Genomic DNA, 55,764 nt, shown 5'->3' with positions numbered 1-55,764 from the left:
CAGCCCGCGCGCGGATAACCCGGCCCCGAACCACCATGCTTGGAGAACCAGCGGTCGCGGGCGAACACCGGGTCGGCCTTCTGGTATTCCAGGGCCAAGGTGTAGCCACCTCGCTCGCCGCGCGCGCCGGTAACGAGCGAGAACGTGCTGTCCTTGCCGTCGCCCTGGCTGAACTGGCCATGCTGCGCCGAAAGCTCCAGCCCCTCGACGCTCTTGCGGGTAATGATGTTGATGACGCCGGCGATGGCGTCGGATCCGTAGAGCACCGAGGCGCCATCCTTGAGCACGTCGATGCGCTCGACCGCGCTCATTGGAATCTGGCTCAGGTCCTGCAGGCCGCTGGTGCTGGCGCCCAGGCGCTTGCCGTTCACCAGCACCAGGGTGCGGGTGGCCCCGAGGTTGCGGATGTTTGCGTAGCTGCCGCCGACGTCTTCGCCGGACGACAGCGTGCGCGAACGCGAGAGCGCTGGTGCGCCGGCCGACGTGAGGTTCTGCAGGACGTCGGCGATGGTGGTGAAGCCCTGCTGCTCGATCATCTTGCGCGAGATGGCAAGCACCGGCTGCTGGGTTTCCACATCCACGCTGCGTATCGCCGATCCCGTCACCTGGATGCGGTCCAGGTTCTTCGGAGACTTCGCAGCATCGTCCTGTGCATTGGCAGCCGGCGAGAAAACGGCAGCCAACACGGCGCCGATCCCTGCCGAAAGCAGAGTGTATTTGTAGTGCATTGTTTCTCTCTCCAAATCCGTTGTGTGGTCGCAATGCGCGCGGCGCTACGACCGGTCTGCATTCCGTTACCCGGAATCGAGAGGAACCTAACATCCCGCTCACATTTGAACTGCGTTATGGACGCGTTATCTTCGCGCGCCTTTGGCCGCTGTCCTGCACGGGGAGTGCACGTCGCGTCGACGTTGTGCAATGTCGTTTCGCTTCAGTCTGGCAGCTCCTTTCCCGGCATACACAGGAGGCCGCCGATGAATACGCCTGGCAAGCCGAAACCCAGCTGGAAGCAATGGCATGTGCTGCTGGTGATTCTGGCAATTGCGCTGCTGATCAGCCTGATCATCGTCATCGCGCCATGGTGAGGCAGGCATCGCATGCGTCTTTTCCGTGAACATTCAATGATGACGGCAATGAAGAAGTCAGCACGTGTTCCGCATGGTGATGTGTACATCAATTCGTACTCACCCGGCCGGCACACGAGGACGATGATAGTGAGGTCGAAGGCAGTGCCGACGCGCTGCCATTCTCCACTGACTTTCGAGCACACAGGAGCGACGCCATGAGCACCCAGTCCACCATCGAACATCGCCTCAACGACCTGATCGAGATCGCCCGTGATGGCAAGTCCTTCTATGAGGAAGCCGCAACGAAGGTAAAGGATGCCGAACTGTCGGCACTGTTCACCCGTATCGCCGGGGTCAAGGCGCGGATCGTCGCGGCGCTGAGTGGTTCGGTTGCCGCCAGCGGCGGCAAGCCGGCCGAGCACGGCACCATGGTCGGTTCGATGCAGCAGTTCTACGGCAAGGTGCGCGCCGCGTTTGGTGATACCAACTACGGCTACGTGGCCGAACTGGAAGAATCCGAAGACCGCCTGCTGGGCGCGTTCAAGGATGTGCTGCAGGACAACGATCTGCCGCCGGCGGTGCGCCAGGAAGTGACCCAGCTGCTGCCGGATGTGCAGGAGTGCCACAACGTCATGCGGGCACGCAAGCACGCCATGAAGGCCGCCTGACGTCCCGCGCCGGGCGGCCGATCGCGGCCGTCGAGCCCCGGGGGCGCGTCATGGCCCGGGAACCTTCGCAGCCCGGCAGGGCCGCGAAGGACCGGGCGTCCGGCCCCGTTTCCATGGTTATACTTGGCCGAGTCCAGGGAACAGGCGCGGCATGACGAAGGGGGCTTCGTCCAGCATCAACGTCAATCGCCAACCGGATGCAGCCGCGTCCGGTTCTGTGCGTGTGCGCGGTTTGCTGTGATGTGCGCTTCGCCGGTCTTTCCGTTGCCTGGTCCTGGTTGTCCCATCGCCATCCATTGCGAACAGGCCCACTGACGATGCGTCGAGTCAATGCACTTTCCGCGATGATGTTGCTGGGCACGGTTGTGGGAAGTGCGGGGGCGCAGTCCTACAGCAAGACCAACGTCATCACCTATCACGATGATCTGTCGAAGTGGGTGCTTGGCCAGGTCCGGACGTCGGTCAACCAGGACACGGGCCGGACCGAGTCCCAGGTGGATTATGACCCGGCCACCGCGAAGCCCCAGCGGATCCATGCCTTCGGCCAGCTCCAGCAGACCATTCACTACAACAGCGACGGTACCGTTCGCGCCGTGGTGGATGGGCGTGGCAATACGGTGAGCCTGTCCGGCTGGAAGCGCGGCATCCCCGGGAACATCCAGTATGCGGATGGTTCGACCCAGTCTGCCGGCGTGGATGACAATGGCTGGATACGCTGGATCACCGATGGCCGGGGCAACACCACGCGTTACGACTACGACGCGATGGGGCGCATGTCGCTGGTCGACTACCCCGACGGCGATACGGTGGACTGGGCGTCCACCACGACACAGTTTGCCCAGGTGGGCGGCGCCGAGTACGGCATTCCTGCCGGTCATTGGCGGCAGACGGTCAGCACCGGCAATGCGCGCAAGGTCACCTACTACGATGCGCTGTGGCGCCCATTGCTGGTGCGCGAGTACGACGCGGGCAATGAAGCCGGCACGCAGCGGGCCTCGGTGACCGCCTATGACACGGAGGGGCGGGTCACCTTCCAGTCCTATCCTGTCGCGGGGGTCGGTACGGTCCAGGACGCCGGAACTGGCGTCCGTACGACGTACGACGCACTTGGGCGGGTGGTCCAGGTCAGCCAGGATTCCGAGATTGGCGCGCTGGTCAGCACAACCGAGTACCTGCCGGGGCGGCGCGTGCGCACGACCAATGCCAGGGGTATCCCGACCGTCGTGACCTACACCGGTGCAGATGCCGCGAAGCTTGACTGGCCGGTACGTATCGAACTGGCAGAGGGAGCCGTGCTGGATATCCCGCGGGACGTCTTCGGCAAGCCGACGTCGATCACCCGCAGGGCCAGCAATGGCTCGGTGACGTCGACCCGGCGCTATGTCTACGATGCGGCGCAGCGGTTGTGCAAGACGATCGAACCGGAAACCGGCGCCACCGTAATTGACTACGACGCCGCATCGAACCCGGTTGGAAGCGCGCAGGGGTTGGACCTGTCCGATGCAGGCAACTGCAACCAGGACATTGCCGCGGCGAGCGGGCGCCGGGTGGTGCGTTCCTATGACGCACGCAACCGGCTCGCATCACTGCAGTTCCCCGACGGCAATGGCAACCAGCGCTGGAGCTACTGGCCCGATGGCCTGGTCAAGCAGGTCACCACGTTGAACGCCGGGGTGGAGACGCACAACAGCTATGCGTACAACCGTCGCGGGCTGCTCATCGGTGAGGTGCAGAGCCCCACCGATGGCGAAGCGCTGGCGATGGGGTATGCCTACGACGCACTGGGCAACCTGTCCGCGCATCGCTATCCCTCCGGCAACGTGGTCGCGTATGCGCCCAACGCGCTGGGACAGGCCGGGCAGGCGGGCTCCTACGCCGCCGGCGTGGTCTATTACCCCAACGGGGCGATTCGTCAGTTCACCTATGGCAACGGTATTGTCCACACGATGGTGCAGAACGCGCGCCAGTTGCCGGATGAAAGCCAGGACACGCTTGGCGCAACCCGGATCCTCAGCGACGGCTACGACTACGATGCGGTCGGCAATGTGATGGCAATCACTGACGGTGCCACCGGCCGCAACCAGCGTGGCAACCGCAATCTGGGCTATGACGCGCTGGATCGGCTCGTTTCGGCTTCCTCGCCCATGTTCGGCTCGGCGAGCTACAGCTATGACGCGTTGGACAACCTCACGCGGGTGACGATTCTCGGCCGTGACCATCACTACTGCTATGACAACGCCTGGCGCTTGACCAACGTGAAGATCAACGGGTGCGGAGGGTCAACCGTGGTCGGCCTGGCCTACGATGCGCAGGGCAATCTGCGGGCGAAGAACGGACAGCCGTTCGCCTTCGACTTCGGCAACCGGCTGCGTGCGGCGGCAGGTTCCGAGAGCTACCGTTACGACGCTGACGGTCGCCGCACACAGACAGATTCATCGTTCGGACGGATCACCTCGATGTACGACCACGCCGGCGTCCTCCGCTACCAGGCGAGCGAGCGCGAGGACAAACGGACCGATTACATCACGCTGGGCGGAAGCCTGGTCGCCAAGGCAGCGGTGCCGATGCGGCGTTCGCCGGCCGCGAAGGACTTCGTTGGGTGGTCGCCTGTGGCCTCTGCCGTCCGCTACGTCGTCGAGGAAAGCGTGGACGGGGTGACCTGGACCACGGTCTACGAAGGCAACGCCGCGAACTGGACGTCGGCCGCACGCCCTGCCACCAGCTATGCGTATCGCGTGCTTGCCTGTGGCGCCACGGGGAGCTGCACGCCGGTGTCCGATGTCTCGCATGTCCAGCGTCCGCAGGGTGACATCGTGCCCCTGCTGTACCAGCTGCTGCTGGGCTGAGCGTAGCGGACCGCACGGGCCGCAGTGCACCGTCAACCGGTTGTTCATGACAGGGGAAAGAAGAACATGGATGGAGTACGTGCTGTATCGCGCCTGCGTGGCGCCATCGGCGGCAAGGTTCTGCTGGCGCTGGTGGCAGTGCTGGGAACTGGCCTGGCCTCAACGGCAAATGCTGAGCCTTACAACCTGGAAGGCCATCGGATCGTATCCGTCGCAACTGGCTGGGGCGGGGAAGGGTTCTACCTGGTGACGCAAGGTGTGCTTCCAGCGGGCTCGGATTGTGGGGGGAGCAATCGCTTCATTCTCCTCAATGATCATCCGATGCAGAGGGAGATGGTCTCGATGCTGCTCATCGCCTGGCAGAACAAGCTGCGTGTCGGATTGCGTGTCGACGGCTGCACCTCCGGAGTAATGCAGCTGAGGGCCGTGACGATGCCTGAGGCCTGATGTCTGAATCCACAGGGGAACTACATGATGATGAGTGACGCGACGCCGGGCTTCCGCAGGAGGTTGGGAGCGGGGCTGGCCTTGACGTTGGCCTTGTGCCTGTCTGCACCACTGAAGGCGGAGCCAACCAGCGATCAGATGACGATTCTGTCGCTGCGGCCGTACATGGACGGCCCGGCGGGAATTGTGTACGTGCATGTTTCGAGTACGGCGTTCTGCAATACCGATACCTTTGCAATCGACATGTCCCGGCCGGGAGCCAAGGAAGCCTACGCGGCGGCGTTGGCAGCGCTGACATCGGGGAAGAATGTCCGGCTCGAGGCGTTCAACTCCACCGGGTGCAATGGCTGGGCGACCCGGCTCCAGTCGATCTTCATTCACGCGTAACGCTCCACGGATGGATCCAGGACGCGATGATCCTGGGGTATCGCGCACAGCCCTGGGGCGTGGATAAAAAGGGGGCGGCCCTGAGGCCGCCCCAAACCGTCAAGAGAACACGCGTCTAGAAGCGAACCGACCAGCGCATGTTGGCGCTGTGGTCGCGGCTTTCACTGCCGTACTGGCCGCTGTAACCCAGCTCCAGCTGCTGGCGCGGGGTCAGCCAGGCCGACAGCCCCAGCTCGGCCACAACGGCGCTGTCGGCAATCGGGGCGCCTTCGACCGCGAAGGTGGTGGTGCTGTTGGCGAATGCGAGGTCGGCCAGCTGGCTGCGGTCACCCGAGGCACGGCGGTAGCCCACGCCCCCACGCAGGTGCAGCCAGCTGTCCTGCTGGAACGATGCCTTCAGGCCCTTGTCGAAGCGCAGGCCCGCGGTGGCGATCGTGGTGCCGGTGTCATCCACCTTGCCGTGCAGGGCGGCTGCACCACCACGCTCGTTGATCGGCTTGAGGTCCACCTCTACGCGCGCGACCTGCAGGTAGGATTCCAGCCCGGCCTCCGGGCCACCAAAGCGGTAGCCGGCTTCGATGAAGGCCTGGCGGGTATGCGCGTTGTAGCGGGCGCTCAGGCTGTCGCTGAACCCTGCGAAGTCGACATCGCGGGTGCTCTTCACCTTGTGCTTGCTCCAGGCGACGCCGCCACGCAGGCCGAGGCCGCCCCAGTTGTGACTGGCATATGCACCGAAGTGGGTGTTGTCGATCTTCGACTTGGCACGAAGCGCCTGCTGCTTGACGTCGGTGCGGCCGGTGCCAGCCAGCACGCCGACCTGCCAGCCAGAGAACTCGTGGTCGATACCCGCCAGCAGGCCGTTGCTGTTGGCTTCGGTGCTGGCGGCATTGCTGTTGCCGTCCAGCCTGCTGTTGCCGCCCAGAGCCTGCACCCAGGCGCCGGTGGCGTCGCCCGCATCGGCGCCTGGCGCGACTGCACCTGCACGGCGGGACAGCGCGGCATCGCGAACGTAGCGGCTGCCTTCCACCAGTGCGAGCGGCGTGGCTGCGTGCAGTTCGCCGCTGAGGCCGTCGAGCACGCCGCCGACCTGCTGCGGGAACAGCTGGGTCAGCGGCTTGGGCAGGCCCTGGTTGATTGCCAGCAGGTCCGCCGCGGCGGCCACCGCGCGCTGGTTCGGGGTGGTGGCGGCGCTGGCCAGCGAGGCACCGCGTGCCACGTCGATGCGGGTGCCATTGGCTCCGTAGGCGAGGCTGAACTGCAGGAACGGCGAGAACGCGCTGAAGTCGGTTTTCGCGAACTGGCCGTTGATGCCACCGTCGGCGCGGATGAAGTTGAACTGCTCGCCGAGATAGTAGATGCCTGGTTCCGGCAACGCGACCAGCGTGCCGCCGAGGGTGGCAGTACCGGTCACGTGCAACTGGTCGCTGCGCCCGCCAGGCGCGAGTTCGGCGGCGTAGACGCCGGTCGCGCCCTGCACGTAGTCGCCGTTGATGGTCAGCGTGCCGATCGAATTGCCGGGCGCGATGGTGCCGTCCACTCGGGTGCTGCCCAACGTGCCGATACCCTTCAGCAGGCCGTTGCTGCCGACCGTGGTGGTGCCGCCGGTCTGCATGCCATTGAAGGACACCACGCCGCCATTGACGGTCAGGTTCCCGTCCTTCAGAACGCCGCTGGCGCTGACCGTGCTGACGCCACCGGCGGTGGTGAGTGCGGTGGAGACCAGGCTGCCGTTGAGCAGGAACCGGCCGCCTTGCACATCGACCGCCGAGGTGAGGGTGTTGCTGCCGTTCAACTCCAGCGTGCCCTCGCGCAGCACCGCGCCGTTGAAGCTGTTGTCGCCGCTCAGGCGCAGCCAACCGATGCCGGATTTGGTCAGCGTGCCGGGGCCGCCGATGTCATTGGTCCAGTCGTCCCAGGCATCGCCTTCCCACACCTTCAGGCCGCCGGCCCTCTGGTTCATCACCACGTTGGTATCCACGCGCAGCGAGCCATAGCCCTCGATGGCCCTGCGCAGGTCAACCATGCCCCAGCCGTAGATCGGGTCGACGCCTGCCGCACCGAGATCGCGCGCGGTGGTCAGCAGGACGTCGCGCACCTGGGCGTTGTCCAGGTAGGGGAAGCGCTCCATCAACAGGCCGAGTGCGCCGGTGATATGGGGGGCGGCCATGGACGTGCCGGTCTTCAGGCCGTAGTCGTACGTGGGATTCTGGCTGTCGATGAGAAGACGGACGTAGTCTGCGGTCTTCTCCAGCCGCCCCTGGATGTCACCGGAAACGATGGTGCTGAGGATTGCCGTGCCGGGTGCGGAAATGCACCAGTTGGCGGCAGCGCCACAGATGCTCGAGCCTGCGTTGATCACGTAGTCGGTTTCACCATTGGCTGTATTGGGCTGGCGAACGTTGGCGACGGCCAGCCAGTAGGGCTCGATCTCCGGCTTCCAGCGCGGCAGGGCCGCGGTGATACCGGCGACGGCGCCGCTGCCATTGCCGGCCGACCAGACCTGGATCAACTGCGAAGCGGGGGCGTTCGCACTGTCCTTGTAGATGCTTCCGTATACGTCGTAGCCGGCACCGATGCGTGCGTACTGGGCATCCAGTGCGGCCACGGTCATGTTGCGGGTGGAGATGCCCCAGCTGTGATTGATGGCACGCACGCCTTGTGCCTGCAGCTGCGCGTACATGTCCAGCCTTGCGGCACCATCGGGATCCGTCCGTTCCACGGCTTCAGGCAGGTAGCCTCCGCTCGCCTGGCGCCTCCATTCGTAGTAAGTGTCACCAAATACACGGGCGGTCGTCAGATCGGCACCGAAGGCGACGCCGTGCATCCCCGTGCCATTGCGGTTGGCGCCAATGGTTCCGAGGACATGCGTGCCGTGATCGGCATAGCGGAAACCCCATTCACGGCCTGCGGCAATGATGTTGGCCTGCAGGGAAGCAGGCACGCCCGCGCCGAGCGTGTAGTAGTTGATACCCGGTTGATCACCCTGTGTCTGGCTGCACGCGCCGGTACCGCCGACGGTTCCCGGTGACGCACAGTTCGGGCCGATGGTGATGCTGGAGGTGTTGCGGCCGGCGAATTCGGGGTGAGCCAGTGCCGATCCGGTGTCGAACAGCGCCAGGCGCACGCCCTTGCCGGTCAGGCCGCGGGCATACGCGTGGTCGGCCCCCATCGCACCCAGGCCCCAGTCGGCGTTGAATTCATCGCTGCGCCAGCTGGCGGCATCGCCCGGACTGCCGAGCAGGGCGGTGGCGGTTGCCGCGGGCGTGGCGGCCGTCGATGCTGCAGGCGCGCTGACGGCGGGCTGTGCCCACGCCGCCTGCAGCTGGCGCTGTTGCTGCCATGCGTCGAGCGCCTCGCCGGCCATGGCGGGCGCGGCAGCGGCAAGCAACAGAGAGCTGGACACGGCCAGCGCGAGGCGGCTGTGCAGCGGGGAGCGGGAGTGGGACGAACGGCCGTGCAGCGGGTGATTCATCGGGCAACTTCCTTGGTGGACGGGCAACAAGGCCGTTAACGCCAATCCGTGGCGACATCCCCCACGCATGTGAAAGGAAAATTGTGAACAGGTTAAGTGTGCGTGACAGTGGGCTTCACTTCGTCTCCCCGTGTCCTCGCTAACGTGGGCCGGCCTGGGCTCACCAGGCTTATCAAGGAGTGATGGCGATGCGTGTTGTCAGGAAGGTGATCGCAGTGGCGGTATTCGCGTTGGCGTGTACCGGTTCGGTGGCGGTGGCTGGGCCGGTCGAGCCCTGCGACCAGCCGTGCTGGCGGGCTTATCAGATGTGCCTGGCCAGTGGCACCGATGCCGGTGAATGCCAGCAGGCGTACAACACCTGCGTGGTCGATCTGTGCATGGGCGTGTGAGTCGCGCCGTTTGAGCCGTACGCGGAGCCCCGTCATCGACGGGGCTCTTCTGTTCCAGCGATCGCCTCAGATGGCGATGCCGGCATCTGGCCCGAGCCCGCTTGCGGGCCATGCACGCAGCGGCGAGGATGGGAAATCGCACCGGAGCCGCTGCACATGGCCGTCAAACGCATTGTCGCCAACATCGCCACGCCCGACCCGGCGCGTGCCGCAGCGTTCTATGGCGGGCTGCTGGGCATGCCGGTGGTGATGGACCATGGCTGGATCGTCACCCATGGCGGGCAGGGCAGTGCGCTGGCGCAGGTGAGCTTTGCCAGCGAAGGGGGTTCCGGCACCGCGGTGCCCGATCTGTCGATCGAAGTGGACGACCTGCAGCAGGTGCTGGAGCGCATGCACGCGGCCGGCATCCCGCTGGAGTATGGCCCGGCCGACGAGCCTTGGGGAGTGCGTCGTTTCTTCGTCCGCGACCCGTTCGGGCGGCTGTTGAACATTCTCGCCCACACCTGAGCGGGAGGCGTTGCGTCAGCGGCGCCTGCCGCTGCGCGTCGGCGCTGCCGGAACGCCGACCATGCGCAGGCAATCCGCTTCCACAGCGGCGATGAAGGCATCGGCATCCTGTGCGGGTGTGGCGATCAGGTCGTCGGTGGCACCGTGCACGCCGGCATAGATCAACGAGGCGGTGACCTGTGGAGCAGGCAGCTGCCACAGTCCGGCTGCGTTGCCCGCTTCGAGGATGCCCAGCAGCTGCTGCTGGATCGCATTGCGCTCGGCATTGCCCCGCTGGTGGTGGTGATGGTTGGCGTACACCACGTCATGCAACGCGTGGGTGCGCGCGTAGATCTCGATGTTGGCGCGGATCCAGGCGCGCAGGCGCGCTGCGCCATCACCGGCAGGGTGTTGCTGCACTGCCTGCTCGACCTCGTCCATGAACTGCCGCGTGTAGCGCTGCGCCAGCGCCTGCAGGATCTCGGTGCGGGAGGCGAAATAGGTATAGAAAGTGCCCTTGGCCACGTCGGCCGCGGCGACGATGTCGCTGATGGTGGTGGCGTCCACACCCTGCGAAAGGAACAACGCCTGCGCGGCGTCCATCAGTTCCTCCTGGCGGGTTTCGGCGGGCTTGGTGCGAGGCCTGGCGACAGCTGGGGTCTGCATGGTGGGCGGTATCCGGGTGTGACGGACGCCATTCTAGCTGCCCCTTCGCACTGACTGACCGCCGGTCATTGACCGACGGTCAGTCAGTCGATAGGATGCGCGCACATCCTCCCCCCGGATCCACGCATGAGACGCCTCCAACGGCCCGCCCTGGTGCTGGCGGCCTACCTCGGTACATTCCTCGCTTCGCTGGACATCAGCATCGTCAACGTGGCCCTGCCAACCCTGCAGCAGGCGCTGCAGACCGACATGGCGGGCCTGCAATGGGTGATCAACGCCTATGCGATCGCACTGTCGGCGCTGATGCTGTCGGCCGGTCCGTTGGGGGATCGCTACGGTCATCGGCGGATGTGGCTGCTGAGCGTCGCCACCTTCACCATGGGCTCGCTGCTGTGCGCCTGCGCCAACGACCTTTCGACCCTGGTCGCCGGGCGCGCGGTGCAGGGCGTGGCAGGTGCGCTGTTGATTCCCAGTGCGATGCCGATCCTGAGTCACGCATTTCCCGATCCGGGCCAGCGTGCACGCGTGATCGGTGGCTGGTCCGCCTTCAGCGCGCTGGCCCTGGTGCTTGGCCCGTTGCTCGGCGGTGCGCTGGTGCAGCGGGCCGGCTGGCCCAGCATCTTCCTGATCAACCTGCCTTTGGGGCTGCTGGCGTTTGTGCTTGGCGCCTGGAGTATCGCCGAGCGACGGCACCCGCAGCACGCCGCGCTGGATCCGGCCGGGCAGCTGCTCAGCATCGGTGCACTGGGCGCGCTGTGCTATGGCCTGATCGCGATCGGCGAGCAGGGCCTGCTGGCCCCGGTGACGCTTCTGGCGCTGGGCGCCGCAATTGCGGGGCTGATCCTGTTCGGCATCGTCGAGCGGCGGGTGGCACGGCCACTGCTGCCGCTGGACCTGTTCGCCGACGGTCGCTTCCGCATGCTCAACCTGGCCTCGTTCGTGCTGGGCTTCACCGCCTACGCGAGCCTGTTCTTCCTGTCGCTTTTCTTCCAGCAGGCACAGGGGCACAGCGCCGCGCTGGCAGGCTCGCAGCTGGCTCCCCAGTTCCTGTTGATGGGTGTTGTCTCGCTGTTGTTCGGGCGCCTGGTTGCCCGCCTCGGGCTGCATGCCGCGCTGGTGCTGGGCTACCTCCTGGCCGGTGTGGCGCTATGCGCAATGGCCACGTTCGAACCGGCTACTTCGCGCGCTCATGCCACTGCCGTGCTGATGCTGCTTGGCATTGGAATGGGGCTGGCAGTGCCAGCGACCGGCATGGCGATCATGGCCAACGCACCGGCCGAACGCGCAGGTATCGCGTCAGCCACGATGAACGCGCTGCGCCAGGCAGGCATGAGCCTGGGCATCGCGCTGATGGGCAGCCTGATGGGCCAGCGTGCCGTACAGCAGTTCACCGCCTGCGCACAGGCCGCAGGGCAGCAGCGGCTTGTTGCGCAGGCGCGTGAACTGATCCTGCACCCGGGCTCGATGCACGCCACGCCGCAGGTGCTGACCTGGTACCGCAGTGCGATGGCCAGTGGGTTCGGTTGGGCGATGGCGGTGGCGGGTGCGCTGGCCCTGCTTGCGGCGCTTGGGCTGCATCGGCAGCGTGCATCGGCTTGACGCGCAGCATTCAGCCCTGCTGGCGTTGCGGGTCCTCTGTCGTGCGTTCGATCGCCTGAGGCTGTTGTTGCTGCTGGCGCGCGTTGGCGTGGCGTGCGTGTCCACCTTCGCGTCCGATCGTGGCCATGTGCTGGCGGTCGCGGCTGATCGCTTCGCCGCCCTTGCGGCCTGCGACACGTGCTTCGGCCGGACTGAATTCGTGCGCATTGCCGGAGGCATGTGCCGCGCGCCCGCCCTTGGCGGCGATCGCGCGCTGTTTGTCCTGGTCCATCGAGGCGAAGCCCCGGTTGGAGCTGCGCGGGTTCTGCTCAGTCATGTGAAATCTCCTGCAGTGTGGACGCCGCCTTCGTGGACGACGGCGTCCATGCTTGGCCATCGCACGCTAAGTCCAGGTCGCCATCTTCGCCCCGGTTTTCACGCGCCCTGCGCACCGGGATGATCACGCAGCCGGCCCGGCGGCCGCATTCGTCGCGTATTCACTGCCGGCCCTCGGATGTGCGGCAACGCCGGCGGCCGCAGTGGCGGTGCCGCACATATGTTCGATGATCCTGTGCTGCTGCCCGATGGCTATCAGATAAACGTTCCGGACCGGCAACCGATCAAACTGCGCACCGGTGGCAACTGCTAACGGACCGGTGTCGCGCCCCACGCGGCAGGCGGCAACGATCCACTCTCCATCGCGCGTCAACTGCTGGCTCCGCCGAAGTCGTCAGGATGAACGCACAGTTGCGCGGTCGTCCTATCGCAGATGTTCCGTTGCATGCCTAGAATCGAAGCATCCCGGTAGTTCCCGGGCGCTTCGAGTGAATGGACTCAATGAAGATTTTGTTGACCGGCAGTTCCGGGCGGATCGGGCGCGCGATCTTCGGCGCGCTGGCGGCTGCCCATGAAGTGGTGGGTCTGGACCGCAGTCCGTTTGCCACCACGCGCATCATTGCCGATGTCACCGATCATCAAGCCGTCGTGCGCGCGGTGCAGGGCGTCGACGCGGTCATCCATACCGCGGCCCTGCATGCGCCACACGTCGGCCTGGTACCGGACGCGGTGTTCCAGCAGATCAACGTGGACGCGACTGCGCACCTGCTGCAGGCGGCGCGAGAGGCAGGCGCGCGGCGGTTCGTGTTGACCAGTACCACCGCGCTGTACGGCCACGCGGTGGTGGCAGGGGGATGCCGCTGGATCGATGAGGATACCGAGCCGCTGCCGCGAACGATCTACCACCGCAGCAAGCTGCAGGCCGAGGCCCTGGCTGAAGCTGCCGCCGCACCGGACTTCGGGGTGCGCGTGCTGCGGATGGGGCGCTGCTTCCCGGAACCGCCGGAACGGATGGCGATGTTCCGGTTGCATCGTGGGATCGACGCCCGTGACGTGGCCAGTGCCCATGCCGCGCTGCTGCTGGATGAGGGGCCGGCCTTCGCCCGCTACATCGCCTGCGCCGCGACCCCGTTCCGGCGCGAGGATTGCCTGGAACTGGCCTCCCAGCCGCGCAATGTACTGGCCCGGCGCGTACCGCAGCTGCTGGCCGAGTTCGAGCGCCGCGGCTGGCCATTGCCGCTGAGCGTCGACCGCGTCTACGACAGCGCCCGCATCCGCAGGGAGCTGGGGTGGCAGCCGCGTTTCGGGCCGGACGCCGTGCTGCAGCAGTACGCCGCAGGCAGCATCGAGGTGTTGCCACGCGCGGAGTGGATCAAGGATCGGGTGGCCGAATAGGGGAAGCGGGGACGGATCCCTGTCCCGTCCCTGAGTGGATTCAGGAATGTGTAGGCCGGTCGCCTCAACCTCGTTGGCAGGCGGCCGCTAACCCGGTGCGCTTCCTGCGCCGGGCGGGTCCCGGCGGCCGGTGGCCTGCGCGACGGATCGCGCGCCTGCGCGGTGCCCTCCCGGTGCCGGTCGTCCTGAACTGCCTTGCGGACCCCTCCATGCCTTCTTCCCGTTCCGCCGCTGCCCGCCGCCCGGGCAGCATCGCCCACAAGCTGATGCTGGGCACCGCCGTCATCGCGCTGCTGTGCTTCGGCCTGACGGCGTTCCTGATCTATCGCCAGGCCAGTGCCAGCCTGATCGATGCCTCGCGCCAGACCATGACCAGCGAGGCCAACGCTGAAGCGCGCCAGGTCGCCGCCGATCTGGGCACGGCGTTTGCCAGCAACGATGCCATGGTCGAAGCCGTGCTCGCCCAGCGTGCGCGGGGTGACGTGCCCGATCGCGCCAGCCTGGCTGCCGTGCTGGGCGAGCAGCTGCGCACCCACCCGGAGTGGCTGGGCAAGAGCACCATGTGGGAGGTCGATGCCTTCGATGGCAAGGATGCCGAGTTCGCCAATACCGCGATGCACGATGCCAGCGGCCGCTACATGAGCTACTGGGCCTGGCATGACGGCAAGCCGCAGCAGTCGACCATGACCGACTACACCGAAGCCGCCGACGGCTCGGCCGACTGGTATGTGGTACCCAGCCGCGACAAGCTGCCCAAGGTCAGCGAGCCCTATGCCTACGACATCGCCGGCCAGCAGGTGCTGATGAGCACGTTGAGCTCGCCGATCGTCGAAAACGGTACCTTCCTCGGCGTGTTCACCGTCGACTTCTCGCTGGCGGCGCTGCAGAAGCACCTGGCGACGCTGACGCCGATGGGCGCAGGCCGCGTCGAGCTGCTTTCGCCCAACGGCGTGGTGCTGGCCTCGGCGAATGCCGCCGAGATCGGCAAGCCGCGCACCGACGCATTGACCCGCAGCATGCTGGCCGACATCGCCGCCGACCGCCGGTTCGAAGCCTTCACGCCCGATGCAGCCGGCAACGTGCGCGTCTACGTGCCGCTACGCGTGGGCAATGCCCCGCAGCGCTTCGCGCTGGGCGTGGTGATGCCGCACGCGGTGATCGTGGCCGAGGCGCGCCAGCTGCTGTGGTTGACGCTGCTGGTGGGCGTGGTGGCCGCGCTGACGCTGAGTGCCGGCGTCTATGTGCTGCTGCGCCGCCTGGCGATCCGCCCGTTGGCCGAAGCGGTGCGGGTGGCGGGTGACGTCGCCGCCGGCAAGCTCGACAGCACCTTGCCTGCGCGCAGCAACGATGAAGTGGGCCGCCTGCTGGACGCGATGCAGGGCATGCGCGGGCAGCTGCAGGCGGTGATGGCGGCGCAGGCGGAAATGGCGCGCCGCCACGATGCTGGCGAGCTGAGCTACCGCATGGACGCCACTGCCTTCCCCGGCGAGTACGGCCGCATGGTGGCCGACAGCAACCAGCTGGTGGCTTCCAGCAATGCGGTCACCCAGCGCCTGGTCGAGGTGATGCAGCGTTACGCGGTGGGTGACCTCAGCGTGGACATGGAAGCGCTGCCGGGCGAGAAGGCGGTGTTCACCGCAGCGATGGCCACCACCAAGAGCAACCTGGCCGCGATCAACGAGCAGATCCAGCAGCTGGCCGCCGCCGCGGCGGCCGGCGACTTCGCTGTACGCGGTGATGCCCAGCGCTTCGACCACGATTTCCGCCGCATGGTGGAGACCCTCAACATCATGATGCAGGTCAGCGATCACAACCTGGCTGAGCTTTCGACGCTGCTTCGCGCGATTGCCGCCGGCGACCTCAGCGCACGCATGCGCGGTGATTTCCATGGCGTGTTCGCGGTGATGCGCGACGATGCCAACAGCACCGTGCAGCAGTTGACCCAGATCGTCGGCCAGATCCAGCAGTCGGCCGCCAGCATCCGCCTGGCGGCGGGTGAGATCGCTGCGGGCAACAGCGATCTCTCGCGTCGTACCGAGCAGCAGGCCGCCAACCTGGAAGAAACCGCCGCCTCGATGGAGGAGCTGACCTCCACCGTGCGCCAGAACGCCGACCACGCGCTGCAGGCCAATACCCTGGCAGGATCCGCCGCTGACGTTGCCAGCGAGGGCGGGGAAGTGGTCAACCAGGTGGTGCAGACCATGGAGCAGATCGAGGCCTCCTCGCAGCGCATCGCCGAGATCATTTCGGTGATCGACGGCATCGCCTTCCAGACCAACATCCTGGCGTTGAATGCGGCGGTGGAAGCGGCGCGGGCCGGTGAGCAGGGCCGCGGCTTCGCGGTGGTCGCCAGCGAAGTGCGGGCGCTGGCGCAACGCTCGGCGGGCGCAGCGAAGGAGATCAAGGAGCTGATCGACGCATCCGTGGCGCAGGTCGGTGCCGGTGCGCAGCTGGTGCACGGTGCGGGCCGTACCATGCAGGCCATCGTCGGCCAGGTGGGGCGCGTCAACGAGATCATGGCCGAGATCTCGGCTGCGTCGCGTGAACAGTCCGCCGGCATCGAGCAGGTCAACCAGACCGTGGTGCAGATGGATGAGACCACCCAGCAGAATGCCGCGCTGGTGGAGGAAGCCAGCGCCGCAGCGCGGGCGATGGAGGAGCAGGCCGAGCAGCTGGCCGTGGCGGTCTCGCGCTTCCGCCTGCAGGCCGAACCGGAGGCCATGGCCCGCCGCGCGGCCTGATCCCGGAAACGAAGACGCCCGGCGGGGGCCGGGCGTCGGTGGCATCCTTGCCGCGCATCCTGCGCAGGTCTGATGGCTCAGAACATTCCTTCAAACGGGTTCCAGCTGGTACGTCCTTCCACCTTCTCCAGGTAGTAGCTGTAGTTGGTGCTGGAGGCGACCAGCAGGTTCATGGCGATGAACAGCATGCGCCCGACGACGTCCGGAAGGAACATGGTGATGATGGCCAGCGCGATGTTGATGCCGATCACCACCAGTGCCTTGCGCCACATGCCAAGAATCAGCAGGTAGATGGCACCGAAGAACAACGCGAAGAAGTTCAGGTTGATCTTCAGGCGGTCACCAAAGGACAGCGCCTTCCAGGCCTGCTTGAAGCCGGGGTTCTTGGGGGCGCCGTGCTGGCGGAAGAAGTTGAAGCGGAACTGCCACTTCGGGCTGAACTGGGACAGGTCAGTGGTATTCATTGGGGGGGAGACATCCCTGTGAGAAAACGTTTTCATGATAGGACAAGTCCTATTCAGGATCCAAGCGTCACCGTCAAAAATGTGACGCCTGCCTTGTTCCGGCTGCTGCGGCAGGGGCGCGCACCGTCACCCGCCCGCCTTGTTTTTAGGATAGGGTGCGCAGTTCCGCTGCCGCACCAGCTGAATCCGTGCGGCGGCGGGATGTCCATGGAGGTTGCATGACCACACCTGCTACACCGGAAAACGCACCGGGACCGGTGCTCCTGCCGACACCTGAAGTGGTGCAGGCACAACAGCTGCTCGCACGCCAGCAACTGGCAGTGGCGATGGACCGTGCACGCACGGCGGCTACGCAGAGCGCGGCGCCTGCCGCCGCATTGGAAAGCGAGTAATCCGCAACACCGCCGATCGCGCTGGCCCGTCGCCAGCGCGATCGCGGCGGACGCTCTTGGTCAGAACCGCGCGGTCATGCTGAGGAAGTAGCTGCGCCCGGCCACGAAGTAATCGGTGGAGCCTTCCGCATACAGCTTCTTGTCGGCCAGGTTGCTGACGCCGCCACGCAGGGTCAGTACCTCGTTGACGTTCCAGGCCGCGGTCAGGTCATACAGCGTGTAGGCCTTGAGGAAGGTCGTCGCCGTGCCGGCCTGCCTGCCGGTGTACTGCGCCGACAGGCTGCTGGAAAACACCGCGTCGGGCGTCCAGTCCAGCGACGAATAGCCCGAGAATTCGGGGGTATCGATCAGGTTGCGGCCGGTGGTCAGGTTCCTGGCTTCCTTCATCCATGTCGCCGAGGTGCGCCAGCGCCAGTGCTCGCCGAAGCGGACATTGAAGCTGCCTTCCATGCCGCTGGTGCGTGCGCGCTGCACGTTGCTCATCCGCGTCCACCAGATGCCGTTGAACCTGCCCAGCGGTGCGTACTCGATCTTGTTCCTGAAGTCGGTGTGGAAGTAGGTCAGGCCGGCATCGACCAGATCGTTGTCGAAGCTGATGCCGATTTCGCGGTTGGTGCTGGTTTCCGGGTCCAGGTCCGGGTTGCCGGCCATGTAGCAGCCGCCCCGGGTATAACCCAGCGGAATCAGCGAGGTGCAGCCACGGCCACCGGACTGGGTGGCGGCGCTGGCGGAGTTCTCGGTCAGGCTGGGGGCGCGGAAGCCCTTGGAAACGCCACCGCGGATGGTCCATTGCTCGGCCGGATGCCAGACCAGGTAGGCGCGCGGGCTGACGTGGCCACCGAACGTCTCATGGTGATCCAGGCGCGCGCCCAAGGTCAGTGCCAGGGTGCGGTGCAGCTTCACTTCGTCTTCGACGAACAGGGCCCAGGTATCCACTTCCAGATCGGAGCCGCTGACGGCATTGCCGGCATAGTCGATCGGCGCGCGGCCGATGGTGTCGGTGTTGGTCAGCTCCTGGCGCTTCCACTGGCCGCCCACGGCGAACTGGTGTTCAACGCCGAGGGTGAACGGCGTGGTCAGGCTGCCCTCGATGATCGTATCGGTGGCTTCGGAACGGCCGGTAGCACCGATGTCGTTCCTATACTCGGTCCAGTACGCACTGATCTTCGAATTGCCGAAGCTCCACTTGCCATCGTGGTTGAGCGCCAGCGAGCTGCGCTTGAGTTCGCTGGCACCCCAGGCGCCTTCATCCTGCTTTTCCAGCGAAGCGTCGATGAAGGCCTGCTGCACGCCATGGCCGGCTTCGAGCGACAGTTCCTGCGCGTCGCTCAGTTTCCACTGCAGCAGCGCATCGACATTGCGGTCCTTCTCGCCTGCATACGCGTTGCCGTAGACACCACCATTGGAGCGATCCGAATCGCGGCGCATGCTGTTGGCACCGATGCGCAGGCCGAAGCGCTTGCCGAGCGGGCCGGAGAACGTCGCACCGATCTGCTGGGTGTCGCCGCGCTTGCCGTCGCCCGGGCGGGTATAGCTGTGGGTGGCGCTGCCGCTCCAGTCATCACCGATGCGCCGGGTGATGATGTTGATCACGCCGCCCATGGCGTCGGAGCCATACAGCGACGACATCGGTCCGCGCACCACTTCGATGCGCTCGATCTGGTCAGGCGAGATCCAGTTCAGGTCCTGGCGGCCCAGGTCCGGCCGGTAGTTGGTCGAGGCCGAGCTGCCCATGCGCTTGCCGTCCACCAGCACCAGCGTGTAGTTCGACGGCATGCCGCGCAGCTTGATCTTGGACTGCTCGCCAACCGCACTGAGGCCACCGGTCACGCCGGGCACGCGGCTGAGCAGGGTGGCCAGGTCGTGCACCGGCTGGCGCGCGATGTCCTCGCGGCTGATCACGCTGATGCTGGCCGGCGCATCCTTGATCCATTGCTGGTTGCCCGAGGCGGTGACCACCACGGTATCCAGGTCCTTGGTGGAGGCATCGGCGCTGGCCTCTGCAGCGGCCACGCCGGGCAGGGCCAGCAGGCAGGCGGTGGCCAGGGCACTGGCCAGGCGGGTGCGCGGCAGGCGCGCGGAACGGGAGCGGAACGGCTTGGACATGACGGCTTCCATCGAATGAGGGGGGACCGGATGGAAGCAGCGGGCACACGCAGACAAGCAGGCAGGCCCCCTTCCATGGGTCGTAGGGCGCACGGTTCGGGCCGGCGCAGCTGGGTGGGTCTCGGCCGTACGGAAGACGGCGACCTGCCTGGTTAATGAAATGATAACCGTTCGCGTTTGTTACGATCCAGTACCCGGTGTCACGAAGCGACATTCCGCTGCGCGGTCCGCCATCGCCTGCTGTTCGCTGAATGGGGATAAATCCCGGCGTAGACCTTCGCACTCGGCTTACATCCGGCGCCCTAGACTGGGCCGCATTTTCGATTCCGCCCCGTTGGAGATCGTGTGGGTTCCGGTAGTGACAGACAGCGACTGTGCGGCCAAGGGCCGGTACAGCCAGGACAAGTGCGGGCGCCGGGAAGGCGCGCCGGGAACCTTCGCGCATGCAGCCCGGCCGGGACGGCCGGCCATGCCGATCGTGGGGAGTAAGCGGTGATGGGGGGTCACACCATCCACGCGGAAGCGGATGCGCCCCGGCTCGACGCCGGCTGGGCGCTGCTGCCGGCCGAATCTCCGCTGCCGATGCCCGAACAGACCCTGCGCGAAGGCAAGCTGAAGGTCCGTCGGCACCGTACCTCGCCACGCCTGATCGGCCTGCGCCGGTTCTACATCTTCGGCGGCACCCTGGCCATGACCGCCATCGCCACCCGCATGATGTGGCGGGTGCTATCGGCCAATGGCATCAGCGTGCTGGAAGCCTGCCTGCTGGTGCTGTTCGTCGGCCTGTTCGCCTGGATCGCGCTGTCCTTCGCCAGCGCCGTGGCCGGCTTCCTGACCGCCGTGTTCGACCGTGGCTATCGCCTTGGCATCGACCCGGACAAGCCGCTGCCGACCGTGCACAGCCGCACCGCGCTGCTGATGCCGACCTACAACGAGGATCCGCGCCGACTGCTGGCGGGCCTGCAGGCGATCTACGAGTCGGTGGCCGCCACCGGCCAGCTCGAACGCTTCGACTTCTTCGTGCTCAGCGATACCCGGCGCGAGGACATCGCACGCGCCGAGGAGCAGGTATTCGCCGAACTGCGCGAGCGCGTGCCGGACGGCCAGACGCGGCTGTTCTACCGCCGCCGTGGCGACAACAGCGGGCGCAAGGCCGGCAACATCGCCGACTGGGTGCGCCGCTTCGGTGGCGCTTACCCGCAGATGCTGATCCTGGACGCCGACAGCCTGATGACCGGCGACAGCATCGTGCGCCTGGTGGCCGGCATGGAACACAACGCCGATGTCGGCCTGATCCAGACACTGCCCTCGGTGATCGGTGGCCGCACCCTGTTCGCACGCATGCAGCAGTTCGGCGGTCGCGTGTACGGCCCGGTGATCGCCCGTGGCGTGGCCTGGTGGCATGGCGCCGAGAGCAACTACTGGGGCCACAACGCCATCATCCGCACCCGTGCCTTCGCCGACCACGCCGGCTTGCCAGCGCTGCCGGGGCGCAAGCCGTTCGGCGGCCACGTGCTCAGCCACGATTTCGTCGAAGCGGCGCTGATGCGCCGTGGCGGCTGGGCCGCGCACATGGTGCCGTACCTGGGGGGCAGCTACGAAGAAGGCCCGCCGACCCTGACCGACCTGCTGGTGCGCGACCGTCGCTGGTGCCAGGGCAACCTGCAGCACGGCAAGGTGGTCGGCAGCCGTGGCCTGCACTGGATCAGCCGCACCCACATGCTGATCGGCATCGGCCATTACTTCACCGCGCCGATGTGGGCGATGCTGATGCTGATCGGCATTGCGATCCCGCTGTTCCAGGAAGGCATCGATTTCAATGCCCTGCTGCACCTGTCACCCAGCGTGTACTGGCGGGCCCAGGACGAGGAGCAGGTGGTGCGCCTGTTCGCCGCCACCATGGCGGTGCTGCTGCTGCCCAAGGTGCTGGGCTATCTGGCGATGCTGCTGGACCCTGTCGACCGCCGCGGTTGCGGCGGTGCGATCCGTGCGTTCGTGTCGATGCTGGTGGAGACCGTGCTGGCCGCACTGATGGCACCGGTAGTGATGTACGTGCAGTCGCGCGGCGTGGCCGAAGTGCTGTCCGGCCGCGATTCCGGCTGGGACGCACAGCAGCGTGACGATGGTGGCATCTCGTGGATGGCCTTGATCCGTGGCTACGGCGGGTTGGGCGTGTTTGGTGCGTTCATGGGGGTGCTGGCGTGGGCGGTGTCGCCGTCGCTGGCAGCCTGGATGGCGCCGGTGGTGATCGGCATGGTGCTGGCCGTTCCGGTGGTGGCGCTGACCTCCTCGCGCGGTCCGGGTGCCTTCCTGCATCGCCTCGGCCTGCTCGACATCCCCGAAGAGAACATTCCGCCACCGGTGCTGGTGCGCGCCGCGCAGCTGCGCCGGGAAGCCGCCGAGCAACCGCCGCTGTACTGATGGCCCTGCACCAGCGGCATAATGCGGCTCGAACTTGAAGGAGCCGCATCATGCTGCAAACGGTGGAACAGGAAACCGGCGCCTCGCCACAGTGGTCGGTGATCTGGCTGCACGGGCTTGGCGCCGACGGCCACGACTTCGCGCCGATCGTGCCGGAACTGGTGCGTCCGCACTGGCCGGCGCTGCGCTTCGTGTTCCCGCACGCACCGGTGCGGCCGATCACGATCAACAACGGCGTACCGATGCGCGGCTGGTACGACATCGTCGGGATGGACTTCCGCTCGCGTGCCGACATGGCCGGCGTGCAGGAATCGGTGCTGCAGCTGGATGCGCTGATCGCACGTGAGATCGAGCGCGGCGTCGCGCCGGAGAAGATCTTCCTGGCCGGCTTCTCGCAGGGCGGGGCGATCATCCTCACCGCTGCACTGTCGCGCATCGCGCCACTGGCCGGCCTGATCGCACTGTCCACTTACCTGCCGGAAGCCGAGAGCGCCAGGCGCGTTGACGGTGCGGTGCAGGTGCCGGTGTTCATGGCCCATGGCAGCAGCGACCCGGTGATTCCGCAGGCGGTGGCCGTACACAGCGCGCAGGCCCTGCAGGCGCTGGGCCTGCAGGTGGAGTGGCACAGCTATCCGATGGCCCACCAGGTCTGCGCCGAAGAGATCCAGGCGCTGGGTGACTGGCTGCAGGAACGATTGGGCGCTGCCTGAGCCATGCCCCCGGCCAGCACATCGCCGTGGATGCCGGAACTGTGCCGCCTGCCGCGGCTGGCGGCGATGCTCGGCCTGGCCCAGCTGGTGGTGGTGGTGCTGGCGCTGGCGCCCGATGGCAGCCGCCACTGGACCTTCGGCGAGCTGCTGTCGGCCAGCGGCTTCGCGCTGTGGCTGGCGCTGGCGGTGACCGCCAGCCTGTGCCTCCTGCGGCAGGCACTGTCGAGGCTGCCGCAGGTGCTGGGCGCTGTCGCGGCGATCGTGCTGGCGACCCTGATCGCGGTGGTCTGTGCCGGCATCGTGCATGCACTGTACGCGGTACTGGGCGACAACTTCACCCGCGGCATCAGCTTCTGGCGCTTCACCCTGGGCAGTGCGGCAACCACGGCACTGATCGCCGCGCTTGCCCTGCGCTACTTCTATGTGAGCGATCGCTGGGCCGCGCAGGTGCAGGCCAACGCGCGTGCCCAGGCCGACGCGCTGCAGGCGCGGATCCGGCCGCACTTCCTGTTCAACAGCATGAACCTGATTGCCAGCCTGCTGCATCGCGATCCGGCGGTGGCCGAACGCGCGGTGCTGGATCTGTCCGATCTGTTCCGTGCTGCCCTGGGCGCGGGCGAGGGCGACTCCACCCTGCGTGACGAATGCGAGCTGGCCGAGCGCTATCTGTCGATAGAGTCGCTGCGCCTCGGCGAGCGTCTGCAGGTGCGCTGGCAGCGCGATGAGCCGCTGCCGTGGGACCTGCCACTGCCGAGGCTGGTACTGCAGCCGCTGGTGGAAAACGCAGTGCTGCATGGCATTTCGCGGCTGCCCGAAGGCGGCACCATCGAATTGCAGCTGGTGCGCGAGGGCAACGAGCTGCAGATCCGCGTGCGCAATCCCGCGCCCGATCCGCAGGCGCCGGGGTTGGCGCTGGCGCGCGGTGCCGGCCATGCCCAGCACAGCATCGCTCATCGGCTGGCCTGGCGCTTCGGCGCCGCCGCGCGGATGACGGCTGGCTGGAGCGAGGGCTACTATGCCTGCCAGGTGACAGTGCCGATCCAGTGAGGGGACGACCGTGAGGGTAGTCATCGCCGATGACGAACCGCTGGCGCGGGAACGCCTGCGCAGCCTGCTGGCGGCGCAGGACGGGGTGGACGTGGTGGCCGAGGCCGGCAACGGCGAGCAGGCCCTGCATGCGTGCGCGGAGCTGCAGCCGGACCTGGTCCTGCTGGATATCGCCATGCCCGGGCTGGACGGCCTGGAAGCCGCCCGCCACCTGGCCAGCTTCGAGCCGCGCCCGGCGGTGGTGTTCTGCACGGCTTATGACGCGCATGCGCTGTCGGCGTTCGAGGCGGCGGCCATCGATTACCTGATGAAGCCGGTCCGCGCCGAGCGACTGGCGGCAGCGATCGCACGTGCACGCACGTTCCTGGCCGGCCGCGACGGCCAGCCGCAGGACAGCGGCGGGCAGCAGGCCCGCAGCATGCTGTGCGCACGCCTGCGTGGCAGCCTGCGGCTGATCCCGCTGGACGACATCCACTACCTGCAGGCGGAAGAGAAGTACGTGGTGGTGCACCATGCGCGCGGCGAGGACCTGATCGAGGAGTCGCTGAAGTCGCTGGAGGAAGAGTTCGCCAGCCGCTTCATCCGCATCCATCGCAACTGCCTGGTGGCGCGCCACGAGCTGGTGGAATTGCGCCGCGGCACGGGTGGTCAAGTGCAGGCGGTGCTGCGGCATGGCAAGCAGCCGCTGGAAGTCAGCCGCCGCTGCGTGGCGACGCTGAAGCAGGAACTGCGGCATCTGTGAGTGGTCCCGCGCGGCCTGCGGCCGCGACTGCTATGAAATCAACAGCAACAGCAACAGCAACAGCGGGTCATGGCTCGTTGTTTCTACGTGCTGGGTTGGGCCGGGGTGGGGCGGCGGGACACGCTGCAAGTACATCCATGTAGCTCGATGGCGCCATCCATGGCGCCAACGGTCCCGCCGCCCCACCCCGGCCCAACCCTCTCGTTTTTCCCGCGTCGGACGGCAAAGGCATTGTTGTTATCGGGTGGGGAAAGAGGGGTCAGATCCCTTTTCCTGCGGAAAAGGGATCTGACCCCGGAAGCCGTCGGCTGTTGCTTTTGCTTCTGCTTTTTTCTTTTGATCTTCCGTGGCTGACGCGCACTGAAGCTGTCAGAGGCCGGGCGGGGTGGGGTCGCGGGGGTGTCCGCGGCATGGATGCCGCGGCCAAGCCTCCACGGACGGATTCACGGCGTCCCCCGTGACCCCACCCCGTCCGGCCAAGCGCGGCTGTTGCTTTCACGACCCCTCCGCCAGCCACGAGGGGCTCCGCCGTTGGCCGTATCCGCGCCGGAGGCGCGATAATGACCGGATGGAAACCGTCCGCATCGCCACCCGCAAGAGCCCGCTCGCCCTCTGGCAGAGCGAACACGTCGCCGACCGCCTGCGCCAGGCCCACCCCGGGCTGCATGTGGAACTGGTGCCGATGAGCACCCGCGGCGACGAAGTGCTCGACCGTTCGCTGGCCGCGATTGGTGGCAAGGGCCTGTTCCTGAAGGAACTGGAGCTGGCCATGCTGCGTGGCGAGGCCGACTGCGCCGTGCATTCGCTGAAGGATGTGCCGATGGAACTGGACGCGCCGTTCGCGTTGCCGGCAATGCTGACCCGCCACGATCCCGCCGATGGCTTCGTCTCCAACCTGTACGCCTCGCTGGACGCGCTGCCGATCGGTGCGCGGGTCGGGACCTCGTCGCTGCGTCGCCAGGCGCAGCTGCGCGCGCTGCGACCGGACCTGGAACTGCTCGACCTGCGCGGTAACGTCAACACCCGGCTGGCCAAACTCGACAACGGTGGCTACGACGCCATCGTGCTGGCCGTGGCCGGCCTGGAGCGTCTGGGTCTGGGCGAGCGCATCGTCGCGCGCCTGCAACCGCCGCAGTGGCTGCCAGCCCCGGCGCAGGGCGCGGTGGCGGTGGAGTGCGATGGTGGCAATGCGCGGCTGATGGCGTTGTTCGCCCCGCTTGATGACGCGGCCACGCGTGCCTGCGTGGAAGCCGAGCGGGCGATGAATCGTGCGTTGCACGGCAGCTGCCACGTGCCGGTGGCGGCCATCGCGCAGTGGCAGGGCGATGACCTGCATCTGCAGGGCCTGGTCGGCAGTGCCAGCGACGGCCGTGCGGTGCGCGCCGAGGCTGTGGGCCCAGCCAATGACCCGGAAGGCCTGGGCCAGCGCGTGGCGAAGCTGCTGCTGGATGAGGGCGCCGGCGAGCTGCTGAACGTCTGAGCCACCGCAGGTAGTGCCGGCCGCTGGCCGGCAACCTCGTGGCCCAGTTGAATGCAGTTGCCGGCCAGCGGCCGGCACTACCGGAAGAAGAACGGGCGCCCTGGCGCCCGTTCTGCTTATTTGAACTTGTAGACCACGTTCATCGTGGTCAGCGTATCGGTCTTGCGCTTGTCCTCGGCCACGTCACTGTTGTAACGCGCCTGCCAGCCGGCCTTCAGCGCCAGGTGCTCGTTCATGCTCACCGACACGCCGAAGTCGTTCTGGCCGAAGGTGTTGTACGAACCGGATTCGACCAGCAGGGTGTTGACCAGGTCGGTGTTGTCGGTCAGCGAGTACTTCATGTCGAACAGGCCGCGGCCGATCATGCCGGTGCGGGTGCGGTCGTCCTCGGTGCTGTGGGTGCGGCGCACACCGGGGCCGATCTGCGCGTCGAACGAGAAGCGCTCGGTGTTCCACAGGCGGGTGCCGTAACCCAGACCGAACGAGCTCTGGCGGTCGTAGGTGGCGAAGTCGTCGCGCTCGGTACGCACCGTGGCCGTCAGCTGGCGGTGCTCGCCCAGCTGCAGCGCGCTGCCGGCACTGCCGGTGTAGCGGTTGGCGGTGGTGTTGTTGCGGCGGGTGGTGGTGCCGTCGTCGCGGGTCTCGGTCACCTTGGAGCTGGAACGCAGGCCGGCCAGGTCCATGCTGTGCACCCAGTCGCCGTCGGTGTAGCGCAGGCGCAGGCGGCCGTTGAAGCTCTCGGTGCTGCTGTTGCCGCGTGCCGAGGCGAAGCCGAGCTCGCCGCCACTGCCGCTCCACGGCGAAGACATCGCCGCCAGTTCGGAGGCATCCTGTGCATACGCGAGCGGCGCGCACAGCAGCAGGGGGATCAGCAGGGACACGCGCAGGGACATCGGGGCTTCTCCGAAGCGGTTGACAGCCGGTGATGATACTGGAAGCGTGATGGCGGTCAGAATCGATCCAAGGCGCGCTTCAGCAGACGTTGCTGCGGACGCCTATTCAGGGCAGATCGATACGCAATGCCGGGTCGTTGAAGCGCGAATAGCGCAGGCGCAGCTGGAAATTGCGGCCGTTGCTGCTGCCGCTGCGCACGATCTGCCGTGGCAGGCCCTGGGCGTCCACCCAGTATTCCAGGCGTTCGCCGGGTTGGGCGCCACGCAGCCGGTAGTGACGGGTTTCGACTCCATCCAGCGATTGGCTGCCCAGGTCTTCGGCCTGCAGCTCGGCAGGCAGGGCGTCGGCCGGCAAGGGATTGCGCCACTGCTCCAGCAGGCCCGGCGGGGTGGGAACCTGGCGGATCGCACCGTCGGCCTGCAGGAACATGGTGTCGCCAATGATCGTCTGCGGCCCGCCCGGGGTCTGCACCCGGAAGCGGTCGGGGGCGACGAAGTCCATGGCACTGCGCACCGGCTGCGGCGCGCCCAGCACCTCCAGCTCGGCATGGAAACTGCCCAGGGCCGCAAAGCGTTGGCTGGCGCCCAGTACGGCCTGGGCCGGATCGGCCGCGGGCACGGGGGCTTCGGTCCTGGCCGGCGCCGGTGCGCGATCGCAGGCAGCCAGCAGCAGGCAGGCCAGCAGGGACAGGGCGGGCAACCGGCGCATCGGGCATTCCATGGGGGTGGGGGCGACCACGATAGCCCAAACGTCCCACACAAGACCCGCGACTCGGACATAATCGGGGGTATGGACCGATACGAACGCATCACCGCCCTGCATCGTCTGCTCAAGTCCGCGCGCTATCCGGTGACGGTGGCGACCCTGCAGGACAAGCTCGGTTGTTCCCGTGCCACCGTCTACCGCGACCTGGCCTTCCTGCGCGATGCACTGATGGCACCGATCGAGGGCGACGGCGAGGCCGGCTTCCGCTACCAGGCCGACGAGAGCGACCGCTTCGAACTGCCTGGCCTGTGGCTCAGCTCGGAGGAGCTGCACGCCCTGCTGGCCTCGCAGCACCTGCTGGCGCGTACCGGCGGCGGCGTGCTGTCCTCGGTGCTGGCGCCGCTGCAGCAGCGTATCGAGAGCCTGCTGGCTGCCCAGGCCGGTGTCTCCAACTGGCCGGTGGACCGTGTGCGGGTAATCCCGCACCGCGGCCGCAAGTTCGATGAAGGCAGCTTCCGCAGCGTGGCCTCGGCGGTGCTGGAGCGCCGCCAGCTGGCGTTCGAGTACCGTGCCCGTTCCACCGACGAGCCGACCAAGCGCACCGTCTCGCCGCAGCGCCTGACCCATTACCGCGACAACTGGTACCTGGATGCCTGGGACCATGACCGCGAAGCCCTGCGCAGCTTCGCCGTGGACCGCATCCACAAGGCGCGCGTGGTCGACAGCACTGCCCGTGACGTCGCCGACAGCGAGCTGGACGAGCAGCTGGGTGCCAGCTACGGCATCTTCTCCGGTGCGCCGAAGGGCTGGGCGACCATCCTGTTCAGTGCCAAGGCCGCGCGCTGGGTGGCCGACGAGCATTGGCACTCCAAGCAGCAGGGCCGCTTCCTGGCCGATGGCCGCTATGAACTGAAGGTGCCGTACAGCGTCTCACGCGAACTGCTGATGGACGTGCTGCACTACGGCTCGGATGCCGAAATCGTCGAGCCGGTGATGCTGCGCGAGCAGGCCAAGGCGCTGCTCGAGCTGGCCCTGAGCAACTACGAAAAATCCTGACACTCCCCCCGAGAACTCCTCCGCCCATGAAGAAGACCCTGTTGCTGCCCCTGCTCGCCGCTGCGCTGGCCCTGACCGCCTGCGGCAAGTCCGGCGAGCCCTCGCAGAAGCTGGTGGTGGCCGCCACGGCCGTGCCGCATGCCGAGATCCTTGAGGTGGTCAAGCCGATCCTCAAGCAGGAAGGCGTGGACCTGGACGTGCGCGTGTTCAACGACTACGTGCAGCCCAACGACCAGCTGGTGCAGAAGCAGGTGGACGCCAACTACTTCCAGACCGAGCCGTACCTGGATGCCTACAACCGCGATCGCAAGACCGATCTGGTGAAGGTGATCGGCGTGCATATCGAGCCGTTCGGTGCCTATTCGCGCAAGGTCAAGTCGCTGGCCGAGCTGCGCGACGGTGCCGACGTGGTGATCCCGAACGACCCGAGCAACAACAGCCGCGCGCTGATCCTGCTGCACAAGGCCGGCGTGATCGAGCTGAAGGATCCGGCCAACGCGCTGTCGACCCTGCGTGACATCACCGCCAACCCGAAGAACCTGAAGTTCCGCGAGCTGGACTCGGCGATGCTGCCGCGCGTGCTGGACCAGGTCGACCTGGCCCTGATCAACACCAACTACGCGCTGGATGCGGGCCTCAACCCGACCAAGGATGCACTGGCGATCGAGAGCAAGGACTCGCCGTACGTGAACTTCCTGGTCGCGCGGCCGGACAACAAGGACGACGCCCGCGTGCAGAAGCTGGCCAAGGCCCTGACCAGCCCGCAGGTGAAGGCTTTCATCGAGACCAGGTACAAGGGCGCGGTGCTGCCGGCGTTCTGACCGGCGCTCCGGGCGTTCTGGCCATGCGGTCGTGCCGGCCGCTGGCCGGCAATCTGCAAACGCCGCCAAGGATCATGGGGTTGCCGGCCAGCGGCCGGCACGACCTTCAGTCGACGTGGAAGGCGAGGGTGGCCGCCACGGCCTGCTGCCAGCCTGCATAGAGTTTCTCGCGCCGCGCCACTTCCATCTGTGGCTCGAAGCGCCGGTCCAGGCCCCATTGCGCGGCGATCTGCTCGCGGCTGGACCAGAACCCGACGGCCAGACCGGCCAGGTAGGCCGCGCCCAGCGCGGTGGTCTCGGTCAGCCGCGGCCGCAGCAGAGGCACCCCAAGGATGTCGGCCTGGAAGCCGGCCAGGAAGTCGTTGCCGATCGCACCGCCGTCGGCGCGCAGTTCGGTCAGCGCGATGCCCGCATCGGACTGCATCGCATCAAGCACGTCGCGGGTCTGGTAGGCCATCGCCTCCAGCGCGGCACGCACGAAGTGTGCCTTGCGGGTGCCACGGGTCAGGCCGAACATCGCGCCGCGCACATCGCTGCGCCAGTAGGGCGCGCCCAGGCCGACGAATGCCGGCACCAGATACGCGCCGCCGCTGTCCGGCACCTGCGCGGCCAGTGCCTGGCTGTCGCTGGCACGCTCGATCATGCGCAGGCCGTCACGCAGCCACTGCACCACCGAGCCGGCGATGAAGATCGAGCCTTCGAGTGCATATTCCACGCGCCCGTCCAGGCCCCAGGCAATGGTCGTCAGCAGGCCGTTGCGCGAGCGCACCGCCTGCGTGCCGGTGTGCATCAGCATGAAGCAGCCGGTGCCATAGGTGTTCTTGACCATGCCCGGCTGGAAGCAGGCCTGGCCGAACAGCGCCGCCTGCTGGTCTCCGGCGATGCCGGCGATCGGGATCGGGTGGTCGAAGAAGAACTGCGGCCGGGTGTGCGCATACACCGTGCTGGAATCGCGCACCTGCGGCAGCATCGCGCGGGGTATGTCCAGCAGCGCCAGCAGGTCGTCATCCCAGTCCAGCGTGTGGATGTTGAACAACAGGGTGCGTGCGGCGTTGCTGTAGTCGGTCACATGCGCCTGGCCGCCACTGAGGTTCCACACCAGCCAGCTGTCGATGGTGCCGAACAGCAGCTCGCCACGCTCGGCGCGTTGCTGCGCACCTTCCACGTGGTCGAGGATCCAGCGCACCTTGGTGGCGGAAAAATAGGCGTCGATCAGCAGGCCGGTGCGTTCGCGGACCAGTGCCTCATGCCCGTCGCACTTCAGTCGCTCGCAGATGGCATGGCTCTGCCGCGACTGCCAGACGATGGCATTGTGGATCGGCTGGCCGGTAGCGCGGTCCCAGACCACGGTGGTCTCGCGCTGGTTGGTGATGCCCAGCGCGGCGATATGACGCGGGTCGATCTGTTCGCGGCTGAGCAGTTCGGTCAGCGTGGCATAGACACTGGTGAGGATCTCGCGCGGGTCATGCTCGACCCAGCCGGGTTGCGGGAAGATCTGCGCGAACTCGCGCTGCGCACTGCCGACGATGTCGCCAGCACGGTCGAACAGGATCGCGCGCGAACTGGTGGTGCCCTGGTCGATGGCCAGCACGTAGCGGGGCGTCATGCAGCGTCTCCGGTGGCGATGGGGAAATCCTAATGCATCGATCGCGTCGCGCGCGGCCACCCTGGTAGCTGCCAACCTTGGTTGGCACACGTGGCAACACGGGGGTCAGAGCCCTTTCCCTGGGAAAGGGATCCGCCCCCCCATCCACGCCTGCAGCCGCGCCACCTGCGCCGCATCCAGCCGCAGCCCCAGCTTGCTCCGCCGCCACAGCACGTCCTCGGCATTCAAGGCCCATTCGTGGTCGCGCAGGAAGTCCACTTCGCGGGCATGCAGGCCGCCGCCAAACTCCTCGCCGAGATCGTTCATACCCCGCAGGCCCTGCAGCAGCTCCGCGCTGCGGCTGCCGTAGGCGCCGGCCCAGCGGCGCGCCATCTCTGCGGGCAGCCACGGTGCCAGTGCCTGCAGGCGCGAGCACGCCTGCGTGGCGTCGCCCCAGTCGCTGCCCGGCAGTGGGTGGCCCGTTGCCGTCCATGCCGGTCCCATCTGCGGCAGGGCGGGGCGCAGCAGGTCCAGCGCTTCTTCGGCCAGCACGCGGTACGTGGTCAGCTTGCCGCCCAGCACATGCAGCGCGGGCGCCGGGCTGGACTGCAACTGCAGGCGGTAGTCACGGCTCAGCTTCGCTGCACGCGGATCGGGATCGGCAAGTAGCGGGCGTACCCCTGCGAACTGCCAGACCACGTCCTGCGGGGTGATCGGCTCGCGCAGGTAGTGGTTGGCGGCCTCGCACAGGTAAGCCACCTCCGAAGGCAGCACGCTGCACCGGGCCGGGTCGCCGCGGTAGTCGGTGTCGGTGGTGCCGACCAGCAGGTGGTCGTGGGCGAACGGCAGCAGGAACACCACGCGGCCATCGGGCTGCTGAAGCAGGCAGGCGCTGTCGTCGGGCCAGGGCCGGCGCAGCACGATGTGGCTGCCCTGTACCAGGCGCAGGGCGGGGCCGCCATCGCGCGCCTGCATACGTTCCAGCAGGCCTCCTGCCCAAGGGCCGGCTGCATTGGCAACGGCCTGGGCGATCACCGTTTGCTGCCGGCCGTCTGTGGCTTCCAACGTGGCCTGCCAACGGCCCAGCACAGGGCGCAGTTCAATGCAGCGGCTACGCACATGTACCCGTGCGCCACGCCGGGCGGCGTCCAGCGCATTGAGCAGTACCAGCCGCGCGTCATCGACCTGCGCATCGGCGTAGCTGAAGGCCTGCCGCAGCGCCGGGGAGAGCCAGGGGCCGAGCGGGTCGCGTTGCAGGTCCAGTGCGCGCGAGGCGGGAAAACTCGGGCTGCGCCGGCCGAGATGGTCATACAGCCACAGGCCCGCGCGCAGCATCCAGCGCGGTCGCAGGTGGGGTTCCCATGGCAGTACGAAGCGCAACGGACGGACCAGATGGGGGGCTTGGCGCCGCACCACTTCGCGTTCACCCAGTGCCTTGCGCACCAGTCCGAACTCGCCCTGTTCAAGGTAGCGCAGGCCGCCGTGGATCAGTTTGCTGCTGGCGCTGGAGGTGTGCGCGGCCAGGTCATCCTGCTCGCACAACAGCACCCGCAGGCCGCGGCCGGCCGCATCACGGGTGATGCCGGCGCCGTTGATGCCGCCACCGATCACCAGCAGGTCGACGTCGTCCATCGCGTCTCCGTGTCCTGTGTGTGCGTAGAGTCGACTGTCAGTTGACTGCCTTTTGTAGAGTCGAGCCATGCTCGACTTTTGAAAGAGCAGTCGACTGACAGTCGACTCTACAGAACGCGGGTGACGGAAACGACGACGGGCCCCGCAGGGCCCGTCGCGTTACATCAGTGAAGCCGGTGCTGCCTGGATCAGAAGCGGGCACCGATGCCGAAGCCGACGGTCCACGGATCCATCTTGGCTTCGCCGATCTTCTCGCCGCCGACCTTCACGTCCGGACGCGAACGCATGTAGCGGGCATCGGCACGGGCGAACCAGGTGGAGTTGATGTTCATGTCCACGCCGACGGTGCCGATCACGCCCTTGGCGTCCTTGAGGCGGATGTCGGAGCTGCTGCCGTCGGCCAGCGTTTCATTGCTGAAGCTGGACTGGTAGTAGCCCACGCCCACGAACGGACGGAACACGTTGTCAGCCTGGCCGAAGTGGTACTGGCCGCTCAGCGCGACCGGCTGCTGCTCGACGTTGCCCAGGCGGGCATTGTTCGGGCCCTTCACCTTGTGGTCGAACTTGTCGGCGGCGCCCCACAGTTCAACGGCCCAGTTGTCGTTGATGTAGTAGCTGAAGCTGACGGTCGGCGCCGGGCCACCATCGACCTTCTTGATGCCGTCGATCGGATCATTCTTCGGCTGCAGCAGCGCGACGCCGCCAACCACGGCAAAATGCTTGCCCGAAGCGGTATCGGTGGAGCTGCTGTCCTGGGCGAAAGCGGCCGGCGCGAAGGCGGCGGAGGTCAGCAGGGCGAGACTCAGGATACGGATGGAGCGCATGGGGGTATCTCCTAATGTTTCTTGTTTTGGGCCCCCGGTTGCGGGGCGAGCACACCGTAGTCGCCTCAACATGAATCGAATCCGACGCGCGTTAAAAAATAGTTTTCCTTGTTCAGCGATCAGCGCGAAAAGCCTGTATCCATGGGGTTTCTGGTCGTCAGTGGCATTCATTCAGTTGGAGAAGATGTGAGCGCGGCAACGCTGTGCGTCGGCCTGCAAGCGCAGGTGAACGTGGATTGCAGGGTGCTGCTGCTGGGTTCGATGCCAGGCGTGGCATCCCTCCAGGAGCAGCGTTACTACGCGCATCCGCGCAACCGCTTCTGGCCGCTGATGGCCGATATCTGCGGTTTCGACGCGGCTCTGCCCTATGTGCGACGGCTGCAGGCGTTGAACGCCGCGGGCATCGGTCTGTGGGATGTGATCGGCCGCTGCGAGCGGCGCGGCAGCCTGGATGCCGACATCGTGCGTGGCACGGAAGTGGCCAATGCGCTGCCGGAACTGATCGCCACGCTGCCTGAGCTGAAGCTGATCGGCTGCAATGGTGGTGCCTCGCTGCAGGCATTCCAGCGCTGGGTGCTGCCACGGCTGGAAACCCCACCGAAGCTGGTCGCATTGCCGTCGACCAGCCCTGCCAATGCGGCGTGGTCGTTGCCGCGCCTGCGCCAGGCCTGGCAGCCGGTGGCCGACGCGCGGGCGACATGAAGCGGACATCGTCCGGACAATACGCTACCGACTGGTCGCGGCCGCGGCCCATGGGCAACAGCCTGTCCCGGCTGCGTGCGTACTGAAAACACCTGTAACGGTTGGCGCTGGACCCCGCTGGCCGCACAATAGACGTTTCCCTACACCAGATTGCCGGAGTTATCCCCATGGCCGAAATCAAGGAAGCACTTGTCCCCGATATCGGTGACTACAGCGATATCCCGGTAATCGAGGTGCTTGTCGCCGTCGGCGACACGGTCAAGAAGGACCAGGGCCTGGTGACGCTGGAAAGCGACAAGGCGACCATGGAAGTGCCGTCCTCGGTGGCTGGCGTGGTCAAGGAACTGAAGGTCAAGGTCGGCGACAGCCTGTCCGAAGGCAAGGTCGTGGCCCTGATCGAAGTGGCCGCAAGCGAAGCCGAAGCCGCCAAGCCGGCGGCTGCCGCGCCGGCACCGGCCAAGGCCGCTGCCCCGGCTGCCGCCACCCAGAGCGCACCGGCCCCGGCCGCAGATGCGCCGGCCGCCCCGGCTGCCAGCGGTGGTGCGGTTGAAGCGCTGGTGCCGGATATCGGCGACTACGCCGGCATTCCGGTCATCGAAGTGCTGGTCGCCGTCGGCGACACGGTCAAGAAGGACCAGGGCCTGGTCACGCTGGAAAGCGACAAGGCCACCATGGAAGTGCCGTCGTCGGTGGCCGGCGTGGTCAAGGAGATCAAGGTCAAGGTCGGCGACACTCTGTCGCAGGGCAATGTGGTCGCCATCATCGAGGCCGAGGGCGCTGCCGCGCCGGCGCCGACCAAGGCGGCCGCTGCAGCCGCTCCGGCTGCCGCCGAGACCGCCACCAAGGTCGAGCCGGTCGCTGTGCCGGTGCAGCCGGACAAGCTGGCGGCCCGCGAGATCGCCTCGGCCGGTACCCCGTCCAGCCCGCCGGTGCAGTTCAACGCCGATGGCGTGCTGCCCGCCAAGGTGCCGTATGCCACCCCGGCGGTGCGTGTGTTCGCCCGCGAACTGGGCGTGGACCTGCTGCAGATCAACGGCACCGAGAAGGGGGGCCGCATCACCAAGGGTGACGTGCAGAAGTTCGTCAAGGCCGCACTCAGTGGTGGCGTGCCGGCTGCCGGCGGTGCTGCTGCCGCTGCCGGTGGTGGCCTGAACCTGCTGCCGTGGCCGAAGGTCGACTTCAGCAAGTTCGGCGAGACCGAAGTCCAGCCGCTGTCGCGCATCAAGAAGATCTCGGGTGCGAACCTGGCCCGCAACTGGGCGATGATCCCGCACGTCACCCAGTTCGAGCAGGCTGACATCACCGACCTGGAAGGCCTGCGCGTGGCGCTGAACAAGGAGAACGAGAAGGCCGGCATCAAGCTGACCATGCTCGCCTTCCTGATCAAGGCCAGCGCCGCGGCGCTGAAGAAGTTCCCGGAATTCAACGCCTCGCTCGATGCCAGCGGTGAAAACCTGACCCTGAAGAAGTACTTCCACATCGGCTTCGCCGCCGACACGCCGAACGGCCTGGTCGTGCCGGTGATCCGCGATGTGGACAAGAAGGGCGTGGTGCAGATCGCGCAGGAAACCGGCGAACTGGCCAAGAAGGCGCGCGACGGCAAGCTGGGCCCGGCCGACATGAGCGGCGGCTGCTTCTCGATCAGCTCGCTGGGCGGCATCGGTGGCACCGCGTTCACCCCGATCGTCAATGCACCGGAAGTGGCCATCCTCGGCGTCTCCAAGTCGTCCATCCAGCCGGTCTGGAACGGCAAGGAATTCGCTCCGAAGCTGATGCTGCCGCTGTCGCTGAGCTACGACCACCGCGTCATCGACGGCGCCCTGGCCGCACGCTTCACCACGTACCTGTCGCAGGTACTGGCCGACATGCGCCGCGTGCTGCTGTAAGGCACCGCTTCGCCCCCACCGTGCGGCCGCAGCCCCTGGCGCGGCCGCGTGAACAGATGCAGTGACAGCCCACCGGCCATGCCGGGCGGGCACGAGGAAAACCCACCATGGCCACGATTGAAGTCAAGGTTCCCGACATCGGCGATTACAGCGATGTGCCGGTGATCGAAGTGTTGGTCGCCGTCGGCGACACGGTGAAGAAGGATCAGGGTCTGGTAACCCTGGAGTCGGACAAGGCCACCCTGGAAGTGCCGTCCTCGGCTGCCGGCGTGGTCAAGGAAATCAAGGTCAAGCTGGGCGACACCCTGTCCGAAGGCGCCGTGGTCGTGGTGCTGGACGCTGAAGGCGCCGCCGAAGCCCCGGCCAAGGCCGCTGCGCCGGCTCCGGCTGCGGCCGCTCCGGCCAGCAAGCCGCCGGTGACCCCGTCGCACCGCGCCCCGGCTGAACCGGCTGCGCCGAAGCCGGCGCTGTCCAGCGGCAAGCCGGCCGACATCGAATGCGAAATGGTCGTGCTGGGCTCGGGCCCGGGCGGCTACACCGCCGCCTTCCGCGCTGCCGATGTCGGCCTGGATACGGTGCTGGTCGAGCGCTACGCCAGCCTCGGCGGCGTCTGCCTCAACGTCGGCTGCATTCCGTCCAAGGCGCTGCTGCACGCCGCAGCGGTCATCGACGAAGTGGCCCACGCCGGTGATTTCGGCGTCGAGTTCGGCAAGCCGACCATCACCCTGGACAAGCTGCGCGAGTACAAGGAAAAGGTCGTCAACCAGCTGACCAAGGGCCTGGCCGGCATGGCCAAGCAGCGCAAGGTCCGCAGCGTGCAGGGCGTCGGCAAGTTTGTTTCGGCAAACGAGCTGGAGATCACTGCTGCTGACGGCAGCACCCAGCTGCTGCGCTTCCAGAAGTGCATCATCGCCGCCGGTTCGCAGGCAGTGAAGCTGCCGAACTTCCCGTGGGACGACAAGCGCGTGATGGATTCCACCGACGCGCTGGAGCTGGCCGAAGTGCCGGGCTCGCTGCTGGTCGTCGGCGGCGGCATCATCGGCCTGGAAATGGCCACGGTGTACGGTGCGCTGGGCAGCAAGGTCACCGTGGTCGAGTTCATGGACCAGCTGATGCCGGGCGCCGACAAGGACCTGGTCAAGCCGCTGGCCGACCGCCTGAAGAAGCAGGGCATCGAAGTGCACCTGAAGACCAAGGCCTCGGGCGTCACCGCCGATGCCAAGGGCATCACCGTCACCTTCGACGCCGCCGAGGAAGGCCAGGCGCCTGCGCTGGCGCAGGGCACCTTCGACCGCGTGCTGGTGGCCGTGGGTCGCTCGCCGAACGGCAGGAAGATCGATGCCGAGAAGGCCGGCGTACAGGTCACCGACCGTGGCTTCATCCCGGTTGATCGCCAGATGCGCACCAACGTGCCGCACATCTTTGCCATCGGCGACATCGTCGGCAACCCAATGCTGGCCCACAAGGCCACGCACGAAGGCAAGCTGGCCGCCGAAGTGGCTGCTGGGCACAAGAAGGAATGGGTGGCCCGCGTGATTCCGTCGGTGGCCTATACCAACCCGGAAATCGCCTGGGTTGGCGTGACCGAGACCGAAGCCAAGGCCAAGGGCCTGAAGGTCGGCGTGGCCAAGTTCCCGTGGGCCGCCAGTGGCCGCGCGATCGGCATCGGCCGCACCGAGGGCTTTACCAAGCTGATCTTCGACGAAGAAACCCACCGCATCATCGGCGGTGCGATCGTCGGCGTGCACGCCGGTGACCTGCTGGCCGAGATCGGCCTGGCCATCGAGATGGGTGCGGAAGCCGAAGACATCGGCCACACCATTCATGCCCATCCGACGCTGAGCGAGTCGGTGGCGATGGCCTCGGAAATCTACGACGGCACGATCACCGATCTGTACATGCCGAAGAAGAAGTAAGGCGCCCGCGCCGTTCCGAACGAAAAGCCCCGGCATCTGCTGGGGTTTTTTGTTCCTCCGCTCCGGATTTTTGCGAGCGGTGGGGCCGCTGCGCGGGTGGCAGGCGTTTGGACAAATGTCCCCCGCCGCCCGCCTGCGGCGGTCGCCTCCTCCTTTACTTTGTCCAAACGCCTGCCACCCGCGCAGCGGCTCGGCTTGCGGACGGTCGAGCCGCAGAGCCACTGCAACAGGCGCATGGATGCGTGACACGCGGAGGGAGCGGGGGGCTGGGTGCGAAGTAAAGGAGGAGGTGACGGCCGCAGGCCGGCGCCGGGGGACATTCGCACCCAGCCCCCCGCTCCCTCAAGCGCTCGACCAACCCGCTTCTGCTCTTCTGACAGGAACCCACAAAAAACGCGGCCCCGATGTTCCGGAGGCCGCGCCAGGAGAGAGGGTGCCGTGGAAGGGGCGGGGGATCAGAACACGAAGCTGATACCGGCCACCGGGCCCTTGAATTCCTGCTTCAGGCCGACAGTACCGTCGCTGCCCTTCTTGTCCACGTCCAGCTTGAACCAGTCGTAGCCGGCGAACACGCCGAAGTTCTTGGTGAAGCGGTAATCGACGATGGCATTGGCGCGGCTCAGGTCGCCCTTGTAGTCATCGAAGCTGCCCCAGCGCGTGTTGAGGTACTGGCCCTGCAGCGTGATCATCCAGCGCTCGGACGGAGTGAAGGTCATGCGGGCGCCCACCACGGGTGCCACGCCATCGGCCTTCTCGTCGAGGAACTGGCCTTCGTACACCGTGCCCAGGTCGGCGTAGCCCTTGGTGCTGACCTTGGCGTATTCGCCACCGATCTGCAGGCCGAGGTCGAAGGTGTCGGTATCAACCACCGAGTAGTCATAGACCAGGCTGGCCACCTGGTACTTCAGCTCACCCTTCACGAAGCTGCCGGCCGGCACGTTCTCACCGCCGAAGGAAATGCCCTGGTCGAGGGTCTCGCGGCGGTCCTTGTCGTACTTGAAGTAGTTGAACAGGAGGCGCTGACGGTTGCTGATGCGGAACATGCCGTCGATGCGCGGCTCCCATTCCTTGCCACCCAGCTTGAAGTCCTGGTTCAGGGAGATGTCCTGGCCGGCCACGGTGGTGCTGCCGCGGAGGGTGTTGTCCGAATCGATGTTCATCGCACCCAGACGGATGGCAAAGCGGTCATCGCCTTCGGCGGCGTGGGCCGCATTGGCGAACGAGGCGCCGGCAGCGAGCAGGGAGAGGGCGAGCAGGGTGGGTACGGGGCGCATCGAAGAGTCCTTGCAGTGGTTCATCAGAATGAAGGCCACTGTGCCGGACAGGCCCGTCCACCATGCGTGAACGTATGGTCCATGGCATGTGTACGGTTCAGTGCTGTCGCGACGATGCAAAAAGATGGCCCCGGAGCCGGGCTTCGGGGCCATCGTGGGACCTGCGGGGCGGAGCCGACGAGGATGCTGCAGGCAGGTCGAATGATCGGACCGGCATGTCTGACGAAAGTTCCGCAGCCTGCGACCAAAGTTCAATAGTGCGTCGCAACATGGTGCGGACGTCATTGTCCCCCTGGTGGCACGCAAAAATGTAACCGTTACCGCAACTTGCGGCTTCCAGGGATGAACAGGGAGCGGTTGTCTCGCAAATTGTCCCATTGCTATAATTTGGCGGCTCGATGAGGCCCCCCTGCTGTAGCCGCCTCAGCCCTCCACTTGCAACCACGCGGGACGTCCTGTGCTGAACTCCGTTGATGCGGGTCGGCGACTGATGCTGCGCGCCGCGGTCTACCCGCTGGCCGCAGTGGCTGTCCTGGCCCTGGCCTTCCTGCTGGTAGGTCCGAAATACGCCCTCGGCGCGCTGGCGTCCGGTGTGGCCATTTCGGCCGGTGGCTGGGTGGCGGCACGGATGGCACTGGGCGGTGGGGCACTGGCCGCAGGATCGGCGATGGCTCGCCTGATCATTGCGATCGTGGCCAAGTGGGTCGTGGTTTTCGGCGTCCTGCTGGTGGGGTTCCTGGTCTTCAAGCTGCCTGCATTGGCGCTGTTGGCCGGTATCGCCGTCGGCTTGATGTTCCAGGTCCTGGCGATGGCCAGGCGTTGACAGAATTCAATTAACTGAAGGTTCCGGACACATGGCGGGCGAGGCTCTAACCCCTACCAGCTACATCCAGCATCACCTGCACAACCTGACCGCGCCGGTCGGCAAGGGTGAGGGTATGTTCTGGCATATCCACGTCGATACCTTCCTCACCGCGGTCCTGATGGGCCTGGTGATCGTTGTCGCGTTCTGGCTGGGCACCCGCAAGGCCACCGCCGGCGTGCCGGGCAAGTGGCAGGCCTTCGTTGAAATCTGCCTGGAGTTCGTCGACCGCCAGGCCAAGGACACCTACCACGGCAAGAGCAAGCTGGTCACGCCGATCGCCATCACCATCTTCTTCTGGATTCTGCTGATGAATCTGCTGAAGATGATCCCGGCCGATTTCATCGCCAAGCCGCTGGAATGGGCGGGCGTGCACTACTGGAAGCCGGTCCCGACCGCTGACGTCAACGCCACCCTGGGCATGGCCATCAGCGTGTTCTTCCTGATGCTGTTCTTCGCGCTCAAGTCCAAGGGCCTGGGCGGCTTCATCAAGGAATTCCTGACGGCCCCGTTCGGCAAGTGGATGATGCCGTTCAACCTGATCCTCAACATCGTCGAGTGGCTGAGCAAGCCGATCTCGCTGGCGATGCGACTGTTCGGCAACATGTTCGGCGGCGAAATCGTGTTCCTGCTGATCTGGGTGCTGGGTGGTGCCGGTTTCTTCGGTGCCATTGCCGGTGGTGTGTTCGGCCTCGGCTGGATGCTGTTCCACCTGCTGGTGATCCCGCTGCAGGCCTTCATCTTCATGATGCTGTCGATCGTGTACCTGAGCCTGTCGGAAGACGCTCACTGAGTTTCAAGCTTCAACGCGTTTCAACCTTCATCCGTTTCATCACCCTTAGCAACTTAAGTTCCTGGAGATAACCATGTACTTCGCCGTCCTGACCAACTTCGCGCAGATTCAGAGCTCCACCGCCCTTGCCGTCGGCATCATGATCGGCCTGGCCGCGCTGGGCGCCGGTCTGGGTCTGGCCATCATGGCTGGTAAGTTCCTGGAGTCGGCCGCCCGCCAGCCGGAACTGATCCCGGTCCTGCAGGTCCGCATGTTCATCACCGCCGGCCTGATCGACGCCGCGTTCATCATCTCGGTCGCCGTTGGCCTGCTGCTGGCCTTCGCCAACCCGCTGTCGGCTGCCTTCGCTGGCGCCGTCACCAAGGCTCTGGCCGGCTGATACAGCGGTTTGAGACGACCGGGTGCTGATGCACCCGGTTTCGGATGAAGGCCGGATGTGCCGCTACGGCGGCGCGTCCACCCCGAAACCAGCGATCGAGCTAACCATGAATATCAATTTCACCCTTCTTGCGCAGGCGCTGGCCTTCGCTGGTCTGATCTGGATCATCGCGACCAAGATCTGGCCGCCGCTGATGAACGCGATCGAAGAGCGCCAGCAGAAGATTGCTGAAGGCCTCGCTGCTGCCGACCGCAGCCAGAAAGATCTGGCCCAGGCGCAGGAGAAGGTCAACGAAGCGCTGAAGGAAGCACGCACCAAGGCCAACGAGATCATCGATCAGGCCCACGCGCGTGCCAACCAGATCGTTGATGCTGCCCGTAACGAAGCGATCACCGAAGCCACCCGTCAGAAGGAACTGGCCCAGGCTGAAATCGACGCCGCCGCCAACCGTGCCCGTGAAGATCTGCGCAAGCAGGTGTCCGCGCTGGCCGTGACCGGTGCCGAAAAGCTGCTCAAGCGCGAAATCGACGCCAACGCCCACAAGGCGCTGCTCGACGAGCTGGCCTCGGAGATCTAAGGATGAGCCAGGCCCTCACGCTTGCCCGCCCGTACGCCCGCGCCGCGTTCGCGACCGCGCGCGACGAAGGCGCGTTCGCGCCGTGGTCGGACGCCCTGGCGTTCTCCGCCCACGTCGCCGCCGACCCGCGCGTGGCGGCCCTGCTCGCCAACCCGGAGCTGGGTCGTGACGACGCCGTCGCCCTGCTGGCGCCGGTGTCCCACGGCGAGACCTACTCGCGCTTCCTGGCCATCCTGGCCGAATCGCATCGTCTGCCGCTGCTGCCGGAGATTTCCGGCATGTTCGACGCCCTGCGCGCCGAAGCCGAGCACGTGGTCAAGGCCACCGTCACCTCGGCCGCCGAACTGTCGGCCGGTGAGCTGGACGCGATCAAGGTCGCGCTGCGCAAGCGCTTCAACCGCGAGGTCGACGTGACCACCGCGGTCGATGCCTCGCTGATCGGCGGCGCCGTGATCGACGCCGGCGACGTGGTCATCGATGGTTCGCTGAAGGGCAAGCTGGCCCGTCTGCAGACCGCGCTCGCTAACTGAATTCATTTAACGTCCGGCCCCGCTGCCGGCACTAGGACTTGACGATGGCAACCACGCTCAACCCCTCCGAAATCAGCGAACTGATCAAGAACCGCATCGAGAAGGTCAAGCTGGCCGCGGAATCGCGCAACGAAGGCACCGTGACCAGCGTGTCCGACGGCATCGTGCGCATCTTCGGTCTGGCCGACGTGATGCAGGGCGAAATGATCGAACTGCCGAACAACACCTTCGCCCTGGCCCTGAACCTGGAGCGCGACTCGGTCGGCGCCGTGGTGCTGGGTGACTACGAGCACCTGCGCGAAGGCGACGTCGCCAAGACCACCGGCCGCATCCTGGAAGTGCCGGTCGGTCCGGAACTGCTGGGCCGCGTCGTGAACGCGCTGGGCGAGCCGATCGACGGCAAGGGCCCGCTGGGCACCGACCTGACCGCTCCGGTGGAGCGTGTTGCGCCGGGCGTGATCTGGCGCAAGTCGGTCGACCAGCCGGTGCAGACCGGCTACAAGTCGGTCGACTCGATGATCCCGATCGGCCGTGGCCAGCGCGAGCTGATCATCGGTGACCGCCAGACCGGCAAGACCGCGATGGCGATCGATGCCGTGATCAACCAGAAGGGCACCGGCATCAAGTGCGTGTACGTTGCGATCGGCCAGAAGGCTTCGACCATCGCCAACATCGTGCGCAAGCTGGAAGAGAACGGCGCGCTGGCCCACACCATCGTGGTGGCCGCGACCGCTTCCGAATCGGCTGCCATGCAGTACATCAGCGCCTACTCGGGCTGCACCATGGGTGAGTACTTCATGGACCGCGGCGAAGACGCGCTGATCGTGTACGACGATCTGTCCAAGCAGGCTGTCGCCTACCGCCAGATCTCGCTGCTGCTGAAGCGCCCGCCGGGCCGTGAAGCCTACCCGGGTGACGTGTTCTACCTGCACTCCCGTCTGCTCGAGCGCGCTGCCCGCGTGTCCGAGGAATACGTCGAGAAGTTCACCGAAGGCAAGGTCACCGGCAAGACCGGTTCGCTGACCGCGCTGCCGATCATCGAAACCCAGGCCGGCGACGTGTCCGCCTTCGTTCCGACCAACGTGATCTCGATCACCGACGGCCAGATCTTCCTGGAAACCGACCTGTTCAACGCCGGCATCCGCCCGGCCGTGAACGCCGGTATCTCGGTGTCGCGCGTCGGTGGCTCGGCCCAGACCAAGATCATCAAGAAGCTGTCCGGCGGCATCCGTATCTCGCTGGCCCAGTACCGCGAGCTGGCTGCGTTCGCGCAGTTCGCCTCGGACCTGGACGAAGCGACCCGCAAGCAGCTGGAGCGTGGCCAGCGCGTCACCGAGCTGATGAAGCAGAAGCAGTACGCGCCGATGTCGATCGCCAACCAGGCACTGTCGATCTACGCCGTCAACGAGGGTTACCTCGACGACGTGCCGGTCAACAAGCTGCTGGCGTTCGAAGAAGGCCTGCACGCCCACTTCGCCAACACCCAGGGCGAGCTGGTCAGCAAGGTCAACGCCACCGGCGGTTGGGACAACGACATCGAAGGTGCCTTCAAGAAGGGCATCGCCGAGTTCAAGACCACCGGCAGCTGGTAATCGCGGTCCTGTAGAGCGGAGCCGCTGGCTCCGCTGGACCAGATGACAAACGGTTGAACAACGCGGGGCAGCAGCCCCGCGCCACGGGAAACAAGAGATGGCAAGCGGACGCGAAATCAAAACCAAGATCAAGAGCGTGCAGAACACCCGCAAGGTGACGCGCGCCCTGGAAATGGTCTCGGCCTCCAAGATCCGCAAGGCGCAGGATCGGATGAAGACCTCGCGTCCGTACGCGCAGGCGATGAAGCAGGTGATCGGTCACCTGGCCCAGGCCAGCACCGACTACCAGCATCCGTTCCTGGTCGAGCGTGAGCAGGTCAAGCGGGTCGGCTTCATCGTGATCTCCTCCGATCGCGGCCTGGCCGGCGGCCTGAACAACAACTTGTTCCGCAAGATGCTGGGCGAAGCCAAGGCATGGCAGGACAAGGGTGCGGAAGTGGACCTGGTGACCATCGGCCAGAAGGCTTCGACCTTCTTCCGCCGCGTGAAGGTCAACATGGTCGGCAGCGTGACCCACATCGGCGACGTGCCGAAGCTGGAATCGCTGATCGGTGTGATCAAGGTCATGCTCGACGCCTTCACCGAAGGCAAGATCGACCGCGTGTACCTGGTCTACAACCGCTTCGTGAACACCATGGTGCAGAAGGCCAGCTTCGATCAGCTGCTGCCGCTGCCGCCGGCTGAGAAGCAGGTCGCTCACCACGACTGGGATTACCTGTACGAACCCGATGCCGCGACCGTGCTCGAGCACGTGATGACGCGTTACATCGAGTCGCTGGTGTACCAGGCACTGCTGGAAAACGTCGCCTCCGAGCATGCGGCACGCATGGTTGCGATGAAGGCGGCGAGCGACAACGCCAACAAGCTGATCGGCACCCTGCAGCTCGTCTACAACAAGGCGCGCCAGGCAGCGATCACCCAGGAAATCTCCGAAATCGTCGGCGGCGCGGCAGCAGTCTGACCGCGTTCGTTCAAAGCACACATTAGAGGATGCAGCAATGAGTCAGGGCAAGATCGTTCAGATCATCGGCGCGGTCGTCGACGTCGAATTCCCGCGTGAATCGGTGCCGAAGGTGTACGACGCACTGAAGGTGGAAAACACCGAGATCACCCTCGAAGTCCAGCAGCAGCTGGGCGACGGCGTGGTGCGTACCATCGCCCTCGGTTCCACCGACGGCCTGAAGCGCAACCTGGTTGCCGTCAACACCGGCCGTGGCATCTCGGTGCCGGTCGGCGCCGGCACCCTGGGCCGCATCATGGACGTGCTCGGTCGTCCGATCGACGAAGCCGGCCCGGTGGCCGCCAGCGACAGCTGGGAAATCCACCGTGCGGCCCCGTCGTACGAAGACCAGTCCCCGGCCACCGAACTGCTGGAAACCGGCATCAAGGTCATCGACCTGATGTGCCCGTTCGCCAAGGGCGGCAAGGTCGGCCTGTTCGGCGGCGCCGGCGTCGGCAAGACCGTCAACATGATGGAGCTGATCAACAACATCGCCAAGGCGCACAGCGGTCTGTCCGTGTTCGCCGGCGTGGGTGAGCGTACCCGTGAGGGCAACGACTTCTACCACGAAATGAAGGACTCCAACGTCCTCGACAAGGTGGCGATGGTGTACGGCCAGATGAACGAGCCGCCGGGCAACCGTCTGCGCGTCGCCCTGACCGGCCTGACCATGGCCGAGTACTTCCGCGACGAGAAGGACGAAAACGGCAAGGGCAAGGACGTCCTGCTGTTCGTCGACAACATCTACCGCTACACCCTGGCCGGTACCGAAGTGTCGGCACTGCTGGGCCGCATGCCGTCCGCCGTGGGTTACCAGCCGACCCTGGCCGAGGAAATGGGCGTCCTGCAGGAGCGCATCACCTCGACCAAGAACGGTTCGATCACCTCGATCCAGGCCGTCTACGTTCCCGCGGACGACCTGACCGACCCGTCGCCGGCGACCACCTTCGCCCACCTGGACTCGACCGTCACCCTGTCGCGTTCGATCGCCTCGCTGGGTATCTACCCGGCCGTCGATCCGCTGGACTCCACCAGCCGCCAGATGGACCCGCTGGTCATCGGCCATGAGCACTACGACACCGCCCAGCGCGTCCAGCAGACCCTGCAGAAGTACAAGGAACTGAAGGACATCATCGCGATCCTGGGCATGGACGAACTGTCCGAAGAGGACAAGCAGGCCGTGTCGCGCGCCCGTAAGATCGAGCGCTTCTTCAGCCAGCCGTTCCACGTGGCTGAAGTGTTCACCGGTTCGCCGGGCAAGTACGTGCCGCTGAAGGACACCATCCGTGGCTTCAAGGCCATCGTCGATGGCGAGTACGACCACCTGCCGGAACAGGCGTTCTACATGGTCGGCGGCATCGAAGAAGCGGTCGAGAAGGCCAAGAAGATGGCCGAGAAGGCCTGATCCGGGGCGGGTGGGAGCGATCCTGCCCGACCTGACGCCGGCGCCGGGCAACCGCCCGCGCCGGTGGACTCCCACGGTGGCATTGCGCCGCCGCGAACAGCGAAGAGATTTGCATGAGCACGATCCGTTGCGACATCGTCAGCGCCGAGCAGGAAATCTTCCGTGGCGAAGCGACCCTGGTCGTGGCCACCGGTGAGCTGGGCGAACTGGGCATCGCGCCCAAGCACGCGCCGCTGATCACCCGCCTGAAGCCGGGCAAGGTGGTGGTGACCACGCCGAATGGCGAGCAGCTGGATTTCGCCATTTCCGGCGGCATCCTGGAAGTGCAGCCGCAGGTGGTGACCGTGCTGGCCGACACCGCGATCCGCGCGCAGGACATCGACGAAGCCTCGGTCCGCAAGGCCAAGGAAGAAGCCGAGCGCATCCTGGCCAACCGCGGTGAAGCCATGGAAGTGGCCGAAGCCCAGCAGAAGCTGGCGGAAGCCGTCGTCCAGCTGCAGGCCCTGGAACGCCTGCGCAAGACCCTCAAGCACTGAGGTTCCGCGCTGCATCCACGAAAACGCCGGCCCTGCGCCGGCGTTTTTGTTCGGGTGGCTGGGTAGAGCCGACCGGGTAGATTCGACTGGGTAGAGTCGACTGTTAGTCGACTGCTCTACGTTCAGGCCGCGAAAATCCCGCGCTGCGCGCGTTAGTCGACTAACAGTCGACTCTACCAGTCCCGGTCCCCAGTCCCGATCCCCGATCCCGATCCCGATCCTGGTGCCGTCTCAGCGATACACCACGTACCGCATCAGCAGGAACGACACACACGCCAGGCCGCCTTCCACCAGCGGTTTGGCCAGCCAGGTGTACTGCAGGCCCAGCGCATGGTCCACCAGGCTCACCAGCAATGTGCTCGCCACGGTGAGCAGCAGCCATAGACTGAAAAAGCGTGCAAATCGCTTCCATCCCAGCTTGCGGGTGCCGGCCTCGGCAAAGGTGTAGCGGCCGTTGAGCCAGAAGCCCAGCAGCATGCCGGCCAGGCGCCCGGCGATGTTGGCCGGCGCCACGGGCATGCCCAGTGCGGTGGTGACCACGAACACGAGCCAGTCGAGCAGCAGCTGCACGAGCCCGATGACGAGGTAGGCGCTTCCCTGGCGGACGAGGCTCATCGGCATGGCGAAGGGAGGAGGGATGCCCATGTTAACGGCGCACGCTCTAGAATCACCGGCAACGAACCACGGACCGCCGTTCCCATGACCCAACCCCTGCACGTCATCATCCTCGCTGCCGGCGCAGGCAAGCGCATGAAGTCGGTGCTGCCGAAGGTGCTGCAGCCGATCGCGGGCCAGCCGATGCTGGCGCACGTGATCGACGCGGCCCGTGAGCTCCAGCCGGCGGCGATCCACGTGGTCCATGGCCACGGCGGCGAGGCGGTGCGCCAGTACTTCGCCGGCCAACCCGACCTGCAATGGGCCGAGCAGGCACAGCAGCTCGGCACCGGCCACGCGGTAGCGCAGGCGATGCCCCAGGTTCCCGACCTGGCGCAGGTGCTGGTCCTGTACGGCGACGTGCCGCTGATCCGTGCGCAGACCCTGCGCGACCTGCTCGCACAGCCGGGCCGGCTGGCGGTACTGGTGGCCGATGTCGATGACCCGACCGGATATGGCCGCGTGCTGCGCGATGCCGAGGGCAAGGTTGGCGCGATCATCGAGCAGAAGGACGCCACCGATGACCAGCTGCGCGTGCGCACGATCAATACCGGCATCATCGCGGCCGAATCGACTGCGCTGCGCCGTTGGCTGTCGCAGCTTTCCAACAGCAATGCACAGGGCGAGTACTACCTCACCGATGTCTTTGCGTTTGCCGCCCATGAATACACGCCGGCCGAAATGGCGCTGGTGGCCGACGCGCAGGAGGCCGAAGGGGCAAACGACCCCTGGCAGCTCTCGCAGCTGGAGCGCGCCTGGCAGCGTCGTGCGGTACGGGCCCTGTGCGCACAGGGGGCGCGCGTGCGCGATCCGGCCCGGCTCGACATCCGCGGCACTGTCACCGTGGGCAGCGACGTGCTGGTCGACGTCGATGTCGTGCTCGAGGGCAACGTGGTGCTCGGCGACGGCGTCACCGTCGGTCCGTTCAACCGTTTGAAGGACGTCAACCTTGGGCCGGGCACCGAAGTGCGTGCGCACTGCGACCTGGAGGGCGTGGTTACCGAGGGCGCCGCGCAGATCGGCCCGTTCGCGCGCCTGCGACCGGGCACCGTGCTGGCCGATGGCGTGCACGTCGGCAACTTCGTCGAGACCAAGAAGGTCACGCTGGGTGTCGGTAGCAAGGCCAATCACCTCACCTACCTGGGCGATGCGGTGATCGGCAGCAAGGTGAACATCGGCGCTGGCACCATCACCTGCAACTACGATGGCGTGAACAAGTCGACCACCACCATCGGCGACAACGCGTTCATCGGCTCCAACAGTTCGCTGGTGGCACCGGTGACCATTGGCGACGGCGCGACCATTGCCGCCGGTTCGGTCATCACCCGCAACGCGCCGGACGGCAAGCTGACACTGGCGCGTGTCCGACAGGAAACCATCGATGGCTGGAAGCGCCCGCTCAAGAAGTCCTGAGCCCCGCATTCCCCGCGCCGATGAACTCGGTGTGCTGCCCGGCATCGAGCAGCGCGCCGGCGAGGTGTTGAGGGGCCATGAGGCCTATCCGGTGTTCGCCGGGCATGGCCTGGACCTGCCGACACTACAGGATGGCCTTGAACGCGGGCAGCTGTGGGTGGTGGATGCGGCAGACGGTGGCATCGCCGGCTATCTGCTTGCCGGCGAACTGGCAGGTGAGTTCCACGTGCTGCAGATGGATGTGGATCCTGCACACGCGCGGCAAGGTCATGGGCGCACGTTGTTGCGCCATGCATTGGTACAGGCCCGGGCGGCGGGCTATCGCTCGGCCGTGCTGACCACGTTGTCCGACGTGCCGTGGAATGCGGCCTTCTATGCCAGTGAAGGGTTCGTCGCCGTACCGGAGGCGGAGTGGGGTGCAGGGCTGCAGGCGGTGATGGCCGAAGAGGCCGCGCTGGGGTTTCCGATGCATCTACGCGTGGCGATGCGGCAGGCCTGGTAGGTGCCGACCTCGGTCGGCAAATCCACGCATCGCGTGGATCTACCCGATCGGTCCGCTCAACCCACCGGCAGCAGGATCGACACGCACAACCCGCCATCGCCGCGGTTCTGCAGTGACACCCGTCCGCCGTGGGCCTCCACGATCTCCCGCGTCAGCGCCAGCCCCAGCCCGGTGCCATTGCGCTTGGTCGAATAGAACGGCATCAGTGCGTTCTGCAGCACCTGCTCGTTCATGCCCTTGCCGCGGTCAAGCACGTCCAGGCGCAGCCACTGCGGCAGCCGGGTCAGCTGTACCTGCACATCGTCGTTGGGCGGCTCGGCTTCAGCGCAGGCTTCGTGCGCATTCTTCAGCAGGTTCAACAACGCCTGCCCGAACTGCGCGATGTCGATGCGGCTGCTCAGCTCCTCGTCCGGCTCACGTTCCATGCCGAACGGGATCTGCTGGCGCAGGCTGGACAGGAACGGCGCCCAGTGCACGGTCTGCAGCTGCGGCTGTGGCAGCTTGGCAAAGCGCGCATAGCCACGGATGAAGCCTTCCAGGTGGCGTGCGCGGTCCTCGATGGTGGTGAAGATCTCGGGCAGCCGGTCAAAGCGCTCACGCTGCACCAGCACGCCGCCGGAATGGGCGAGCGAAGCAATCGGCGCCAGTGAGTTGTTGAGCTCGTGGCTGATCACCCGGATCACCTTCTTCCAGGTCTGCACTTCCTGGCGGCGCAGCTCGGCGGTCAACAGGCGCACCAGCAGCAGGTCGTGCGGACGACCGTTGAGCTGGAAGGCACGCCGCGAGAGGTGATAGACCTGCTCGTCATCCTCATCGCCGTCCTCCCCCTCGGCGTGCACCGCGAACAGGCTGTCACCGCCACGGGCGATGGCATCGCGCAGTTCCACCGGCACCTGTTCCAGCACGTCTTCCAGGCGCTGGCCTTCCAGCTTCCAACCGCCGTGCAGCAGCTTGCGCGCGGCCAGGTTGGAGAACACCACGCGGGCGATGCCATCACCGCCGGAGGCGATCAACAGCATCGCAACCGGCGTGTTCTGCACCATGGTGTCCAGCAGCAGCTCACGTTGCACCAGGCCCTGCCGCTGCTCACGCAGTACATCACCCAGTTCCCGGTGTGCCTGCACCAGGTCGCCGAGCTCGTCATTGCCGGGCCAGTGCACGCCGAAGTTGTATTCGCCGTCGCGATAACTGCTGGTGGTGCCCGCCAGGGCACGCATCAGCGAGCGTACCGGCGCCGTGGCACGGCGCAGGGTCCACCACATCAGCGACAGCAGGATCAGCGCCGATACCGTGGTCACCACCCAACCATGGTCCATCCAGTAGGCCAGCAGCCACGGCAGTGCCGCAGCCAGTGCCAGCACCGGCAGCAGGCGCAGGAACAGGCGGAAAGTGAACGAGCGCCGCTTCATTCGCGTGGAATACCGTGGCGGTCCATGCGCCGGTACAGCGCCTGGCGGCTCAGGCCGAGCTCGGCGGCGGCCTGGGCGATGACGCCATGGTTGCGCGCCAGCACATCCTCGATGCGTGCGCGGTCGGGATCATTGCCTGCGCTGGGTGCCGGTCGTGGTGCGGCGGCTGCGCGCGGCAGGTTGAGATCGGCCACTTCGATGCGGTTGCCGGTGGCCAGCAGTTCGGCACGCTGGATCACGTTGCGCAGCTCGCGCACGTTGCCTGGCCAGGGGTGCCGCTGCAGTGCTGCGGTGGCGGCGCTGGACAGCGGCTTGCCAGCGGTCAGGAATCGCTCGGCCAGCGGCACGATGTCGCCCGGGCGGTCGGCCAGCGGCGGCAGCACCAGTTCCACCGTGTTGAGGCGGTAATAGAGATCTTCGCGGAAGGTACCCTCGCGGATCATCGCCGGCAGGTCGGCATTGGTCGCGCTGACCACGCGGACCTTGACCTGGCGCTCGCGGTTGGAACCCAGGCGCTCGAAGCGGCCGGTTTCCAGCACGCGCAGCAGCTTCATCTGCCCGCCGAGCGACAGGTTGCCGATCTCATCCAGGAACAGGGTGCCACCATCGGCGGCCTCGAACTTGCCTTCGCGCGCCTTGTTGGCGCCGGTATACGCACCGGCCTCGGCACCGAACAGTTCGGCTTCGATCAGTTCCGAGGGCAACGCGCCACAGTTGACCGCCACGAACGGGCCCTTGGCCACCAGCGAATTGGCCTGGATGATCTGCGCGATCTTCTCCTTGCCGGCACCGTTCGCGCCGGTGATCAGTACCGGCAGTTCCGAGCGTGCGACCTGGCAGGCGAGGGCGATGACGCGCTCGCTGGCGGGGTCGGCGAAGACCGCGCCGCACAGGTCGTACTTCTCTTCCAGCGCGTTGCGCTGGTGCAGTTCACGGCTGCGGCGCCGGTCCAGTTCGCGGCGTGCCTCGGACAGTTCCAGCAGGTTGTTGACCGTGGTCATCAGCTTGCGGTCGTCCCAGGGCTTGGCCAGGTAGTCGGCCGCACCGGCCTTGACCAGGTCCACTGCACTGCTCAGGTGGGTCCAGGCGGTAAGCAGGATCACCGGCAGGTCCGGATGGCGCGCACGGATCTGCGCGAACAACGCTTCGCCCTCCTCACCGGAGGTGGTGTCCTCGCTGAAGTTCATGTCCTGGATCACCAGATCGACCGGCTGCGACTCGAGCAGGGCCAGCCCATCGGCGGGCGTGTGCGCCTGCAGGGTGTCGATGTCGTGCAGGGAGAACAGCACGTCCAGCGCAGTACCCACGCTGGCGTTGTCGTCGATGATCAGGATCGCAGGCATTAAGCGGTTCTGCAGAAAGGGATGGGCGGCGCCGATGGAGCCGTTCGTGTCCACGCACCGGGAGAGCCCGGCGCCACCCATCAAGCATAGCCAAACCTGTGGCCGTGCAGGAGCGGATGATGCTCAGCGCCCGGGTGGGGCTGGCGGAGGTGGTGGCGCGGGTGGTGGCGGGACCTCCAATGCCTGTCGCCACGCAGCGGCGTTGACCGCCACCGTCAGTTCGCGCTTGTCGCGGCGCAGCAACAGATAGGCGCTGGCCGCGTGGGAATGGCGCAGTGCCTCGGCCAGATGTTCAACCCGGCGCACCGCCGTGTCGTCCACGCGGAGGATGCGATCGCCACTGCGCACGCCGAAGCGCACTTCCGGGCTGGCGGCCTCCACATGCACCTGGCCTTCGGTCGAGCGCAGCGACAGCCGCGCTCCATCGCGGCGCCATTCCAGCGTCTGTGCGCTGCCACCACCGGCCAGCGCCGGCAGGGGCAGGAGCAGCATCAGGCACATCGCGCAGGCACGCATCTCACGCGCCCCGCGTGGCGACCGCAGGCGGTACCGCCGCCGCACGCCGTGCCGGACCGAACACCGCAATCTGGCCCAGTATCCACAGCAGCAGCGCACCCAGCGGCAGGTAGTACAGCGGCATGCGCGGCAGCTCGTACAGGTTCATCAGGGCCAGGTTGATCGCGTACGCCGCCAGCATGCCCAGCACGATGCCCAGCGAGGCCAGCAGGAAGTTCTCGGTCTGGAAGTAGCGCAGGATCTGCCCGCGGGTGGCGCCCAGCGCACGGCGGATGCCGATCTGCTTGCTGCGCTGCTGCACCCAGAAGCTGGCCAGGCCGATGATGCCCAGCGCAGTGACCACCAGCAGCGAGATGCTGACGGTGATCAGCAGGCCGACCATCGCGCGGTCGTTCTTGAAGAAGTCCTTGCGCTGGTCTTCATAGGTCAGCTTGTCGCGCATCAGGCGGTTGGGGTCGTTGCGCTCCAGCGCGGCGGCACCGGCATCGAGTACCTCCTGGCGGCGTTCCGGCGAAGTACGCAACACGTAGGTACCACCCTTGTCGAAGCTGACCCGGATCGGCAGCAGCATCGAGTTGGTCCAGTTGTCATTCCAGCCATTGGGCGTGCTGAGCGTGTCGACGATGCCGACCACATGCAGCGACTGCTTGCCCATGTAGTAGGTCTTGCCCAGGGCGCTGCCGTTGGGCTCCATCTTGGCGGCGGTGGCCTGGGTGAGGATGACCGGGATGGCCTTTTCCTTGGCGCCACCCTTGCTGACGTCTTCGAAGTTCTGGTACTCGTCGGGCAGGAAATCGCGGCCGGCGATCAGATTGATGCCCATCGTGGCCAGCCCGTTCTCGGACAGGGTGTACATCGAAGCGTTGGTGGTCGGCCGTTCCTGGTCGATCACCCGCGAGATGCTGCTGCTGGAGGATCCGTTGCGGAAGGGAACCTGGTTGATGATGGTGACGTTGCTGACGCCGGGAATCGCGCGCAGCGATGCCAGGTCCTCGCGGGTGCGGGACATGGCGTCGGTCTGCTTGCCGATGCCACTGACGCGCAGCATCACCAGTTCGCTCTCGGCGATACCGCTGGGCATGCTGATTTTCTCCACGCGCTGGCTGACCAGGAACAGCGCGTTGCAGACGATGGCGCAGGTCAGTGCGACTTCCAGCACGATCAGGGCGGCAGCGGTCTTGTGCCGGCGCAGCGTGCTGAGGATGGGGCGGATGTCCATGGGAGTCCTCGTTCGGGTGCTTACTGCGACTTGAGCTGGATGGCCGGGGTGACCTGCATCGCGCGCCAGGCGGGCAGGAATCCGGCGGCGAGGCTGGCGAACAGGGTCAGGCCCAGCGCGAGCAGCAGCATGTTGCCGTCCAGGTGGGCCAGCTTTGCGTATTCCACCGGCTGCTGGCGCACCGCGAACAGGCCAAGCAGGGCCAGGCCGATACCCAGCACGCCACCGACCACGCCCACCGCGCCGGCTTCCACCAGGCACTGCAGGAAGATCTGGCCACGGCTGGCACCGAGTGCACGGCGCACGCCGATCTCACCACTGCGGCGCAGGAACTTGGCCAGCAGCAGGCCTACCGTGTTGACCAGGCAGACACCGAGGAAGCCCAGCGCCAGCCACAGCTGCAGGCGCACGTCGCTGGGCACGGCACCATTGAAGTCCAGCCATTCCATCACGGTGCGCAGGCGCACGTTCGGTGGGTGCTTGAAGCGGCCGGCCTCGCGCTGCTGGGTCGAATAGTTCTCCAGGTAGCGGCGGTAGTCGCCGGCCTTGGCCGGGTCCATTTCCACCCAGTACTGCAGCCACGCGCACGGTGCATTGAGCGAGTAGCTGTTGCCGTCGGGGTTTTCGCCGAAGCAGTTCATGTTGCCGTTGTTGCCGAGCTTCAGGTCCAACGAGGTGGAGATCGGCAGCAGCAGGTCTTCGTTCTTGCCGTAGCTGCCGGTGGTCAGGTCGTAGAAGTGCGGCTCCGGGCTCCATTCCTTCATCACGCCGACGATGCGGTAACTCTGGCCTTCCATGCGCAGGTCGCGGCCCACGCTGTTGGCGCCCTGGTACAGCTTGTCGTTGAGCGCCTTGGAGATGACCACCACGCGTGCGCGGCCTTCATCGTCCTCGCGCGTCCAGGGGCGGCCGTACTGCATGGGCACCTCGAACATCGGGAAGAAATCGGCCGAGGTCCAGCGGGTGTCGATGCTGAAGGGCTTGAGCGTGCTGTTGTCCGGTTCGATGGTGCCGCCGCCGCCGCTCATCAGCGCCTGGCGTTCACCCTTGGCTTCGCGCAGCAGCGCTTCACCGTCGAAGCGGGTCAGCTGGGTTTCCGGTTCCTCGCCGGCGACATAGGCGCCGGTCGCGGCATCGAGCTGCACGTAGAACAGGCGGTCACTCTTGCCCGGAATCGGGTCGCCGGACAGCACGTGGAATACGGTCAACGTGGTCATCGAGGCACCGATGCCGAGCGCGATGGCGATCACCATCAGCGCGGTCAGGACCTTGTTGCGGCGGAAACTGCGCGCCGCCAATCGGGCATAGTAGGCGAACATGGTCGGGCCCTCACTCGTTGACGGCGACGATGTGGCGCAACGGCGTGGCCAGCACCGGCTCGCGCACCAGGTCGGTCACCTGGCCATCGACGATGTGCACGTTGCGCTGCGCACGCGCGGCCAGTTCCGGGTCGTGGGTGACCATCACGATGGTGGTGCCGGCGGCGTTGATCTCCTCCAGCAGCTCCATCACGCCCCGGGCCATCTGCGTATCCAGATTGCCGGTCGGTTCGTCGGCCAGCAGCAGGCGCGGGCTGCCGGCCAGCGCACGCGCGATGGCCGCGCGCTGCTGCTGGCCACCCGACAGTTCATTCGGATAGTGCTTCATGCGCGAGCCCAGGCCGACCTGGGTCAGTGCCCTCTCGATGCGTTCGCGGCGCTCGTTGGCGCTCATCCCGCGATAGCGCAGCGGAACGTCGACGTTGTCGAACAGGTTCAGGTCGGGGATCAGGTTGAAGCCCTGGAAGATGAAGCCGATCTTCTGGTTGCGCAGGCGGCTGCGGGCGTCGTCGCCCAGCGTGCTCACGTCCTGGCCGTCCAGCATGTAGGTGCCGCTGGTGAAGGTTTCCAGCAGGCCGGC

Annotated in this window: 50 protein-coding genes and 1 pseudogene (2 of these 51 cut by a window edge); 32 read left to right on the top strand and 19 right to left on the bottom strand. The window is 66.4% G+C overall.

The features are described from left to right. A protein-coding gene (locus tag Q9Q79_RS17925; RefSeq protein WP_005414571.1) for a TonB-dependent receptor crosses the window boundary here: on the bottom strand, positions 1–728 show its start. The gene continues 2,107 nt to the left of window position 1, outside the view; 728 of the gene's 2,835 nt are visible here — the first part of the coding sequence; the start codon lies at positions 726–728; its stop codon lies off the left edge, out of view. A 554-nt stretch (positions 729–1,282) separates the two neighbouring features. Between Q9Q79_RS17925 and Q9Q79_RS17920 the strand changes: the two genes are divergently transcribed. The 4 genes from Q9Q79_RS17920 to Q9Q79_RS17905 all read left to right on the top strand — a co-directional run bounded on the left by Q9Q79_RS17920 (position 1,283) and on the right by Q9Q79_RS17905 (position 5,415). Next, on the top strand, positions 1,283–1,735 hold the full coding sequence (locus Q9Q79_RS17920; protein WP_005411167.1) for a PA2169 family four-helix-bundle protein: 453 nt from the start codon (positions 1,283–1,285) through the stop codon (positions 1,733–1,735). Positions 1,736–2,079: 344 nt separating this feature from the next. Beyond that, positions 2,080–4,581, top strand: coding sequence for an RHS repeat protein (locus Q9Q79_RS17915; RefSeq protein ID WP_227415272.1), 2,502 nt, complete (start codon positions 2,080–2,082; stop codon positions 4,579–4,581). 66 nt (positions 4,582–4,647) lie between these two features. Then, complete coding sequence (locus Q9Q79_RS17910; protein ID WP_201863725.1) at positions 4,648–5,028, top strand: hypothetical protein; 381 nt, start codon at positions 4,648–4,650, stop codon at positions 5,026–5,028. 30 nt (positions 5,029–5,058) lie between these two features. Then, positions 5,059–5,415 (top strand): hypothetical protein, encoded by a 357-nt coding sequence (locus Q9Q79_RS17905; RefSeq protein ID WP_225792032.1) that lies wholly within the window; start codon positions 5,059–5,061, stop codon positions 5,413–5,415. A 115-nt stretch (positions 5,416–5,530) separates the two neighbouring features. Here Q9Q79_RS17905 and Q9Q79_RS17900 read toward each other — a convergent pair whose 3' ends face one another. Continuing rightward, entirely contained in the window at positions 5,531–8,887 is a 3,357-nt protein-coding gene (locus Q9Q79_RS17900; RefSeq protein ID WP_201863733.1) for an autotransporter serine protease, read from the bottom strand. Between the two features lie 188 nt (positions 8,888–9,075). Between Q9Q79_RS17900 and Q9Q79_RS17895 the strand changes: the two genes are divergently transcribed. After that, positions 9,076–9,276, top strand: a complete 201-nt coding sequence (locus Q9Q79_RS17895) for a hypothetical protein (protein ID WP_005411162.1) — start codon at positions 9,076–9,078, stop codon at positions 9,274–9,276. A 156-nt stretch (positions 9,277–9,432) separates the two neighbouring features. Then, positions 9,433–9,783 carry a VOC family protein gene (locus tag Q9Q79_RS17890; protein WP_005411161.1) on the top strand — a complete coding sequence of 117 codons (351 nt, stop codon included), beginning with the start codon at positions 9,433–9,435 and terminating at the stop codon, positions 9,781–9,783. A gap of 15 nt (positions 9,784–9,798) precedes the next feature. On the opposite strand, the gene Q9Q79_RS17885 is transcribed toward Q9Q79_RS17890, so the two are convergent. Further along, positions 9,799–10,428 carry a TetR/AcrR family transcriptional regulator gene (locus tag Q9Q79_RS17885; protein WP_005414565.1) on the bottom strand — a complete coding sequence of 210 codons (630 nt, stop codon included), beginning with the start codon at positions 10,426–10,428 and terminating at the stop codon, positions 9,799–9,801. Positions 10,429–10,554: 126 nt separating this feature from the next. On the opposite strand from Q9Q79_RS17885, the gene Q9Q79_RS17880 reads away from it, so the two are divergent. Next, complete coding sequence (locus tag Q9Q79_RS17880; RefSeq protein WP_043034586.1) at positions 10,555–12,027, top strand: MFS transporter; 1,473 nt, start codon at positions 10,555–10,557, stop codon at positions 12,025–12,027. A 10-nt stretch (positions 12,028–12,037) separates the two neighbouring features. On the opposite strand, the gene Q9Q79_RS17875 is transcribed toward Q9Q79_RS17880, so the two are convergent. Beyond that, positions 12,038–12,343 carry a KGG domain-containing protein gene (locus Q9Q79_RS17875; RefSeq protein WP_005411158.1) on the bottom strand — a complete coding sequence of 102 codons (306 nt, stop codon included), beginning with the start codon at positions 12,341–12,343 and terminating at the stop codon, positions 12,038–12,040. Between the two features lie 133 nt (positions 12,344–12,476). Here Q9Q79_RS17875 and Q9Q79_RS17870 point away from each other — a divergent pair. The 3 genes and pseudogenes from Q9Q79_RS17870 to Q9Q79_RS17860 all read left to right on the top strand — a co-directional run. Further along, a pseudogene (locus Q9Q79_RS17870) lies at positions 12,477–12,745 on the top strand (peptidase S41); the annotation flags it as partial. 98 nt (positions 12,746–12,843) lie between these two features. Then, positions 12,844–13,737 (top strand): NAD(P)-dependent oxidoreductase, encoded by an 894-nt coding sequence (locus Q9Q79_RS17865; RefSeq protein ID WP_043034587.1) that lies wholly within the window; start codon positions 12,844–12,846, stop codon positions 13,735–13,737. Positions 13,738–13,946: 209 nt separating this feature from the next. Next, positions 13,947–16,478: a methyl-accepting chemotaxis protein gene (locus Q9Q79_RS17860; RefSeq protein ID WP_201863735.1), complete on the top strand. Its 2,532-nt coding sequence runs from the start codon at positions 13,947–13,949 to the stop codon at positions 16,476–16,478. Between the two features lie 77 nt (positions 16,479–16,555). On the opposite strand, the gene Q9Q79_RS17855 is transcribed toward Q9Q79_RS17860, so the two are convergent. Then, the gene (locus Q9Q79_RS17855) at positions 16,556–16,942 is read right to left on the bottom strand and encodes a DUF2628 domain-containing protein (protein ID WP_024957921.1); all 387 of its coding nucleotides are present in this window, start codon (positions 16,940–16,942) and stop codon (positions 16,556–16,558) included. Between the two features lie 218 nt (positions 16,943–17,160). Here Q9Q79_RS17855 and Q9Q79_RS17850 point away from each other — a divergent pair, with 218 nt between their 5' ends. Next, positions 17,161–17,334: a hypothetical protein gene (locus Q9Q79_RS17850; protein WP_005411154.1), complete on the top strand. Its 174-nt coding sequence runs from the start codon at positions 17,161–17,163 to the stop codon at positions 17,332–17,334. Positions 17,335–17,394: 60 nt separating this feature from the next. Here Q9Q79_RS17850 and Q9Q79_RS17845 read toward each other — a convergent pair whose 3' ends face one another. Next, positions 17,395–19,440 (bottom strand): TonB-dependent receptor, encoded by a 2,046-nt coding sequence (locus tag Q9Q79_RS17845; RefSeq protein ID WP_197596557.1) that lies wholly within the window; start codon positions 19,438–19,440, stop codon positions 17,395–17,397. Positions 19,441–19,935: 495 nt separating this feature from the next. Between Q9Q79_RS17845 and mdoH the strand changes: the two genes are divergently transcribed. The 5 genes from mdoH to hemC all read left to right on the top strand — a co-directional run bounded on the left by mdoH (position 19,936) and on the right by hemC (position 25,840). Then, the gene (gene mdoH, locus Q9Q79_RS17840) at positions 19,936–21,861 is read left to right on the top strand and encodes a glucans biosynthesis glucosyltransferase MdoH (protein WP_049395441.1); all 1,926 of its coding nucleotides are present in this window, start codon (positions 19,936–19,938) and stop codon (positions 21,859–21,861) included. Positions 21,862–21,911: 50 nt separating this feature from the next. Continuing rightward, on the top strand, positions 21,912–22,571 hold the full coding sequence (locus tag Q9Q79_RS17835; protein ID WP_043034590.1) for an alpha/beta hydrolase: 660 nt from the start codon (positions 21,912–21,914) through the stop codon (positions 22,569–22,571). Between the two features lie 3 nt (positions 22,572–22,574). After that, entirely contained in the window at positions 22,575–23,618 is a 1,044-nt protein-coding gene (locus tag Q9Q79_RS17830) for a sensor histidine kinase (protein ID WP_185695184.1), read from the top strand. 10 nt (positions 23,619–23,628) lie between these two features. Continuing rightward, positions 23,629–24,360, top strand: coding sequence for a LytTR family DNA-binding domain-containing protein (locus Q9Q79_RS17825; RefSeq protein WP_012481330.1), 732 nt, complete (start codon positions 23,629–23,631; stop codon positions 24,358–24,360). Between the two features lie 568 nt (positions 24,361–24,928). Then, positions 24,929–25,840: a hydroxymethylbilane synthase gene (gene hemC / locus Q9Q79_RS17820; RefSeq protein WP_201863742.1), complete on the top strand. Its 912-nt coding sequence runs from the start codon at positions 24,929–24,931 to the stop codon at positions 25,838–25,840. Positions 25,841–25,956: 116 nt separating this feature from the next. Here the strand turns inward: hemC and Q9Q79_RS17815 are convergent, their stop codons facing one another. Next, a complete protein-coding gene (locus Q9Q79_RS17815) occupies positions 25,957–26,733 on the bottom strand; it encodes a DUF481 domain-containing protein (protein WP_005411146.1) in 777 nt (258 codons plus the stop codon). A 106-nt stretch (positions 26,734–26,839) separates the two neighbouring features. After that, positions 26,840–27,442 (bottom strand): hypothetical protein, encoded by a 603-nt coding sequence (locus Q9Q79_RS17810; protein WP_033833962.1) that lies wholly within the window; start codon positions 27,440–27,442, stop codon positions 26,840–26,842. Positions 27,443–27,523: 81 nt separating this feature from the next. Between Q9Q79_RS17810 and Q9Q79_RS17805 the strand changes: the two genes are divergently transcribed. Both Q9Q79_RS17805 and Q9Q79_RS17800 read left to right on the top strand, forming a co-directional pair. Continuing rightward, positions 27,524–28,495, top strand: coding sequence for a YafY family protein (locus Q9Q79_RS17805; protein WP_005411144.1), 972 nt, complete (start codon positions 27,524–27,526; stop codon positions 28,493–28,495). Between the two features lie 26 nt (positions 28,496–28,521). Continuing rightward, a complete protein-coding gene (locus tag Q9Q79_RS17800; RefSeq protein WP_012481327.1) occupies positions 28,522–29,316 on the top strand; it encodes a MetQ/NlpA family ABC transporter substrate-binding protein in 795 nt (264 codons plus the stop codon). A 106-nt stretch (positions 29,317–29,422) separates the two neighbouring features. Here Q9Q79_RS17800 and glpK read toward each other — a convergent pair whose 3' ends face one another. The 3 genes from glpK to Q9Q79_RS17785 all read right to left on the bottom strand — a co-directional run bounded on the left by glpK (position 29,423) and on the right by Q9Q79_RS17785 (position 33,357). After that, positions 29,423–30,922, bottom strand: coding sequence for a glycerol kinase GlpK (gene glpK / locus Q9Q79_RS17795; protein WP_005414549.1), 1,500 nt, complete (start codon positions 30,920–30,922; stop codon positions 29,423–29,425). Between the two features lie 105 nt (positions 30,923–31,027). Further along, positions 31,028–32,533 carry a glycerol-3-phosphate dehydrogenase gene (glpD, locus tag Q9Q79_RS17790; protein ID WP_201863743.1) on the bottom strand — a complete coding sequence of 502 codons (1,506 nt, stop codon included), beginning with the start codon at positions 32,531–32,533 and terminating at the stop codon, positions 31,028–31,030. A 188-nt stretch (positions 32,534–32,721) separates the two neighbouring features. After that, complete coding sequence (locus Q9Q79_RS17785) at positions 32,722–33,357, bottom strand: OmpW family outer membrane protein (RefSeq protein ID WP_005411140.1); 636 nt, start codon at positions 33,355–33,357, stop codon at positions 32,722–32,724. Between the two features lie 186 nt (positions 33,358–33,543). Between Q9Q79_RS17785 and Q9Q79_RS17780 the strand changes: the two genes are divergently transcribed. The 3 genes from Q9Q79_RS17780 (at position 33,544) to lpdA (ending at position 37,861) form a co-directional block, all read left to right on the top strand. After that, positions 33,544–34,059: a DNA-deoxyinosine glycosylase gene (locus Q9Q79_RS17780; protein ID WP_201863745.1), complete on the top strand. Its 516-nt coding sequence runs from the start codon at positions 33,544–33,546 to the stop codon at positions 34,057–34,059. Between the two features lie 167 nt (positions 34,060–34,226). Further along, a complete protein-coding gene (gene aceF / locus Q9Q79_RS17775) occupies positions 34,227–35,945 on the top strand; it encodes a dihydrolipoyllysine-residue acetyltransferase (RefSeq protein WP_201863747.1) in 1,719 nt (572 codons plus the stop codon). Positions 35,946–36,052: 107 nt separating this feature from the next. Then, positions 36,053–37,861 (top strand): dihydrolipoyl dehydrogenase, encoded by a 1,809-nt coding sequence (lpdA, locus tag Q9Q79_RS17770; protein WP_111197938.1) that lies wholly within the window; start codon positions 36,053–36,055, stop codon positions 37,859–37,861. 455 nt (positions 37,862–38,316) lie between these two features. Here lpdA and Q9Q79_RS17765 read toward each other — a convergent pair whose 3' ends face one another. Beyond that, entirely contained in the window at positions 38,317–39,135 is an 819-nt protein-coding gene (locus Q9Q79_RS17765; protein WP_032967007.1) for a hypothetical protein, read from the bottom strand. Positions 39,136–39,592: 457 nt separating this feature from the next. Here Q9Q79_RS17765 and Q9Q79_RS17760 point away from each other — a divergent pair, with 457 nt between their 5' ends. The 9 genes from Q9Q79_RS17760 (at position 39,593) to Q9Q79_RS17720 (ending at position 46,809) form a co-directional block, all read left to right on the top strand. After that, positions 39,593–39,958: a hypothetical protein gene (locus tag Q9Q79_RS17760; RefSeq protein WP_006394654.1), complete on the top strand. Its 366-nt coding sequence runs from the start codon at positions 39,593–39,595 to the stop codon at positions 39,956–39,958. A gap of 31 nt (positions 39,959–39,989) precedes the next feature. Further along, positions 39,990–40,790, top strand: coding sequence for a F0F1 ATP synthase subunit A (gene atpB / locus Q9Q79_RS17755; RefSeq protein WP_005411134.1), 801 nt, complete (start codon positions 39,990–39,992; stop codon positions 40,788–40,790). A gap of 73 nt (positions 40,791–40,863) precedes the next feature. Further along, positions 40,864–41,169 (top strand): F0F1 ATP synthase subunit C, encoded by a 306-nt coding sequence (atpE, locus tag Q9Q79_RS17750; RefSeq protein WP_005411133.1) that lies wholly within the window; start codon positions 40,864–40,866, stop codon positions 41,167–41,169. Positions 41,170–41,275: 106 nt separating this feature from the next. Further along, entirely contained in the window at positions 41,276–41,746 is a 471-nt protein-coding gene (locus tag Q9Q79_RS17745; RefSeq protein WP_005419512.1) for a F0F1 ATP synthase subunit B, read from the top strand. 2 nt (positions 41,747–41,748) lie between these two features. Beyond that, positions 41,749–42,276: a F0F1 ATP synthase subunit delta gene (locus Q9Q79_RS17740; protein WP_005411131.1), complete on the top strand. Its 528-nt coding sequence runs from the start codon at positions 41,749–41,751 to the stop codon at positions 42,274–42,276. A gap of 44 nt (positions 42,277–42,320) precedes the next feature. Further along, on the top strand, positions 42,321–43,868 hold the full coding sequence (gene atpA, locus Q9Q79_RS17735; protein WP_005411130.1) for a F0F1 ATP synthase subunit alpha: 1,548 nt from the start codon (positions 42,321–42,323) through the stop codon (positions 43,866–43,868). Positions 43,869–43,965: 97 nt separating this feature from the next. Next, complete coding sequence (atpG, locus tag Q9Q79_RS17730) at positions 43,966–44,829, top strand: F0F1 ATP synthase subunit gamma (RefSeq protein ID WP_005411129.1); 864 nt, start codon at positions 43,966–43,968, stop codon at positions 44,827–44,829. A gap of 37 nt (positions 44,830–44,866) precedes the next feature. Further along, entirely contained in the window at positions 44,867–46,273 is a 1,407-nt protein-coding gene (gene atpD, locus Q9Q79_RS17725; protein WP_005411128.1) for a F0F1 ATP synthase subunit beta, read from the top strand. 113 nt (positions 46,274–46,386) lie between these two features. Further along, positions 46,387–46,809: a F0F1 ATP synthase subunit epsilon gene (locus tag Q9Q79_RS17720; protein WP_005411127.1), complete on the top strand. Its 423-nt coding sequence runs from the start codon at positions 46,387–46,389 to the stop codon at positions 46,807–46,809. A 231-nt stretch (positions 46,810–47,040) separates the two neighbouring features. On the opposite strand, the gene Q9Q79_RS17715 is transcribed toward Q9Q79_RS17720, so the two are convergent. After that, complete coding sequence (locus tag Q9Q79_RS17715; RefSeq protein WP_114618233.1) at positions 47,041–47,424, bottom strand: GtrA family protein; 384 nt, start codon at positions 47,422–47,424, stop codon at positions 47,041–47,043. Positions 47,425–47,508: 84 nt separating this feature from the next. Here Q9Q79_RS17715 and glmU point away from each other — a divergent pair, with 84 nt between their 5' ends. Beyond that, positions 47,509–48,876, top strand: coding sequence for a bifunctional UDP-N-acetylglucosamine diphosphorylase/glucosamine-1-phosphate N-acetyltransferase GlmU (gene glmU / locus Q9Q79_RS17710; protein ID WP_133050301.1), 1,368 nt, complete (start codon positions 47,509–47,511; stop codon positions 48,874–48,876). Then, positions 48,845–49,378 carry a GNAT family N-acetyltransferase gene (locus tag Q9Q79_RS17705; protein ID WP_111172867.1) on the top strand — a complete coding sequence of 178 codons (534 nt, stop codon included), beginning with the start codon at positions 48,845–48,847 and terminating at the stop codon, positions 49,376–49,378. The genes glmU and Q9Q79_RS17705 overlap by 32 nt, the downstream gene beginning before the upstream one ends. A gap of 56 nt (positions 49,379–49,434) precedes the next feature. Here Q9Q79_RS17705 and Q9Q79_RS17700 read toward each other — a convergent pair whose 3' ends face one another. The 6 genes from Q9Q79_RS17700 to Q9Q79_RS17675 form a co-directional block, all read right to left on the bottom strand. Then, positions 49,435–50,787: an ATP-binding protein gene (locus tag Q9Q79_RS17700; protein ID WP_005414539.1), complete on the bottom strand. Its 1,353-nt coding sequence runs from the start codon at positions 50,785–50,787 to the stop codon at positions 49,435–49,437. Beyond that, entirely contained in the window at positions 50,784–52,130 is a 1,347-nt protein-coding gene (locus Q9Q79_RS17695; RefSeq protein WP_012481316.1) for a sigma-54 dependent transcriptional regulator, read from the bottom strand. The genes Q9Q79_RS17700 and Q9Q79_RS17695 overlap by 4 nt, the downstream gene beginning before the upstream one ends. A gap of 123 nt (positions 52,131–52,253) precedes the next feature. Then, positions 52,254–52,631 carry a PDZ domain-containing protein gene (locus tag Q9Q79_RS17690; protein WP_024957071.1) on the bottom strand — a complete coding sequence of 126 codons (378 nt, stop codon included), beginning with the start codon at positions 52,629–52,631 and terminating at the stop codon, positions 52,254–52,256. A 16-nt stretch (positions 52,632–52,647) separates the two neighbouring features. After that, positions 52,648–53,865: an FtsX-like permease family protein gene (locus tag Q9Q79_RS17685; protein ID WP_005411120.1), complete on the bottom strand. Its 1,218-nt coding sequence runs from the start codon at positions 53,863–53,865 to the stop codon at positions 52,648–52,650. A 20-nt stretch (positions 53,866–53,885) separates the two neighbouring features. Continuing rightward, complete coding sequence (locus tag Q9Q79_RS17680; RefSeq protein WP_005411119.1) at positions 53,886–55,184, bottom strand: ABC transporter permease; 1,299 nt, start codon at positions 55,182–55,184, stop codon at positions 53,886–53,888. Between the two features lie 10 nt (positions 55,185–55,194). Next, on the bottom strand, positions 55,195–55,764 hold the 3' portion of the coding sequence (locus tag Q9Q79_RS17675; RefSeq protein WP_065183197.1) for an ABC transporter ATP-binding protein. 156 nt of this gene lie beyond the right edge of the window; the window shows 570 of its 726 coding nt (coding positions 157–726); its start codon lies beyond the right edge, outside the window; it ends in the stop codon at positions 55,195–55,197.

The organism is Stenotrophomonas sp. a6 (assembly GCF_030913325.1).
GTDB classification, from domain to species: domain Bacteria; phylum Pseudomonadota; class Gammaproteobacteria; order Xanthomonadales; family Xanthomonadaceae; genus Stenotrophomonas; species Stenotrophomonas maltophilia.
Note: the sequence above shows the minus strand (reverse complement) of the source record. Positions and strands in the feature narration are given on the sequence as shown.

What these genes read in the sequence shown, in the direction of transcription:
- Q9Q79_RS17920 (WP_005411167.1), top strand. Translation starts at nt 1,283, where the DNA reads ATGAGCACCCAGTCCACCATCGAACATCGCCTCAACGACCTGATCGAG.
- Q9Q79_RS17915 (WP_227415272.1), top strand. Translation starts at nt 2,080, where the DNA reads ATGATGTTGCTGGGCACGGTTGTGGGAAGTGCGGGGGCGCAGTCCTAC.
- Q9Q79_RS17910 (WP_201863725.1), top strand. Translation starts at nt 4,648, where the DNA reads ATGGATGGAGTACGTGCTGTATCGCGCCTGCGTGGCGCCATCGGCGGC.
- Q9Q79_RS17905 (WP_225792032.1), top strand. Translation starts at nt 5,059, where the DNA reads ATGAGTGACGCGACGCCGGGCTTCCGCAGGAGGTTGGGAGCGGGGCTG.
- Q9Q79_RS17900 (WP_201863733.1), bottom strand. Translation starts at nt 8,887, where the DNA reads ATGAATCACCCGCTGCACGGCCGTTCGTCCCACTCCCGCTCCCCGCTG.
- Q9Q79_RS17895 (WP_005411162.1), top strand. Translation starts at nt 9,076, where the DNA reads ATGCGTGTTGTCAGGAAGGTGATCGCAGTGGCGGTATTCGCGTTGGCG.
- Q9Q79_RS17890 (WP_005411161.1), top strand. Translation starts at nt 9,433, where the DNA reads ATGGCCGTCAAACGCATTGTCGCCAACATCGCCACGCCCGACCCGGCG.
- Q9Q79_RS17885 (WP_005414565.1), bottom strand. Translation starts at nt 10,428, where the DNA reads ATGCAGACCCCAGCTGTCGCCAGGCCTCGCACCAAGCCCGCCGAAACC.
- Q9Q79_RS17880 (WP_043034586.1), top strand. Translation starts at nt 10,555, where the DNA reads ATGAGACGCCTCCAACGGCCCGCCCTGGTGCTGGCGGCCTACCTCGGT.
- Q9Q79_RS17875 (WP_005411158.1), bottom strand. Translation starts at nt 12,343, where the DNA reads ATGACTGAGCAGAACCCGCGCAGCTCCAACCGGGGCTTCGCCTCGATG.
- Q9Q79_RS17865 (WP_043034587.1), top strand. Translation starts at nt 12,844, where the DNA reads ATGAAGATTTTGTTGACCGGCAGTTCCGGGCGGATCGGGCGCGCGATC.
- Q9Q79_RS17860 (WP_201863735.1), top strand. Translation starts at nt 13,947, where the DNA reads ATGCCTTCTTCCCGTTCCGCCGCTGCCCGCCGCCCGGGCAGCATCGCC.
- Q9Q79_RS17855 (WP_024957921.1), bottom strand. Translation starts at nt 16,942, where the DNA reads ATGAATACCACTGACCTGTCCCAGTTCAGCCCGAAGTGGCAGTTCCGC.
- Q9Q79_RS17850 (WP_005411154.1), top strand. Translation starts at nt 17,161, where the DNA reads ATGACCACACCTGCTACACCGGAAAACGCACCGGGACCGGTGCTCCTG.
- Q9Q79_RS17845 (WP_197596557.1), bottom strand. Translation starts at nt 19,440, where the DNA reads ATGTCCAAGCCGTTCCGCTCCCGTTCCGCGCGCCTGCCGCGCACCCGC.
- mdoH (WP_049395441.1), top strand. Translation starts at nt 19,936, where the DNA reads ATGGGGGGTCACACCATCCACGCGGAAGCGGATGCGCCCCGGCTCGAC.
- Q9Q79_RS17835 (WP_043034590.1), top strand. Translation starts at nt 21,912, where the DNA reads ATGCTGCAAACGGTGGAACAGGAAACCGGCGCCTCGCCACAGTGGTCG.
- Q9Q79_RS17830 (WP_185695184.1), top strand. Translation starts at nt 22,575, where the DNA reads ATGCCCCCGGCCAGCACATCGCCGTGGATGCCGGAACTGTGCCGCCTG.
- hemC (WP_201863742.1), top strand. Translation starts at nt 24,929, where the DNA reads ATGGAAACCGTCCGCATCGCCACCCGCAAGAGCCCGCTCGCCCTCTGG.
- Q9Q79_RS17815 (WP_005411146.1), bottom strand. Translation starts at nt 26,733, where the DNA reads ATGTCCCTGCGCGTGTCCCTGCTGATCCCCCTGCTGCTGTGCGCGCCG.
- Q9Q79_RS17810 (WP_033833962.1), bottom strand. Translation starts at nt 27,442, where the DNA reads ATGCGCCGGTTGCCCGCCCTGTCCCTGCTGGCCTGCCTGCTGCTGGCT.
- Q9Q79_RS17805 (WP_005411144.1), top strand. Translation starts at nt 27,524, where the DNA reads ATGGACCGATACGAACGCATCACCGCCCTGCATCGTCTGCTCAAGTCC.
- Q9Q79_RS17800 (WP_012481327.1), top strand. Translation starts at nt 28,522, where the DNA reads ATGAAGAAGACCCTGTTGCTGCCCCTGCTCGCCGCTGCGCTGGCCCTG.
- glpK (WP_005414549.1), bottom strand. Translation starts at nt 30,922, where the DNA reads ATGACGCCCCGCTACGTGCTGGCCATCGACCAGGGCACCACCAGTTCG.
- glpD (WP_201863743.1), bottom strand. Translation starts at nt 32,533, where the DNA reads ATGGACGACGTCGACCTGCTGGTGATCGGTGGCGGCATCAACGGCGCC.
- Q9Q79_RS17785 (WP_005411140.1), bottom strand. Translation starts at nt 33,357, where the DNA reads ATGCGCTCCATCCGTATCCTGAGTCTCGCCCTGCTGACCTCCGCCGCC.
- aceF (WP_201863747.1), top strand. Translation starts at nt 34,227, where the DNA reads ATGGCCGAAATCAAGGAAGCACTTGTCCCCGATATCGGTGACTACAGC.
- lpdA (WP_111197938.1), top strand. Translation starts at nt 36,053, where the DNA reads ATGGCCACGATTGAAGTCAAGGTTCCCGACATCGGCGATTACAGCGAT.
- Q9Q79_RS17765 (WP_032967007.1), bottom strand. Translation starts at nt 39,135, where the DNA reads ATGCGCCCCGTACCCACCCTGCTCGCCCTCTCCCTGCTCGCTGCCGGC.
- atpB (WP_005411134.1), top strand. Translation starts at nt 39,990, where the DNA reads ATGGCGGGCGAGGCTCTAACCCCTACCAGCTACATCCAGCATCACCTG.
- atpE (WP_005411133.1), top strand. Translation starts at nt 40,864, where the DNA reads ATGTACTTCGCCGTCCTGACCAACTTCGCGCAGATTCAGAGCTCCACC.
- Q9Q79_RS17745 (WP_005419512.1), top strand. Translation starts at nt 41,276, where the DNA reads ATGAATATCAATTTCACCCTTCTTGCGCAGGCGCTGGCCTTCGCTGGT.
- Q9Q79_RS17740 (WP_005411131.1), top strand. Translation starts at nt 41,749, where the DNA reads ATGAGCCAGGCCCTCACGCTTGCCCGCCCGTACGCCCGCGCCGCGTTC.
- atpA (WP_005411130.1), top strand. Translation starts at nt 42,321, where the DNA reads ATGGCAACCACGCTCAACCCCTCCGAAATCAGCGAACTGATCAAGAAC.
- atpG (WP_005411129.1), top strand. Translation starts at nt 43,966, where the DNA reads ATGGCAAGCGGACGCGAAATCAAAACCAAGATCAAGAGCGTGCAGAAC.
- atpD (WP_005411128.1), top strand. Translation starts at nt 44,867, where the DNA reads ATGAGTCAGGGCAAGATCGTTCAGATCATCGGCGCGGTCGTCGACGTC.
- Q9Q79_RS17720 (WP_005411127.1), top strand. Translation starts at nt 46,387, where the DNA reads ATGAGCACGATCCGTTGCGACATCGTCAGCGCCGAGCAGGAAATCTTC.
- Q9Q79_RS17715 (WP_114618233.1), bottom strand. Translation starts at nt 47,424, where the DNA reads ATGAGCCTCGTCCGCCAGGGAAGCGCCTACCTCGTCATCGGGCTCGTG.
- glmU (WP_133050301.1), top strand. Translation starts at nt 47,509, where the DNA reads ATGACCCAACCCCTGCACGTCATCATCCTCGCTGCCGGCGCAGGCAAG.
- Q9Q79_RS17705 (WP_111172867.1), top strand. Translation starts at nt 48,845, where the DNA reads ATGGCTGGAAGCGCCCGCTCAAGAAGTCCTGAGCCCCGCATTCCCCGC.
- Q9Q79_RS17700 (WP_005414539.1), bottom strand. Translation starts at nt 50,787, where the DNA reads ATGAAGCGGCGCTCGTTCACTTTCCGCCTGTTCCTGCGCCTGCTGCCG.
- Q9Q79_RS17695 (WP_012481316.1), bottom strand. Translation starts at nt 52,130, where the DNA reads ATGCCTGCGATCCTGATCATCGACGACAACGCCAGCGTGGGTACTGCG.
- Q9Q79_RS17690 (WP_024957071.1), bottom strand. Translation starts at nt 52,631, where the DNA reads ATGTGCCTGATGCTGCTCCTGCCCCTGCCGGCGCTGGCCGGTGGTGGC.
- Q9Q79_RS17685 (WP_005411120.1), bottom strand. Translation starts at nt 53,865, where the DNA reads ATGGACATCCGCCCCATCCTCAGCACGCTGCGCCGGCACAAGACCGCT.
- Q9Q79_RS17680 (WP_005411119.1), bottom strand. Translation starts at nt 55,184, where the DNA reads ATGTTCGCCTACTATGCCCGATTGGCGGCGCGCAGTTTCCGCCGCAAC.